This is a genomic window from Flavobacterium nitratireducens, from assembly GCF_029625335.1.
GTDB lineage: Bacteria > Bacteroidota > Bacteroidia > Flavobacteriales > Flavobacteriaceae > Flavobacterium > Flavobacterium nitratireducens.
This window is the reverse complement of sequence record NZ_CP121111.1, coordinates 1,384,115-1,441,648: the sequence shown is the minus strand read 5'-3', so window position 1 is coordinate 1,441,648 and position 57,534 is coordinate 1,384,115. Positions and strand designations below refer to the sequence as shown.

General features: G+C 34.1%; 57 protein-coding genes, 1 tRNA gene and 4 pseudogenes (2 of these 62 only partly in view). 33 read left to right on the top strand and 29 right to left on the bottom strand.

Features of this window, described 5'->3' with window-relative positions; translation table 11 throughout:
- The 6 genes from P5P90_RS06900 to P5P90_RS06875 all read right to left on the bottom strand — a co-directional run.
- Nucleotides 1–9 (bottom strand) — tRNA-Val (locus tag P5P90_RS06900); it reaches 69 nt to the left of the window's first position.
- A gap of 74 nt (nt 10–83) precedes the next feature.
- Nucleotides 84–1,304 carry a bifunctional folylpolyglutamate synthase/dihydrofolate synthase gene (locus P5P90_RS06895; protein WP_278036413.1) on the bottom strand — a complete coding sequence of 407 codons (1,221 nt, stop codon included), beginning with the start codon at nt 1,302–1,304 and terminating at the stop codon, nt 84–86.
- A 23-nt stretch (nt 1,305–1,327) separates the two neighbouring features.
- On the bottom strand, nt 1,328–2,125 hold the full coding sequence (locus P5P90_RS06890) for an energy transducer TonB family protein (protein ID WP_278036412.1): 798 nt from the start codon (nt 2,123–2,125) through the stop codon (nt 1,328–1,330).
- Between the two features lie 35 nt (nt 2,126–2,160).
- Complete coding sequence (locus P5P90_RS06885; RefSeq protein ID WP_278036411.1) at nt 2,161–2,553, bottom strand: ExbD/TolR family protein; 393 nt, start codon at nt 2,551–2,553, stop codon at nt 2,161–2,163.
- A gap of 2 nt (nt 2,554–2,555) precedes the next feature.
- Nucleotides 2,556–3,260 carry a MotA/TolQ/ExbB proton channel family protein gene (locus tag P5P90_RS06880; RefSeq protein ID WP_278036410.1) on the bottom strand — a complete coding sequence of 235 codons (705 nt, stop codon included), beginning with the start codon at nt 3,258–3,260 and terminating at the stop codon, nt 2,556–2,558.
- 95 nt (nt 3,261–3,355) lie between these two features.
- On the bottom strand, nt 3,356–4,420 hold the full coding sequence (locus P5P90_RS06875; RefSeq protein ID WP_278036409.1) for an anhydro-N-acetylmuramic acid kinase: 1,065 nt from the start codon (nt 4,418–4,420) through the stop codon (nt 3,356–3,358).
- 184 nt (nt 4,421–4,604) lie between these two features.
- On the opposite strand from P5P90_RS06875, the gene P5P90_RS06870 reads away from it, so the two are divergent.
- The 3 genes from P5P90_RS06870 to P5P90_RS06860 all read left to right on the top strand — a co-directional run bounded on the left by P5P90_RS06870 (nt 4,605) and on the right by P5P90_RS06860 (nt 7,226).
- The gene (locus P5P90_RS06870) at nt 4,605–5,750 is read left to right on the top strand and encodes an acyl-CoA dehydrogenase (protein WP_278036408.1); all 1,146 of its coding nucleotides are present in this window, start codon (nt 4,605–4,607) and stop codon (nt 5,748–5,750) included.
- Between the two features lie 61 nt (nt 5,751–5,811).
- Nucleotides 5,812–6,489, top strand: a complete 678-nt coding sequence (locus tag P5P90_RS06865; RefSeq protein ID WP_278036407.1) for an SDR family NAD(P)-dependent oxidoreductase — start codon at nt 5,812–5,814, stop codon at nt 6,487–6,489.
- A gap of 137 nt (nt 6,490–6,626) precedes the next feature.
- Entirely contained in the window at nt 6,627–7,226 is a 600-nt protein-coding gene (locus tag P5P90_RS06860; RefSeq protein ID WP_278036406.1) for a SprT-like domain-containing protein, read from the top strand.
- A gap of 93 nt (nt 7,227–7,319) precedes the next feature.
- On the opposite strand, the pseudogene P5P90_RS06855 reads toward P5P90_RS06860, so the two are convergent.
- The 3 genes and pseudogenes from P5P90_RS06855 to P5P90_RS06845 all read right to left on the bottom strand — a co-directional run bounded on the left by P5P90_RS06855 (nt 7,320) and on the right by P5P90_RS06845 (nt 9,759).
- Nucleotides 7,320–8,083 (bottom strand): annotated as a pseudogene (locus P5P90_RS06855) (ABC transporter ATP-binding protein).
- Entirely contained in the window at nt 8,080–8,829 is a 750-nt protein-coding gene (locus P5P90_RS06850) for an MlaE family ABC transporter permease (RefSeq protein WP_278036405.1), read from the bottom strand. The pseudogene P5P90_RS06855 and the gene P5P90_RS06850 overlap by 4 nt, the downstream one beginning before the upstream one ends.
- A gap of 39 nt (nt 8,830–8,868) precedes the next feature.
- Nucleotides 8,869–9,759, bottom strand: a complete 891-nt coding sequence (locus P5P90_RS06845) for a glycosyltransferase family 2 protein (protein ID WP_278036404.1) — start codon at nt 9,757–9,759, stop codon at nt 8,869–8,871.
- Nucleotides 9,760–9,821: 62 nt separating this feature from the next.
- On the opposite strand from P5P90_RS06845, the gene P5P90_RS06840 reads away from it, so the two are divergent.
- Genes P5P90_RS06840 through P5P90_RS06830 form a run of 3 tightly spaced genes read left to right on the top strand, consistent with a single transcriptional unit; the run spans nt 9,822 to nt 12,194 of the window.
- Nucleotides 9,822–10,736 carry a glycosyltransferase family 2 protein gene (locus P5P90_RS06840; protein ID WP_278036403.1) on the top strand — a complete coding sequence of 305 codons (915 nt, stop codon included), beginning with the start codon at nt 9,822–9,824 and terminating at the stop codon, nt 10,734–10,736.
- Nucleotides 10,726–11,079, top strand: coding sequence for a polysaccharide biosynthesis protein (locus P5P90_RS06835; protein WP_278036402.1), 354 nt, complete (start codon nt 10,726–10,728; stop codon nt 11,077–11,079). Before P5P90_RS06840 ends, P5P90_RS06835 begins: the two co-directional genes overlap by 11 nt.
- Nucleotides 11,052–12,194: a lipopolysaccharide biosynthesis protein gene (locus tag P5P90_RS06830; protein ID WP_278036401.1), complete on the top strand. Its 1,143-nt coding sequence runs from the start codon at nt 11,052–11,054 to the stop codon at nt 12,192–12,194. Before P5P90_RS06835 ends, P5P90_RS06830 begins: the two co-directional genes overlap by 28 nt.
- Nucleotides 12,195–12,274: 80 nt before the next feature.
- Here the strand turns inward: P5P90_RS06830 and P5P90_RS06825 are convergent, their stop codons facing one another.
- Both P5P90_RS06825 and gcvP read right to left on the bottom strand, forming a co-directional pair.
- Nucleotides 12,275–13,333, bottom strand: coding sequence for a 3-oxoacyl-ACP synthase III family protein (locus tag P5P90_RS06825; protein ID WP_278036400.1), 1,059 nt, complete (start codon nt 13,331–13,333; stop codon nt 12,275–12,277).
- A gap of 239 nt (nt 13,334–13,572) precedes the next feature.
- Nucleotides 13,573–16,422 carry an aminomethyl-transferring glycine dehydrogenase gene (gcvP, locus tag P5P90_RS06820; protein WP_278036399.1) on the bottom strand — a complete coding sequence of 950 codons (2,850 nt, stop codon included), beginning with the start codon at nt 16,420–16,422 and terminating at the stop codon, nt 13,573–13,575.
- Between the two features lie 128 nt (nt 16,423–16,550).
- Between gcvP and P5P90_RS06815 the strand changes: the two genes are divergently transcribed.
- Nucleotides 16,551–17,363 (top strand): UbiA prenyltransferase family protein, encoded by an 813-nt coding sequence (locus tag P5P90_RS06815; RefSeq protein WP_278036398.1) that lies wholly within the window; start codon nt 16,551–16,553, stop codon nt 17,361–17,363.
- A gap of 47 nt (nt 17,364–17,410) precedes the next feature.
- On the opposite strand, the gene P5P90_RS06810 is transcribed toward P5P90_RS06815, so the two are convergent.
- The 6 genes from P5P90_RS06810 to P5P90_RS06785 form a co-directional block, all read right to left on the bottom strand.
- On the bottom strand, nt 17,411–18,433 hold the full coding sequence (locus P5P90_RS06810; RefSeq protein WP_278036397.1) for a hypothetical protein: 1,023 nt from the start codon (nt 18,431–18,433) through the stop codon (nt 17,411–17,413).
- Between the two features lie 158 nt (nt 18,434–18,591).
- Nucleotides 18,592–19,068, bottom strand: a complete 477-nt coding sequence (locus P5P90_RS06805) for a hypothetical protein (protein WP_278036396.1) — start codon at nt 19,066–19,068, stop codon at nt 18,592–18,594.
- 45 nt (nt 19,069–19,113) lie between these two features.
- Entirely contained in the window at nt 19,114–21,141 is a 2,028-nt protein-coding gene (locus tag P5P90_RS06800; RefSeq protein ID WP_278036395.1) for a M3 family metallopeptidase, read from the bottom strand.
- Between the two features lie 94 nt (nt 21,142–21,235).
- Nucleotides 21,236–21,715, bottom strand: coding sequence for a 5-(carboxyamino)imidazole ribonucleotide mutase (purE, locus tag P5P90_RS06795; protein WP_278036394.1), 480 nt, complete (start codon nt 21,713–21,715; stop codon nt 21,236–21,238).
- 84 nt (nt 21,716–21,799) lie between these two features.
- A complete protein-coding gene (locus tag P5P90_RS06790) occupies nt 21,800–22,960 on the bottom strand; it encodes a 5-(carboxyamino)imidazole ribonucleotide synthase (RefSeq protein WP_278036393.1) in 1,161 nt (386 codons plus the stop codon).
- A gap of 55 nt (nt 22,961–23,015) precedes the next feature.
- Nucleotides 23,016–23,303, bottom strand: a complete 288-nt coding sequence (locus tag P5P90_RS06785) for a hypothetical protein (RefSeq protein WP_278036392.1) — start codon at nt 23,301–23,303, stop codon at nt 23,016–23,018.
- Between the two features lie 364 nt (nt 23,304–23,667).
- On the opposite strand from P5P90_RS06785, the pseudogene hpt reads away from it, so the two are divergent.
- The 4 genes and pseudogenes from hpt to obgE all read left to right on the top strand — a co-directional run bounded on the left by hpt (nt 23,668) and on the right by obgE (nt 27,306).
- A pseudogene (gene hpt / locus P5P90_RS06780) lies at nt 23,668–24,197 on the top strand (hypoxanthine phosphoribosyltransferase).
- An 18-nt stretch (nt 24,198–24,215) separates the two neighbouring features.
- Nucleotides 24,216–24,788, top strand: coding sequence for an adenylate kinase (locus P5P90_RS06775; protein WP_278036391.1), 573 nt, complete (start codon nt 24,216–24,218; stop codon nt 24,786–24,788).
- Between the two features lie 91 nt (nt 24,789–24,879).
- Nucleotides 24,880–26,151 (top strand): hemolysin family protein, encoded by a 1,272-nt coding sequence (locus P5P90_RS06770; protein ID WP_278036390.1) that lies wholly within the window; start codon nt 24,880–24,882, stop codon nt 26,149–26,151.
- Between the two features lie 153 nt (nt 26,152–26,304).
- Nucleotides 26,305–27,306 carry a GTPase ObgE gene (obgE, locus tag P5P90_RS06765; RefSeq protein WP_278036389.1) on the top strand — a complete coding sequence of 334 codons (1,002 nt, stop codon included), beginning with the start codon at nt 26,305–26,307 and terminating at the stop codon, nt 27,304–27,306.
- 78 nt (nt 27,307–27,384) lie between these two features.
- Here the strand turns inward: obgE and P5P90_RS06760 are convergent, their stop codons facing one another.
- Nucleotides 27,385–28,206, bottom strand: coding sequence for a glycosyltransferase family protein (locus tag P5P90_RS06760; protein WP_278036388.1), 822 nt, complete (start codon nt 28,204–28,206; stop codon nt 27,385–27,387).
- 564 nt (nt 28,207–28,770) lie between these two features.
- On the opposite strand from P5P90_RS06760, the pseudogene P5P90_RS06755 reads away from it, so the two are divergent.
- The 5 genes and pseudogenes from P5P90_RS06755 (at nt 28,771) to radC (ending at nt 34,373) form a co-directional block, all read left to right on the top strand.
- Nucleotides 28,771–30,916 (top strand): annotated as a pseudogene (locus P5P90_RS06755) (S46 family peptidase).
- Between the two features lie 119 nt (nt 30,917–31,035).
- Nucleotides 31,036–31,734 carry a tetratricopeptide repeat protein gene (locus P5P90_RS06750; RefSeq protein WP_278036387.1) on the top strand — a complete coding sequence of 233 codons (699 nt, stop codon included), beginning with the start codon at nt 31,036–31,038 and terminating at the stop codon, nt 31,732–31,734.
- Between the two features lie 44 nt (nt 31,735–31,778).
- Nucleotides 31,779–33,133: pseudogene (locus tag P5P90_RS06745) on the top strand (UDP-N-acetylmuramate--L-alanine ligase).
- Nucleotides 33,134–33,282: 149 nt separating this feature from the next.
- A complete protein-coding gene (locus P5P90_RS06740; protein ID WP_278036386.1) occupies nt 33,283–33,597 on the top strand; it encodes a GIY-YIG nuclease family protein in 315 nt (104 codons plus the stop codon).
- Between the two features lie 83 nt (nt 33,598–33,680).
- The gene (radC, locus tag P5P90_RS06735) at nt 33,681–34,373 is read left to right on the top strand and encodes a RadC family protein (protein WP_278036385.1); all 693 of its coding nucleotides are present in this window, start codon (nt 33,681–33,683) and stop codon (nt 34,371–34,373) included.
- Between the two features lie 40 nt (nt 34,374–34,413).
- On the opposite strand, the gene P5P90_RS06730 is transcribed toward radC, so the two are convergent.
- The 5 genes from P5P90_RS06730 to pxpB all read right to left on the bottom strand — a co-directional run bounded on the left by P5P90_RS06730 (nt 34,414) and on the right by pxpB (nt 38,031).
- Entirely contained in the window at nt 34,414–34,551 is a 138-nt protein-coding gene (locus tag P5P90_RS06730; RefSeq protein ID WP_278036384.1) for a hypothetical protein, read from the bottom strand.
- A 69-nt stretch (nt 34,552–34,620) separates the two neighbouring features.
- Nucleotides 34,621–35,592 carry an NRAMP family divalent metal transporter gene (locus P5P90_RS06725; RefSeq protein ID WP_278036383.1) on the bottom strand — a complete coding sequence of 324 codons (972 nt, stop codon included), beginning with the start codon at nt 35,590–35,592 and terminating at the stop codon, nt 34,621–34,623.
- A 2-nt stretch (nt 35,593–35,594) separates the two neighbouring features.
- Nucleotides 35,595–36,341, bottom strand: coding sequence for a LamB/YcsF family protein (locus P5P90_RS06720; protein ID WP_278036382.1), 747 nt, complete (start codon nt 36,339–36,341; stop codon nt 35,595–35,597).
- Complete coding sequence (locus P5P90_RS06715; RefSeq protein ID WP_278036381.1) at nt 36,338–37,315, bottom strand: 5-oxoprolinase subunit C family protein; 978 nt, start codon at nt 37,313–37,315, stop codon at nt 36,338–36,340. Before P5P90_RS06715 ends, P5P90_RS06720 begins: the two co-directional genes overlap by 4 nt.
- The gene (gene pxpB, locus P5P90_RS06710) at nt 37,312–38,031 is read right to left on the bottom strand and encodes a 5-oxoprolinase subunit PxpB (RefSeq protein ID WP_278036380.1); all 720 of its coding nucleotides are present in this window, start codon (nt 38,029–38,031) and stop codon (nt 37,312–37,314) included. Before pxpB ends, P5P90_RS06715 begins: the two co-directional genes overlap by 4 nt.
- 265 nt (nt 38,032–38,296) lie before the next feature.
- Here pxpB and P5P90_RS06705 point away from each other — a divergent pair, with 265 nt between their 5' ends.
- On the top strand, nt 38,297–38,983 hold the full coding sequence (locus P5P90_RS06705; protein WP_278036488.1) for a YjjG family noncanonical pyrimidine nucleotidase: 687 nt from the start codon (nt 38,297–38,299) through the stop codon (nt 38,981–38,983).
- Nucleotides 38,984–39,072: 89 nt separating this feature from the next.
- Complete coding sequence (locus tag P5P90_RS06700; protein ID WP_278036379.1) at nt 39,073–39,825, top strand: hypothetical protein; 753 nt, start codon at nt 39,073–39,075, stop codon at nt 39,823–39,825.
- Between the two features lie 107 nt (nt 39,826–39,932).
- Here P5P90_RS06700 and P5P90_RS06695 read toward each other — a convergent pair whose 3' ends face one another.
- A complete protein-coding gene (locus tag P5P90_RS06695) occupies nt 39,933–41,210 on the bottom strand; it encodes a replication-associated recombination protein A (RefSeq protein WP_278036378.1) in 1,278 nt (425 codons plus the stop codon).
- 198 nt (nt 41,211–41,408) lie between these two features.
- Between P5P90_RS06695 and P5P90_RS06690 the strand changes: the two genes are divergently transcribed.
- Complete coding sequence (locus tag P5P90_RS06690; protein WP_278036377.1) at nt 41,409–42,170, top strand: rhomboid family intramembrane serine protease; 762 nt, start codon at nt 41,409–41,411, stop codon at nt 42,168–42,170.
- Between the two features lie 44 nt (nt 42,171–42,214).
- Here P5P90_RS06690 and rlmB read toward each other — a convergent pair whose 3' ends face one another.
- The 5 genes from rlmB to P5P90_RS06665 all read right to left on the bottom strand — a co-directional run bounded on the left by rlmB (nt 42,215) and on the right by P5P90_RS06665 (nt 48,892).
- Nucleotides 42,215–42,949 (bottom strand): 23S rRNA (guanosine(2251)-2'-O)-methyltransferase RlmB, encoded by a 735-nt coding sequence (gene rlmB, locus P5P90_RS06685; protein ID WP_278036376.1) that lies wholly within the window; start codon nt 42,947–42,949, stop codon nt 42,215–42,217.
- A 64-nt stretch (nt 42,950–43,013) separates the two neighbouring features.
- The gene (locus P5P90_RS06680; protein WP_278036375.1) at nt 43,014–43,511 is read right to left on the bottom strand and encodes a lipid-binding protein; all 498 of its coding nucleotides are present in this window, start codon (nt 43,509–43,511) and stop codon (nt 43,014–43,016) included.
- 11 nt (nt 43,512–43,522) lie between these two features.
- The gene (locus P5P90_RS06675; RefSeq protein WP_278036374.1) at nt 43,523–44,245 is read right to left on the bottom strand and encodes an immunoglobulin-like domain-containing protein; all 723 of its coding nucleotides are present in this window, start codon (nt 44,243–44,245) and stop codon (nt 43,523–43,525) included.
- Nucleotides 44,246–44,253: 8 nt separating this feature from the next.
- Nucleotides 44,254–45,690, bottom strand: coding sequence for a SusD/RagB family nutrient-binding outer membrane lipoprotein (locus P5P90_RS06670; protein ID WP_278036373.1), 1,437 nt, complete (start codon nt 45,688–45,690; stop codon nt 44,254–44,256).
- 10 nt (nt 45,691–45,700) lie between these two features.
- Complete coding sequence (locus tag P5P90_RS06665) at nt 45,701–48,892, bottom strand: SusC/RagA family TonB-linked outer membrane protein (RefSeq protein ID WP_278036372.1); 3,192 nt, start codon at nt 48,890–48,892, stop codon at nt 45,701–45,703.
- A 390-nt stretch (nt 48,893–49,282) separates the two neighbouring features.
- On the opposite strand from P5P90_RS06665, the gene rpsL reads away from it, so the two are divergent.
- From rpsL to rpsQ, 14 genes are all read left to right on the top strand, one after another.
- On the top strand, nt 49,283–49,666 hold the full coding sequence (rpsL, locus tag P5P90_RS06660) for a 30S ribosomal protein S12 (protein ID WP_007136570.1): 384 nt from the start codon (nt 49,283–49,285) through the stop codon (nt 49,664–49,666).
- Nucleotides 49,667–49,733: 67 nt separating this feature from the next.
- Complete coding sequence (gene rpsG, locus P5P90_RS06655) at nt 49,734–50,210, top strand: 30S ribosomal protein S7 (protein ID WP_026714651.1); 477 nt, start codon at nt 49,734–49,736, stop codon at nt 50,208–50,210.
- 11 nt (nt 50,211–50,221) lie between these two features.
- Nucleotides 50,222–52,378, top strand: coding sequence for an elongation factor G (gene fusA, locus P5P90_RS06650; RefSeq protein ID WP_278036371.1), 2,157 nt, complete (start codon nt 50,222–50,224; stop codon nt 52,376–52,378).
- Between the two features lie 11 nt (nt 52,379–52,389).
- Nucleotides 52,390–52,695, top strand: a complete 306-nt coding sequence (gene rpsJ, locus P5P90_RS06645; protein WP_007803605.1) for a 30S ribosomal protein S10 — start codon at nt 52,390–52,392, stop codon at nt 52,693–52,695.
- Nucleotides 52,696–52,849: 154 nt separating this feature from the next.
- Nucleotides 52,850–53,467 (top strand): 50S ribosomal protein L3, encoded by a 618-nt coding sequence (gene rplC / locus P5P90_RS06640; protein WP_278036370.1) that lies wholly within the window; start codon nt 52,850–52,852, stop codon nt 53,465–53,467.
- A complete protein-coding gene (rplD, locus tag P5P90_RS06635; protein WP_278036369.1) occupies nt 53,467–54,096 on the top strand; it encodes a 50S ribosomal protein L4 in 630 nt (209 codons plus the stop codon). The genes rplC and rplD overlap by 1 nt, the downstream gene beginning before the upstream one ends.
- 6 nt (nt 54,097–54,102) lie before the next feature.
- A complete protein-coding gene (gene rplW, locus P5P90_RS06630; protein WP_278036368.1) occupies nt 54,103–54,393 on the top strand; it encodes a 50S ribosomal protein L23 in 291 nt (96 codons plus the stop codon).
- A 20-nt stretch (nt 54,394–54,413) separates the two neighbouring features.
- Nucleotides 54,414–55,238 carry a 50S ribosomal protein L2 gene (gene rplB / locus P5P90_RS06625; protein WP_278036367.1) on the top strand — a complete coding sequence of 275 codons (825 nt, stop codon included), beginning with the start codon at nt 54,414–54,416 and terminating at the stop codon, nt 55,236–55,238.
- 7 nt (nt 55,239–55,245) lie between these two features.
- Nucleotides 55,246–55,524, top strand: a complete 279-nt coding sequence (rpsS, locus tag P5P90_RS06620) for a 30S ribosomal protein S19 (protein ID WP_024981511.1) — start codon at nt 55,246–55,248, stop codon at nt 55,522–55,524.
- An 8-nt stretch (nt 55,525–55,532) separates the two neighbouring features.
- Complete coding sequence (rplV, locus tag P5P90_RS06615; protein ID WP_278036366.1) at nt 55,533–55,943, top strand: 50S ribosomal protein L22; 411 nt, start codon at nt 55,533–55,535, stop codon at nt 55,941–55,943.
- A gap of 7 nt (nt 55,944–55,950) precedes the next feature.
- On the top strand, nt 55,951–56,700 hold the full coding sequence (gene rpsC / locus P5P90_RS06610) for a 30S ribosomal protein S3 (RefSeq protein ID WP_278036365.1): 750 nt from the start codon (nt 55,951–55,953) through the stop codon (nt 56,698–56,700).
- An 18-nt stretch (nt 56,701–56,718) separates the two neighbouring features.
- Nucleotides 56,719–57,144: a 50S ribosomal protein L16 gene (gene rplP, locus P5P90_RS06605; RefSeq protein ID WP_008464295.1), complete on the top strand. Its 426-nt coding sequence runs from the start codon at nt 56,719–56,721 to the stop codon at nt 57,142–57,144.
- A gap of 12 nt (nt 57,145–57,156) precedes the next feature.
- Nucleotides 57,157–57,348, top strand: a complete 192-nt coding sequence (rpmC, locus tag P5P90_RS06600) for a 50S ribosomal protein L29 (RefSeq protein ID WP_066329359.1) — start codon at nt 57,157–57,159, stop codon at nt 57,346–57,348.
- 16 nt (nt 57,349–57,364) lie between these two features.
- Nucleotides 57,365–57,534, top strand: partial view of a 30S ribosomal protein S17 gene (gene rpsQ / locus P5P90_RS06595; RefSeq protein WP_024981515.1) — the 5' portion only. 88 nt of this gene lie beyond the right edge of the window; only the first 170 of its 258 coding nucleotides appear in the window; the start codon lies at nt 57,365–57,367; the stop codon falls past the right edge of the window.

Below are 57,534 nucleotides of genomic sequence, written 5' to 3'. Positions count from 1 at the left end.
TAATCGCCCTTTTATCTTGTGCTGAAATCTTATTTTCAATACGGGTGCAAATATACAGATGTTTTTTGAATCTGAAAGCTTTTTTATAAAATTTCTGCAACTACAAATGTACTTCCTCCCACATATATGAAATCATTGGAATTAGCTGATTCTTTTGCTTTTTTGTAAGCTTCTGGAACAGAGTGTGATATTGCTCCTTTTAAACCGAATTGTGCAGCTTTTTCTTTTAATGTTAATGCTTCGAGTCCTCGTGGTATATTGGGTTTACAAAAATAATAAATGGCATTTTGGGGGAATAAAGGCAAGACTTCATCCAAATCTTTGTCGTTGACAACTCCTAAAACAATATGTAATTGTTCGAATTTTTCGTTTTTGATTTGGTTCAATACAATTTCCAGTCCGTTTTTGTTATGTGCGGTGTCACAAATAATTTTTGGAGATTCACCCAATTGTTGCCATCTTCCCAAAAGTCCTGTGTTTTTTACCACATTTAATAAACCTGCTTCAATATTATTTTGGTGAATAGAAAAATCAGTCTGTGTGTTTAAAATTTTGATGGTTTGTAAAACTGTTTTTTTATTGTGTATTTGATAATCACCAATTAAATCAGAAGGAAGATTTTCGCTAATCAAATCGGAGGCGAAGTAGATTTCAGCATTGTTTTCTTTGGCTTTAGCTAAAAAAACAGCTTGTGTCTCAGGGATATATTCGCCAATAACTACAGGAATGTTAGGTTTTATAATTCCTGCTTTTTCAAAAGCGACCGATTCTAAGGTGTTTCCAAGAAACTGTACGTGGTCTAATGCAATATTCGTTATTACCGAAACTAAAGGAGTGATAATGTTTGTAGCATCTAGTCTTCCGCCCATACCGACTTCGATTAAGGCTATATCTATATTTTCTTTAGCAAAATAAGCAAAGGCTAAGCCTACACTCATTTCGAAAAAACTGATGTCATTGGCTTCAAAAAAATCTTTATTGGAATTGATGAATTCGCATACAAATGCTTCGCTAATTTCTTCTCCGTTGATTTTAATTCTTTCTCTGTAATCTTTTAGATGAGGAGAAGTATAAAGTCCTACTTTGTAACCCGCTTCTTGAAGAATTGAAGCCAGCATATGTGATGTAGAACCTTTGCCATTGGTGCCAGCAACATGTATGAATTTTAAATTTTGATGTGGATTATCAAGGTGTTTTATTAACGCTAAAGTATTGGTTAAATCTTTTTTATAAGCCGAAGCGCCTTGTTGTTGATACATTGGAAGTTGATTGAACATCCAGGCTGTAGTTTCTTGATAATTCATTTAATTGTAAAATTGTAGCAATATTATTCTCCTAATTTGAAGTTTACAGTGATGAAGCCAATTTGCGTTTCAGGAGCATTAGGATCTGGTTGCCATTTGTATTTTCTGGCTGTAGCCAAAGCAGGTTCTATTAAACAAGGATCAGTATTGGTTGTTCCTTTGGTATATTTGGCTGCAATTACATTTCCGTTACGATTAACAGTAATCTGAACGACTACAGTTCCTGATTCATTGCATTTTTGTACTTCTTTTCCACGCGAGCTGATTTTGCGTCCATTTAATCCCCAGCCGCTTCCGTTTCCGCTACCACCGCCAGAACCGTAATAGGTATTGGCATAAGGATTGCCATTTAAGCTTCCTTTGTCGCCTGGTTTGTCATCCGGTCCTTCGCCGCCATTAGCTGTTCCGTTTGATTTTGGTCCATTTATCAAACTCGATAAAGCATCAGTAGTGCTTTTAGAAGGTTTTGGATTTTCTTTCGGTTTTTGTTTAACTTCTTCTCTTGCTACTTCTTTGGTTGGCTGAATTTTTTTAGCCTGTTTCATTACAACTGCTTCCTCGATATCCTGAGATAAAACATCGTCATTGCTAGCAGTAGCTTGTTTAGCTGCTGTAGGTTTCGGAGCTGATTGTACAGGTTCAGTAGGCTGAATATTTCCACTGCCAAATTCAGTTGTTCCAAAATTAATGGCAATACCGTTTTCCGGAGGAGGATCTAAAGAAGTAAGCCCCAGATTTAAGAACAAGAAAAACAGTATCACAAAAATGATAGTTGTGATAATAAAGGAATTTTGTTCTTCTTTTGTTTCTAAATATTTCATGTAGAGTAACACTGTTTTTTGAAATTCAGAGCTAATTATTTAGGTCTTACGGCCAAAACGACTTTGATTTGGTTTCTGTTAGCAATGTCTAAGACGCCAACTGCTTTTTCAATAGGTACACCTTCTTCTGCTCTTAAAATAATGGCTTTGTTTTGATCAGTAGCCATCATTGCTAATAATTTTGATTCTAATTTGGCTTCTGGAACAGCTTCTTTATCAATGAAATATTCTAATTTTTTGTTGATGCTAACCGAAATATTTTTATTACTGTCCGTTTTGCCTTTTGCTTTAGGTAATACTAAATCCAATGCATTTGTAGTTACCATAGTAGAAGTTAGCATGAAAAATATCAATAACAGAAAGACGATATCTGTCATGGATGACATGTTAAATTCGGCGCTAACTTTATTTCTTCCTCTTATATTCATAATTAAGCTGGATCATTTAATAAGTCTAAAAAGTCAACTGCATTAGCTTCCATTTGGTGAACAATTTTATCCGTTTTAACAACTAAGTGGTTGTAACCCACATAAGCGATAATACCAATAACCAAACCAACCACAGTAGTAGTCATGGCTGTGTAAATTCCTTCTGAAAGCGCACCTACTTCTATTTGACCACCCCCAGTAGCCATTTTATGGAATGCCTGAATCATTCCTACAACCGTTCCTAGGAAACCAGTCATAGGTCCGGCACCGGAAATAGTAGCGAGCATACTAACATTTTTTTCTAATTTGTTTATTTCTAATTTTCCGGCATTCTCAATTGCAGTATTGATGTCGTTCAAAGGTTTGCCTATTCTAGAAATTCCTTTTTCAATTAATCGAGCAACTGGAGATTGTGAATGAGCACAAGCCATTTTAGCATTATCGATACGACCATTTTTAATATTGTCTTTTACAAGGCTCATAAAATTAGTGTCAACTTTTGAGGCTGCGTTGATAGCCATCAAACGTTCAAAATAAAGATATAAGGCAACAAAAAGCATTATAAATAAAGCCGCCATGATAACCTGACCTGCTAATCCTCCACTAGTTAGGAGTTCAATGATAGATAATTTTTTTTCAACTGGAACGGCTTCGGCTAAGTTTTCGCCAGCAACAGATAAGGTATCTGCTTGTAACAATATACTCATATAATTTTTCTTTGTTTATTGAAACGCTAAGATATTATAAAAATTGCGATTCTATTGGATAATTTTCGAAACAAATATCAGGCCAAATTTCTTTATCATTGATATATAAATCCAGAACTATGATCTTTTTCTGCGCCTGTAACTGAACTCAAAACGTTAGTTTCGTTTCTTAATTTTAGAACACCTAGCAAAGCAAAAATCAAAGCTTCTTTGAATTCTAGGATTTTCTTTTCAGGTATGACAATGGTCAATTTTGGCAGTTGTTTTTGAATGCAAAAAATTAAAAAATCATTGTAAGCACCTCCGCCAGTAATGAATAAGCGACCTTGTTTTTTGGGTAAAGCAAGAGCCGTTTGTATGGCAATATGTTCGGTAAAAGTCCTTAGTTTATTTTCAATAGAGATTTTATAGCTTTCCATCAGCGGCAAGATTGTTTCTTTAACAAATTCAATACCTAAGGATTTAGGATGTTGTTCCTGATAAAAGTTCAGATTGTTGAGCTTGTTGAGTAATTCTGTGTGGATTTTTCCTGTACTTGAAATTTTGCCTTTGTCATCATAATTTAGTCCTAATTGGTCTGCATAGAAATTCAAAACAGTGTTTACTGGCGAAATATCAAAGGCAATTCTTTGATTGTTTTCTTCGAATGAAACATTAGAAAATCCGCCTAAATTCATGCAATAATCGAAATTGGCAAACAGAATTTTGTCGCCAATAGGAACTAATGGAGCGCCTTGTCCGCCTAATTGAACATCTTCAACCCTGAAATCGCAAATTACTTTTTGTTGGGTCAAAGTTGCAATTTCGGGAAGATTCCCTATTTGAAGTGTGAAACCATTTTGTGGCTGATGCAAAATAGTATGGCCATGAGAACATACCGCATCCAGATTGCTAAGTTGGTATTTATTAATAAAATTAGAAATGATTTCAGCAAGTAATTGGGTGTACTCTTTATTCAATGTTTCGAGTTGTTCTTTTGAAAAATCTACTGCCAATTTCAATTGGTTAACCCAGTCTTCGCTATAAGCTACTGTTTCACTTTCCAAAATTTCAAAACTCCATTGTTCGTTTTTTATCTCAAATTGGATATGAGCCAAGTCAACACCATCAAGTGAAGTGCCTGACATTACACCAATTACGTCGTAGAAATCTTTTTTCATGAATAAAGAATAGAATACGTTTAAAATAGTAAATGCTTAGATAGTATTTTTTGAATAAAAGTAAGTAAATTTAGAAAACACAAAATCAATAAACGAAGATAGATTCTTAAATGGTAAAATAATTTCTGAATTATCAATTGATTGTTCGTTTTTTATTACAACTAATGAATTAAAAAGCATTATTATGGATTTCAATTTGACCGAAGAACAAAAAATGATTCAGCAGGCTGCCAGAGATTTTGCCCAGACTGAATTATTACCGGGAGTGATAGAGCGAGATGAATTTTCGAAATTTCCAACAGAACAAGTCAAAAAAATGGCCGAATTGGGTTTTTTGGGAATGGTAGTCGATCCCAAGTACGGCGGTTCAGGTTTGGATAATGTAGCTTATGTGTTGGCAATGACCGAAATCGCTAAAGTAGATGCTTCGGCAGCTGTGATTATGTCGGTCAATAATTCATTGGTGTGTGCTGGATTAGAAAAATATTGCAACGAAGAACAAAAACAAAAGTATTTAGTTCCATTGGCAAAAGGAGATGTATTGGGTGCCTTTTGCTTATCAGAACCCAATGCGGGTTCAGATGCTACCTCGCAAAAAACAACCGCTATTGATAAAGGAGATTATTATTTGCTAAATGGAACTAAAAATTGGATTACCAATGGTTCTTCGGCTTCGACTTATATTGTTATGGCGCAAACCAATCCTGAAAAAGGACATAAAGGGATAAATGCTTTTATTGTCGAAAAAGGCTGGGAAGGATTTGAGGTTGGTCCCAAAGAGAAAAAAATGGGAATTCGTGGTTCTGATACACATTCTTTGCTGTTTAATGATGTTAAAGTGCCCAAAGAAAATAGAATAGGGGAAAATGGTTTTGGATTTAATTTTGCGATGAATGTGCTAAATGGCGGACGAATTGGTATTGCTTCTCAAGCTTTGGGTATTGCTACTGGAGCTTATGAGTTGGCTTTGCAATATGCACATGTGCGTCAATCCTTTGGTAAAGAAATTTTTCAACATCAGGCAATTGCTTTCAAATTAGCCGATATGGCTACACAAATTATGGCTGCAAAAATGTTGTGCTTGAAGGCGGCTTCAGAAAAAGATGCCGGAATGGATATTACTCAATCAGGGGCGATGGCTAAGTTGTTTGCTTCTCAAACCGCTATGGATGTTACTATTGAAGCCGTACAGATTCATGGTGGAAATGGCTATGTTTCCGAATATCATGTGGAGCGTATGATGCGCGATGCAAAAATTACCCAGATTTATGAAGGGACATCCGAAATACAAAAAATAGTAATTTCTAGAACTTTAGCTTCGAATCAATAGTTTATTTGTCAATGTTTCAATGTCCTAATGACAATTTAAAGCTTTTGTTTATTTTTGTGACATGAAGAATATAATTATTACAGGGACTAGTAGAGGAATTGGGTTTGAATTAGCACTTATGTTTGCTAAAGCTGGACATCAGGTTTTGGCTATTTCGAGAAAAACACCTCAGGAATTAATTGATAATGAAAATATCAGTTGTTTATCAGTTGATTTAGCTAAAGAATCGGATTTAGAAAAGGTAGAACATTTTCTTGCAACTACTTGGAAGAATGTTGATGCAGTTATTCATAATGCAGGAAGCTTAATTTGCAAACCTTTCGAAAACTTAACACAGGCAGATTTTGAGAATGTGTATAAAGTAAATGTTTTCGGAGTAGCTAATTTGACCCGAATTTGTATTCCTTATCTTCAAAAAGGAAGCCATGTGGTTACTATCAGTTCAATGGGTGGCGTGCAGGGAAGTTTGAAATTTGCCGGACTGGCGGCTTATAGTTCCAGTAAAGGAGCAGTCATTACACTTTCAGAATTACTAGCGGAAGAATATAAAGAAAGAGGAATTTCTTTTAATGTGCTAGCCCTTGGAGCGGTACAAACAGAAATGTTACAAGAAGCTTTCCCAGGTTATCAGGCGCCCATTTCAGCTGAAGGGATGGCAACCTATATTTTTGATTTTACATTAAATGGTAATAAATATTTTAATGGGAAACTGTTGCAGGTTTCAACGACTAATCCTTGAAAAAGTTATGAGTTCTGAGTTGTCAGTTCTGAGGAAAGACATGATTAAGATAAGATAGCATTGATAAAAGAACTCAAAACCCGATTAATCCTAAATTAATTAACTCATAACTCACAACAGATAACCCATAACTAAAATTGAGCGATACTTTAGCAAAATATCTTCCTGAGCATGCAGTCAAACCCGCTTTTGAGTTGATTGTAGAGAACAGGGTGCATCTAAAAATCGTTAATGAACGTGCAACTCGTCATGGTGATTATCGCAAGGCTATGAACGGTAAACACGAAATTACAGTAAATGGGAGTTTGAACAAATACCGTTTTTTAATCACGCTGATTCACGAAATCGCCCATTTAGTAGCTTTTGAAAAATTTGGTCGTAATATCAAGCCACATGGAAACGAATGGAAATATGTCTTTCAACAATTGATGGTTCCCTATATCCGACCGGAAATTTTTCCGAATCATTTGTTGCCATTACTGGCGAGACATTTTAGAAATCCATCTGCCAGTAGCGATACCGATACAACTTTGTCACTCGCTTTGAAGCAGTATGATAAAGCAAATGATAAAAATTATATTTTCGAAATTCCTTATGGAAGTGTTTTTCGAATTAAAAATGGTAAGATATTTAAGAAAATTGCCGTTCGTACCAAACGTTTTGAATGCTTAGAAATCAGTTCCGGTCGTTTGTACCTTTTTAATCCAAATGCTGAGGTGGAGTTGATTAGGGATTAAAAATATATTTCAACCACAAATTACACTGATTTCCACTAATTAATTTGTGCTAATTTGTGTAATTTGTGGTTGTTAAAAAGGTATTTGTATTTTCTAATATCCTTTTAAGTATGCTTCTCTGACTTTTTTAAACAAATTAGAAGAATAGACAAAAGCAACTACAGCTTCATTATCGGTTTTAAATATTTCCTCTTTATTACCTTCCCAAGCTTTTAGACCATTTTTCAGGAATAGGATTTTTTCACCTATTTCCATCACCGAGTTCATGTCGTGCGTATTGATTACAGTGGTAATGTTGTATTCTTCGGTGATTTCTTTGATGAGGTTATCAATCAAAATTGAGGTATTTGGGTCCAGACCTGAGTTGGGTTCGTCACAAAATAAGTATTTTGGATTGTTTACAATCGCGCGGGCAATCGCAACACGTTTTTGCATTCCTCCTGAAATTTCTGAAGGCAATTTATGGTGTGCATCAATAAGATTTACTCTTTTTAAAACAAAATCAACACGATCGTTTATTTCCGATTTGTTTTTATTGGAGAACATTTTTAGAGGGAAAGCTACATTTTCGGCTACTGTCATAGAGTCAAATAAAGCACTTCCTTGAAATACCATTCCGATTTCGGTACGCAAATCCCTTTTTCTTCTGGTTCAAGAGAAGAATAGATTCGGCCATCAAACGAAATTGTTCCAACTTCGGGATGGTGAATTCCAAGTAAGCTTTTTAATAAAACTGTTTTTCCGGAACCACTTTGACCAATAATTAAATTGGTTTTACCTGTTTCAAAAGTCGTAGTGATTCCTTTTAAGATTTTGCTGTCTCCAAATGATTTTTCAACGTCTTTAACTTCTATCATGATCCTAATAATAACTGTGTTAATATGTAATTGAAAAGAATGATGGAAACTGAGGTCCAAACAAAGGATGTTGTGCTGGCTTTACCTACTTCTAAAGCTCCACCTTTCATGTAGTAACCGTGAAAGGAAGGAATTGTAGCCAAAAGCATCGCAAAAATGAATGTTTTGATAAAGGCATAAGTAATATGAAACGGAATAAATTGCATTTGAGCTCCGGAAACGAAATCGGTACTGGTTGTAAAACCTCCATAAACACCAGCAATCCATCCTCCTAAAATGCCTAAAAACATACTGATCCCAATAACGAAAGGATATAAAAGCAAAGCAATAATTTTAGGGAAAACCAAATAATTTAAGGAGTTAACACCCATCACTTCTAAAGCATCAATTTGTTCGGTAACACGCATGGTTCCTATGCTGGAGGTAATAAAAGATCCCATTTTTCCAGCCATAATCACCGAAATAAATGTTGGAGCAAATTCCAAAATTACCGATTGACGTGTGGCAAATCCAATTAAGTATTTTGGGATAAGAGGATTCGTTAAGTTTAAAGCCGTTTGAATGGATACAACCCCACCCACGAAGAAAGAGATAAAAGCAACAATTCCAAGAGAACCAATAATTAAATCGTCGATTTCTTTAAAGATTAGGTTACGCATCATAGACCATTTGGTCTGTTTGCTAAAAATCTCTTTGAGCATCAGGAAGTATCTCCCTATATGTGATAAGTATCTAATGAGCATCATAATTTTCGAATATGGTCAAAAATAGTTATAAGTTGTGAGTTATGAATGATAACGATACGCTTTTTCGAAATGTCTAATTAACGAAATAATTTTTTCTTTCATCTTTTTTAAACGATATCGGCGAATGAATTGAGCCTGCTCTTCATTGACTAACAACGGTTTTTTTTCTGATTTTGCTTTTAGAAAACCTTGGATGTAATCAAAAAATAACAAAGGTTTCTTTTTCATCATAGCGAGTTTAGCCGAAGCAATTGCTGTGATCCAAAAACCATAACCCAGCGTGTAAAATGCTTCTCCTTGTTTGTAACGGGCGGTTTTGTTATAATTTGCTCCTGTAGGTTTTAGGTGTTTTACTTTTAAAGATTCATCTGTAACGACTTTCCAATTGTAGAATTTACAAAGTAATTCGTCAACGGTGTCCCAACCCATTTGAGGACGCAAGCCTCCAATTTGTTTGAAAGTTTCCTTGCGATAGGCTTTTAGAGCCCCACGAATATGATCTTTGTCAGTTAGATTTTCTAAAACCCATTCGCCATTTTTTTCGATGTAGCAAAAACCGCCTACCATTCCAATTTTTTCATCCGATTGAAAATGTTTGGTAATGGTTTCGAAATAATTGAGCGGGAAAATTAAGTCGGCGTCTAGTTTTACGATTACATCATAATCCTCATCCAAAGTTTCAAAACCGGTTTGAAAAGCCTGAATTACTTTGCTACCCGGTAAATGAATCGCACTCGATTTTTTTTCAACCAATGAAATATACGGATGCTCTTTGGCGAAAGCCTGAACAATTTCGGCAGTTCTGTCTGTAGAATTATCATTGACAATAACTACTTTCTTGGGTAAAAGGGTTTGAGAGATTAAAGACGCTAAGGTCAACGAAATGAATTCTTCTTCGTTGTGAGCCGGAATAACAAGGTAATATTTCATTTTTTTTCAAAGTCAAGTGCAAATATCATTATTTTTGCAGGGATTAAAAAATATACTTTCGATTGGAAAAAAAAATTGCTGTTGTTGTTGTAACCTATAATGGACAAACTTGGATAAAAAAGAACATGGATTCTTTGTTGCAATCCAGTTATCCAGTTGATATTATTGTAGTAGACAACGCTTCGACTGACCAATCGGTTTCCCTTTTGCAAGAATATAAAAACGTTCATTTAATTGAAAGTAAAGTCAATTTAGGTTTTGGTAAAGCCAATAATATCGGAATTGATTATGCGCTTAAAAATGGAGCAGATGCCGTTTTTTTATTAAATCAAGACACCTGGATTTATGAAAATACAGTAGCTGAAATGGCCGAAGTTCTTTTTGCTAATCCTAAATTTGGAATTGTAAGTCCGTTGCATCTTTCGCCTGATGAGGTAACACTAGATAGTAGTTTTAAAACCTATTATTCGAGATTTAAAAAAGAAGAGGATTCAGAAAGTATACGAATTGTACCTTTTATCAATGCTGCAGCTTGGTTAGTTTCTAAAGAATGTTTTCAAAAAGTAGGTAATTTTGAGCCACTTTTTAGTCATTATGGTGAAGATAGAAATTTTTGTACCCGAGTGTTGTATCATCAGTTTAAAATTGCGGTTGCTAAAAAATCGGCAATTTGCCATGACAGAATTGTAAAATTAAGTAGTGGTAAAATAGAGTTGCAATCGAAATATTTAGTTTTGAATCAAATGATTGATTGTAATCATTCCTTGGTTTCGGCTGGATTGTTAGCTTTAAAATCAGTTGTTGGTTTACCAAAGTTTCATGCTACAGCGGAAGGTGTAGCTAAGTCGCTTTCTCTTTTTTATAAGCTTCTTTTTTATTATTTTGGTCTGTTGATGGATTTGAAAAACCTTAAAACCATTCGAAGTAATTCTAAAAAAGGAATCAACGGAACGGATATACAGCGCTATGCAAAATAAAGCAGATCATCGTCAGGCTTTTTTCTTTACCCTCATTAATTATGTGGGGATTTTAATTGGAATTTTTTCTACGCTTTTTGTGTATCCCAAAAACAAAGAAATGCTTGGTATTTTTAGGTATATCGAATCTTTAGCACAGATTTTATTTCCCATAATGCTTTTAGGTGTTTCTCAGGTTTTGATAAAATTTGGTCCCAAGCTGGATAATCATCAAGAAAAACAATTGTTTAATTACAGTGTTTTGTCTATTCTTTTTATGAGTGTTCTGGTTTTGATAGCTCTGGGTGGATTTTCTTTTTTTCCATATTTGAAAAAATGGATTATATCTATCTGGCATTTGTGATGGGTTTTTTTATGGCGTTTATCGATTTGTTTAAGAAGCAAGCCACTATTATTCAAAAGATTTCGGTTCCCGCTTTTTTTGATAATATTGTTCCTAAAATTGCTTTGCCGCTAATTTTTATATTGGTTTTACATCACTATATTTCTTCAGAGGAATCCTTGATTTTCTATATTGTTTCCTATGGATTGATAGCTTTGTTTGTGGCTATTTATTTGTTTTGTTATTTCAAACCCGAATTTAAGTTTGATTTTAAATCGCTGTTTTTGCAAATAGATAAAAAAGAAATGTATCGTTTTTCGTTGTATGCTTTTGCGGGAAGTTTGGGTTCTGTTTTTGCGTTTCGAATCGATGCGATTATGATTCCTAAATTCATTTCGATGGAAGCTAATGGTTCCTTTAGTATTGGTGTAACCTTGGCTTCGGCATTAGCAATTCCGGCAACAGGAGTTTTTACGTTGTATGCGCCTATTATTTCGAATTATATCAAGAATAATGCGATGGAGGAGTTGAATGTAAAGTATAAGGAAATCTCGAAATTGTTGTTTTTTATTGGTGCGCTTCTTTATAGTTGTATCTTTTTAGGAATTGAAAATTTATTCCTTTTGTTGCCTACACATGATAACTTAATGGCGTCGGTTTCGGTGATCTTAATTTTAGGATTTAATGTTTTAGTCAATATGGGAACGGGTTTCAATGGGGAAATTATTACCTATTCTAAGTATTACCGATTTAACCTTATAGCTATTCTTGTCCTGATCGTTTTGAATGTTTCTTTGAACATTATTTTTATCAAAGTATTTCATTTGGGGATTGAAGGAGTCGCTTTTGCTTCGTTGATTGCTATGGTGCTTTTTAATCTTTCAAAACTGATTTTTATTTACCAAAAGTTCAAACTTTTTCCTTTCGATCTGTCGTATTTAAAGTTGGTTCTGGTGTTTGTAACAGTGCTGTTAGTATGTTATTTTTTGCCAAACTTGGAGAATAATTATCTAAACCTAATCTATAAAACAGGACTTTCGTTATTGATGAATTTGAGTATTATCTATAAAATGAAATTAGTGTATTCCTATCATTTTTGGGTAGATAAGATGTTGCTTAAAATCAAATCCAGATAAATTTTAGAAGTAATTTCTATAAAAAGAAAATCCACAATCGATTCATCAATTGTGGATTTTTTATTAGAATTTAAAGTGATTTAATAACGATAAACAAATGCGTTAATATTCATTCCTGCTCCAACAGAAGCAAAAATTAAGATGTCACCTTTGTTAATTTCGTGATTTTCAATTTGTCTGTTTAAGATTAAATCGTACAAAGTTGGAACGGTTGCTACACTGCTATTTCCTAGGTCGTGAATACTCATAGGCATAATGTCGGCAGGAGCTTCTTTGTTGTATAGTTTGTAAAAACGGTCAACTATGGCTTCGTCCATTTTCTCATTGGCTTGATGAATTAGGATTTTTTTAACATCATTTATCGAAAGGCCACTTTTGTCTAAACAGCTTTTCATCGCCAGAGGAACATTAGTTAACGCAAATTCATAGATTTTTCGTCCATACATTTTGATATAATTAATGTCTTGGTCTAAACCTGGGTGGTATGATTTTCCATTGAATAAAAAACCTACTTCTTCTTCTGTAAATGAAGCTGTTTCGTGAGAAAGCATTCCTGTTTCATTGTCGGAAGCTTCAATTATAGTTGCACCAGCGCCATCTGAATAAATCATAGAATCGCGGTCGTGATCGTCAACAACTCTGGATAATGTTTCAGCACCAATAACTAGGCATTTTTTAGCCATTCCTGACTTGATATAAGCATTAGCTTGTAAAACACCTTCAACCCATCCTGGACATCCAAAAATAAGGTCGTAAGCTACGCATTTTGGATTTTTAATGCCTAATTTGTGTTTCACACGACTCGCTAAGCTCGGAATCATATCCGATTGATTGCTTCCAAATTTTACATCACCAAAATTGTGAGCAAAAATGATATAATCAAGGGTTTCGGCATCTATTCCTGCATTTGTTATTGCTTTTTGAGAAGCTAAAAAGGCAAGATCTGAAGTGTTATGATGTGATTCGGCATATCTTCTTTCTTCAATTCCAGTAATGGCTTTGAATTTTTTGATAATTATTTCATTCGATTGTTTGATAGGGGTGCCATCATCATTGAGAAATTGATGAAGTTCAAAGTATTTGTCGGAGATGATGCGTTCAGGAATGTAACTTCCTGTTCCAGTTATTTTTATATTCATTTGAATGTTTTCTATTAAAAACGAAATAGCAATTGTATTATTTTAAAGTTTAGAAAAATACTAAACACTAAGTAATTGGCAAAATTACTGATATTTTTTTAAGAATTTAAAAAACCCTCTGCTTTTAATTGAAGAATTTAAATAGCTAGTTGAATATTAATTATTTACTGCTTTTCATGTGGTTTAGAAACAAAAAGGCCTCGTGAAAAACGAGGCCTTATCAATATCATTTAGAGCGATTAACTCTCGATGTAAGCTTCTATAGGAGCGCAAGAACAAACTAGGTTTCTGTCACCATAAGCATCGTCAACACGACGAACAGATGGCCAGAATTTGTTATCTGCAATATAATCCAATGGAAAAGCTGCCGTTTCTCTCGAGTATGGGAAATTCCAAGTATCAGCAGTTAACATAGCTAAAGTGTGAGGGGCGTTTTTCAATACATTGATTTTATCCTCAGCTGTAGCTGCTTCAATTTCTTTTCTGATAGCAATCATTGCATCACAAAAACGGTCTAACTCTGCTAAATCTTCAGATTCAGTTGGTTCAATCATTAATGTTCCTGCAACTGGGAAAGAAACTGTTGGTGCGTGGAAGCCGTAGTCCATTAAACGCTTAGCGATATCACCTACTTCAATTCCGTTTTCTTTAAATGCACGACAGTCTAAGATCATTTCGTGAGCTGCTCTACCACATTCTCCTGTGTAAAGAATTGGGTAGTGTCCTTCAAAACGAGCTTTCATATAATTAGCATTAAGAATTGCATATTCTGTAGCGCTTCTTAATCCTTCAGCACCTAACATGGTGATGTATCCATAAGAAATCAAACATACTAAAGCCGAACCGTAAGGAGCAGAAGAAATTGCAGTGATTGCTTGTTCTCCTCCCACGTTTAAGACAGGGTTAGTAGGTAAAAATGGAAGTAATTTTTCGTTTACACAAATTGGTCCTACACCAGGTCCGCCACCACCATGAGGGATAGCGAAAGTTTTGTGTAAGTTTAGGTGACAAACATCAGCTCCAATAGTAGCAGGATTTGTTAAACCTACTTGTGCATTCATGTTTGCACCATCCATATATACTAATCCTCCGTTATCGTGGATTAATTGTGTGATTTCAATAATAGTAGACTCGTAAACTCCGTGAGTAGAAGGGTAAGTAACCATTAAGCATGATAAATCATCTTTGTGCTCGATTGCTTTTTCTCTTAAATCTTCTACGTCAATATTTCCTTCTGGAGTTGTTTTTGTAACTACAATTTTCATTCCCGCCATAGCAGCAGAAGCTGGATTAGTTCCGTGAGCCGATGAAGGAATTAAACATACGTTACGGTGACCTTCATTACGAGATAAGTGATAAGCACGAATAGCCATCAAACCAGCATATTCCCCTTGAGCACCAGAATTAGGTTGTAAAGTCGTTCCAGCAAATCCAGTAATAACACTTAATTGATTTTCTAATTTTTTAAGCATCGTGATGTAACCTTCTGCTTGTTCTACTGGTGCAAATGGGTGAATGCTGTTCCAGTTAGGCATTGATAAAGGTAACATTTCTGAAGCGGCGTTCAATTTCATAGTACAAGAACCTAGAGAAATCATAGAGTGGTTCAGTGACAAATCTTTACGCTCTAATTTTTTGATGTAACGCATCAATTGGCTTTCAGAACGGTATGTGTTGAAAACTTCGTGCGTTAAAAAAGAAGATGTTCTTTCTAAAGAAGCTGGTAATTGAGAAGCAGTTGATAATTCAGTAACTGCGAAAGCTTCTTTTCCTGTAGCTTCAGCAAAAATAGCAATGATTTGGTTGATGTCATCGATAGAAGTAGTTTCGTTCAATGAGATTGAAATGGTATCCGCATCAACGTAAAAGAAGTTTACTTCGTTTTTCTCAGCGATTGCTTTTACTTTTTGAGCATCTGCTTTTACTAAGATGGTGTCAAAGAAAGCCGAGTTGGTTTGGTAAACTCCTAATTTATTTAAAGCGTCTGCAGTAGTTACTGCCGAAGCGTGAACTTTATTTGCAATATATTGTAATCCTTTAGGACCATGATAAACAGCATACATACCAGCCATTACAGCTAATAATACCTGAGCAGTACAGATGTTTGAAGTTGCTTTTTCACGTTTGATGTGTTGCTCACGAGTTCCCAAAGCCATACGTAATGCACGGTTTCCGTTAGCATCGATAGACACACCGATGATACGTCCTGGCATTGAACGTTTGTATTCTTCTTTAGTAGCGAAGTAAGCAGCGTGAGGTCCACCGTATCCCATTGGAATACCAAAACGTTGTGTTGTACCTACTACAACAGCTGCTCCCATTTCTCCTGGAGGAGTTAAGGTAGCCAATGATAAAATATCAGCAGCAACGGCTACTTTAATTTCATTTGCTGCCGCTTTAACAATAAAAGCAGAATAATCGTATACCTGTCCATATTTGCCAGGGTATTGAAGAATAGCTCCGAAAAATTCGTTAGAAAAATCAAAAGTTTCATGATTACCCACAACTAATTCAATTCCTATTGGAGTAGAACGTGTTTGTAAAACAGATAAAGTTTGCGGTAAAATTTCTTCAGAAACGAAGAATTTGTGTATGTTGTTTTTCTTTTGTTCACGAGTACGAACATCAAATAATAAAGCCATCGCTTCTGCTGCAGCTGTACCTTCATCAAGCAAAGAAGCATTAGCGATTTCCATACCTGAAAGTTCAGTAACTACCGTTTGGAAATTCAAAATAGCTTCCAGACGACCTTGAGCAATTTCTGCCTGATATGGTGTGTAAGCGGTGTACCATCCCGGGTTTTCAAAAATATTTCTTTGGATAGGTGCAGGTACAATCGTTGGGTGGTATCCTAAACCAATATATGATTTGAAAACTTTGTTTTTTTTGCCTAATTCCTGAATGTGATTAGCATATTCATATTCGGTCATTGCCGGATCAAGAATTAAATCTTGTTTTAAACGAATTCCGTCGGGAAAAGTTTCATAAAGTAATTGGTTCATAGAAGTAACACCAATTGTTTTGAACATATGTTCTAGGTCAGTTTCTCTTGGCCCGATGTGTCTTAAAGCAAAAGCATCTGTTTTCATGAAAGTTTTGTATATTTTTGAGGTGCAAAAATAAGTATATTTCTCTTTCTATTCATTGTTTTGCGATTGATTTTATTTGTTTTATGAATAATTTATAATTTTGATTGTGAAATAATTACTTTTGTTAGATGATTCGTATTCAAAGACTTTTCGATTTTTATCTTAAATCCAGCATTCACGTCGCTTTATCGGTTTATGCTTTGGTACGAATGACACAATTTATGTTCGGGATTCCCTATGATAAACCCATGGCTTTTTTTTCTTTTTTTGGTACTATTGTAGGATATAATTTCGTAAAATATGATGCTTTGGCCAGAGCCAAAAAAAGAATGATGCGAAACGAGTTAAAATTGATCGCCGCATTAAGTTTGTTGTCGTCTCTGGCGGTGGCTTTTTGCTTTTTTCAATTGGAACGAATTACCCAGATTGTCGCTGTTATCTTTTTGATAGTCACTTTGCTTTATACGCTTCCGTTTTTCCCAAATCGTAAAAATGCCCGAAATTGGGCTGGTGTCAAAATTTACATTGTTTCGCTGTGTTGGGTAGGAGTGACTTTGATGTTGCCATTGGTTAATGCACATCAGGATTTAGGTCATGATTTTTTAATCAAATGCGTGCAACGTTTCATATTGGTTTTCGATTTGATTTTGGTTTTCGAAATTATCGATTTGAATAATGATGATCCGCATCTTAAGACTGTTCCGCAGCAAATAGGAGTAGAACGAACTAAAATTCTGGGGTTGTTGTTATTGATTCCTTTTTGTTTTTTAGAGTTTTTGAAAACAAATTTTATAGAAAAACAATTGATTGTCAATTTGTTTTTGGTTGTAATGCTTTCACTTTTTTTAATTTTTTCGAATGAAAATCGTTCGAAGTATTATTCATCATTTTGGGTAGAAAGTATTCCGTTTCTTTGGTGGCTGATGGTGGTTTTGCTTTAAAATAAAAAACCGAAGCATCACTACTTCGGTTTAAATACTACTTTGAATTAGTTTTGTTCTAGTTCTTTTAAAGCCCTATATAATTTGCTGACTTCATGAATTCTTCTGTCAGTTAAATAGAGGCGAAGTGTGTTTTTATCCGTATTTTGATAAATGAATTTTGCGATCTTAGCAATGAGTTTGTTTTGAGTTGTAAATGTAGATGCAACACAAGCTTCTGCTATGAAATCGATTGGACTCAGTGCAAAGGCTTCTTCTTTGTAAATGTCGAAAAGATTTAGATTATGAGCTTTTGCTAATAAAGTGACTAATTTATTTTTTAAACCATCATCTTTCATTACTTTATAATAAAAGTCAAAAGCTTGAATATCTCCATTTTGTGAATTGTAATTGGCATTTGTTAATACTTTTTGGCGGTATTTCTTAAATTCAATGGGAGAGCAATTTTTTTTAATGAAAAGATAGTTTTCAAAGTCAAATGAATAAGCACCATAATTTGCGAGCAAAGTTGCTTTTTTGCGAGTGTTATTTGTCTTAGAGTATATTTCGGTTAAAAAATTAATGTAAGGAAGGTCATAATTTCCATTTATATTATTGTTGATTTGTTCTGTACAATAATTTTCTGCTTTTTCGAATTCATTAATTTCAATGAGGTTTCTAATTAATATAATGTTGTACTCATTTTGAAATCGTCTTGGTTTGAATAGGTTTTTGTGTTTTTCAAAAAGTTTGTTTTCTGAAAATATATTTAAAAAGAACATTTCAAAATCAATATGTAAACGAGTGAATTCGTCTTTAACAACATGTTGTATTTCGGTGAATTTTCTTTCGGCCAATTTTATAACGAAGGTTCTTTGAAGCTCATTGATTTCTGAAAAACTGTAGATCTTTTCTATTAATTCGAAATCGTAACTGCTGTAGATTTCATTGTCAAAAACTTTAGAAAAATAAAACTCTACACTTTGCTTCCAAGTTTCTAAATCTTTAGTATTGAAGATGGTTTTGAGTAGTGCATTGTTTAAATTTTCGATAAACCGTGTAATTCTAATACTGGTGATATGATAATTCATTTCGAATTTTAACAATTCGTCAATGATTGTATCTAATAAATTATAAGTTTTGTCATTGATTTCGTTACTAAAAATATATTCTAATACTTCTTTTAAGGATATGTTTAAATTGTCAATTACTTTTTTAACCTCATTAGTTTCAATAGATTTTCGTTTACCTATAACTGATTGAATAGCAAGTTTGATAATTTCCTGAATATCTTTTTTTCAAAGGAAGTGCTTTTTTGACCAAATTCATTTTTGAATAAAAAGGCTATTTCTTTGTTGTTGTTTAAAAGGTTTGATAGCCAGTGTTTTAAAGCTTCATTGTCAATCTGGTTCAAAATAGTATCTGTTTCAGATAATTTTCTCTGACTTGTTTTTTTGATTTTAGGATTTACTAGTTTTTCATTTGCTAAAAAAAGAAGCAAGGCTGTTTGATGAATACAGTTATTTTTTAGGTTACAATCGCAAGTTTTTGAAACAATATTTTTTTTATCGTCTAAGATAATATGTACATCAAAACTTTCGTTGTTTTGATCAACATAGGCTACGAAAGAGTTTTTATCGATTTGGTCAAAATCTCTAACTTTTAGTTTTTTTGTTTCCTTTAATTCGGAAGCTTTAATTTTTTTTAAGAAATCAGTAATATTCATCCTAACCTTGGTTTTATCTGCATACTAAAATCTGAGTTCTGTAATCTATAAGAGTCCCGCTCTTCTTAACAAAGCATCCGGTTTTGGTTCCTGACCTCTAAAACGTTTGTAAAGTGTCATTGGATGTTCTGTTCCTCCTTTTGAAAGGACATTATCTTTGAATTTATCGGCTATTTCTTTGTTGAAAATACCGTTTTCTTTAAAGTATTCAAAAGCATCAGCATCCAGAACTTCCGCCCATTTGTAGCTGTAATATCCTGATGAATAACCGCCTTGGAAAATATGTGAAAAAGCCGTACTCATCGCGTTTTCGGCTACATCCGGATACAATTGGGTGTTTTTAAATTGTTCCGTTTCGAAAGCTTTTAAGTCGGTAATATTGGTTGGATCCTGTCCGTGCCAAGCCATATCTAATAAACCAAAACTTAATTGGCGTAAAGTCGCTAAACCTTCTTGGAAACTAGCACTTTCTTTGATTTTTTCTACATATTCCTGCGGAATTACTTCGCCAGTTTGATAATGCGTTGCAAATAAAGCCAAAGCTTCCGGCTCGTAGCACCAGTTTTCCATTACCTGTGAAGGCAATTCAACGAAATCCCAAAACACTGAAGTTCCGGATAAACTTGGATAGATTGTGTTGGCCAACATACCATGCAATCCGTGTCCAAATTCATGAAACAAAGTTGTTACTTCGTTAAACGTTAATAAAGAGGGTTTGGTTTCGGTAGGTTTTGTAAAGTTACAAACGTTAGAAATATGTGGTCTTTCGTTTGTGCCATTCTTTACATATTGTGATTTGAAGGATGTCATCCAGGCACCGTTGCGTTTTCCTTTTCTTGGAAAAAAGTCGGCGTAGAAAATAGCAATCAAATCATTATTAGCATCGGTAACTTCATACGTCATTACTTCTTCGTGGTATTTGTCAATGTCAAATACTTCGGTAAAAGTTAGTCCGAATAATTTTCCGGCAATAGTAAAAGCTCCGTTTAAAACCTTTTCTAATTGAAAATAAGGTTTCAGCTTTTCATCATCCAAATTAAATAATTGTTGTTTTAATTTCTCTGAATAATAAGCGCCGTCCCATTTTTCTAATTGCTCGATTCCGTGCATTTCTTTTGCGAAAGCGGTTAATTGTTCAAATTCTTTTAGCGCAGCTGGTTTAGCTTTAGTCAATAAATCATTTTCGAAAGCCATTACTTTTTCAGGACTTTCGGCCATTCTTTCTTCCAAAACAAAATGAGCATGCGTGGCATAACCTAATAAATTAGCTCGTTGCTGACGTAATTTGACAATTTTTAAAACGATTGCTTCATTGTTGTATTCGTTTTTTTGAAAACCTTTTGCCCCAAAAGCAATTGCCATTTTTTTACGCAATTCTCTATTGTTGGCATAGGTCATAAATGGAAGATAGCTTGGATGATCCAGGGTGAAAATCCAGCCTTCTTTTTCTTGGGCTTTCGCCAAAGAACGAGCTGCTTCAATAGTGCCTTCTGGTAAACCGGCCAAATCGTTTTCATCTGTCAAATGCATTTGGAACGCATTGGTTTCAGCCAAAACATTTTCGCCAAATTGCAAACTCAACTTTGATAATTCTTTGTCGATTTCACGCAATTGATTTTTTTGCTCTTCGGCCAGATTCGCTCCGTTACGGGAAAAACTTTTGTATTTTTTATCTAATAAAGTACTTTGTTCTGGAGTTAAGTTTAAGCTTTCTTTTTGCTCATAAACAGTTTTGATTCGGGCAAAAAGTTCCGGATTTAAAGTAATATCATTGCTGAATTCCGATAACAAAGGCGAAACTTCTTGAGCGATTTTTTGCATTTCCTCATTGGTTTCTGCCGAATTCAAATTAAAGAAGATACTTGATAAACGATCTAAAACTTCACCAGAATAATCCATGGCTTCAATCGTGTTTTCAAAAGTAGGAGCTTCTGGATTGTTTACAATTGCCTCGATTTCAGCTTTGGCTAAAGCAATTCCTTCCTGAAAAGCAGGAAAATAATCTTCGTTTTTTATTTGTGAAAATGGAGCGGTATTGTGTTTAGTATCGAAATGTTTGGTAAGAATACTCATTTTGGTAGTATTTAAAGTGGTCAGTGTTCCGTTTTTAGTATTCAGTTTCACAAAGTCTGAACACTAAAAACGGAACACTGAATACTGTTTTTATTTATTTAAGACTTTCAGAAGCTTTAATAACAGCTTCTTTCAAACCTAGTTTGTAAGCAACAATTTTGTTTAATACATCAGCATTCGCGCTTCCGATGATTTGTGCTGCTAAGATTCCGGCATTTTTTGCACCGTTTAAAGCTACAGTTGCAACAGGAACTCCACCCGGCATTTGTAAAATGGATAAAACTGAATCCCAACCATCGATAGAGTTGCTTGATTTTACAGGAACTCCAATTACAGGAAGCGGCGACATCGAAGCCACCATTCCAGGTAAATGAGCTGCTCCACCAGCACCAGCGATAATTACAGCTATGCCTCTTTTATGAGCGTTGTTGCTGAAATCAAATAATTTCTCTGGTGTTCTGTGAGCCGAAACAATATCTACTTCGGTTTCGATTCCAAATTCTTTTAATATGTTGATGGCATCTTGCATCACTGGCATATCAGAGATGCTTCCCATAATTACGGCTACTTTCATTTATTTTATATTTAAAGATTAAATGATTGAATGATTTAAAAAAAGCTTGGAATATTTAAATTTTTCAATCTTTAAATTTTTTAATTATTCACTAATCACTCTAATCGTATTCTTAACATTCTCGGCAATTTTTCTAGCTTCGGTCATGTTTTCGTTGACAATGGTTACGTGTCCCATTTTTCTAAACGGACGCGTTTGTTTTTTACCATAAATATGTGGCGTAACACCATTCCAACCTAATATTTTCTCGATATTTTGGTACACCACATTTCCTGAGTAACCTTCTTCACCTACTAAATTTACCATAATTCCGGCAACTTTGCTGTCAGTATCACCTAATGGTAAGTCTAAAATAGCACGTAAATGGTTTTCAAATTGTGAAGTATAACTCGCTTCGATAGAATAATGACCTGAGTTGTGTGGGCGTGGAGCCACTTCGTTTACAATAACGTCGTCGTCCTCAGTTTGGAACATTTCCACCGCCAAAAGACCTACATGGTTGAAGTTTTGAGAAACATTCAATGCAATGGCTCTGGCTTTTTCGGCAACAGCATCATCAATACGAGCCGGGCAAATTACATATTCTACCTGATTGGCTTCCGGATGGAATTCCATTTCTACCACAGGATACGTTTTGATTTCTCCAGAAGGATTGCGACAAACAATAACCGCTAATTCATTTTTGAAAGGAATCATTTCCTCTGCAATACATTCTACATTTGGCAAACTGTCTAAATCAGCAACTTGACGGATGATTTTAACACCATTTCCATCGTAACCAAATTCAGTGCATTTCCAAACGAATGGCAATTGGATTGTTGATTGTTGATTAACGATTTCTGATTTTAGATTTTCTAAATCGTTAAAACGTTTGTAAGGAGCAGTTGGGATATTATTTTGAGTATAAAAATCTTTCTGTCTTCCTTTGTTTTGTATACTTCTCAATGTTTTTGGAGAAGGATATACTTTTAAACCTTCGCTTTCTAATTTTTCTAAAGCTTCTAGGTTCACCAATTCGATTTCGAAAGTCAAGACATCTACTTTTTTTCCAAATTCATAAACGGTGTCAAAATCCATTAAGTCACCTTGGAAAAAATGGTTGCAAGCTATTCGGCAAGGTGCTTCTTCGCTTGGATCCAGAACATAAGTTTGTATGTCAAATTTTCTAGTGTCAAATAAGAGCATTTTTCCTAATTGTCCGCCTCCTAGAATTCCTAATTTAAAATCAGAAGAAAAATAATTCATTGTGTCGAAAGTTTAATGGCGCAAAGATACTTTTTAATGATGGATTTGAAAAATGCTATTTTATTTTCTTCAAAATATGCTTAGAAACCGCTTTGTAAGCTGCAGTATGGGAGCTGAAATCCTTGGTTAGAACACTTTGTAATTCGGGAAGAATCCAGTTGAAATCTTTACCTAAAAGGAGTAAACTTCGCATTGCGTATACTTTGGAAGCTACTTTTGTATCGCCAATAAGCCAGTCAAAATTGATTTCGATTAGTTCCTGAAGTTGGTTTTCGGTAAAATGAATGTCTGTTTTTTCTATTTTATAATGAGCTTCGATCAATAAATAAATGACTTTAGACAAAGGACGAATGGCACTTTCATTGCTCAGATTTTTGCTTTTGTTACAAATTAGTTGAAGATCGTTTTGAAGGCAATTTAGTTTTTCAAGAGCTATTAAAATTCCATGACCCAGCAGGCTTTGTAGTGGTCGGGATTCTTGTTGTCGAAACAAATTTGCATAAAATCTTCCATCAATTCAGGGCTTGATAGTATTAAATTAGCAGTCGTTTGTCGGCTATTTTTATATCCTGTGGTTTTTGTAATAATGCAATTTAATTCGCTCATAAATTTGTAGGTATAGGCTTTAAAAATACAAATTAAGAATCAATTGCGAAACTGAATTTCGAAATCCCTATCTTTGCCCATTATTTTAAAAAATAAAAATAATGATTCAGCTTCACGATAAAGAATTTGTACCGTTTATTTCTGCTGAGGAAATAGATTTTGCTATTCAAAAAATGGTGGATCAAATTGAAGGCGATTTTGCAGATGAAATCCCTGTTTTTGTTGGAGTTTTGAATGGTTCTTTTATGGTGGTTTCCGACTTTGTAAAAAAGTATTCAAAACCCTGCGAAGTGAATTTTGTAAAAATGGCTTCTTATGAGGGAATGAACTCTACCAATCAAGTAAAGGAATTAATCGGTTTGAATCAGGATTTAACGGGGCGAACCGTAATTGTTATTGAAGATATTGTTGATACAGGACATACTATTGTCGAATTGAAAGCATTATTTAAAAAACAAAATCCGAAACATTTTAAAATAGCGACTCTTTTTTTAAACCTGAGGCTTACAAAAAGGAGGTAAAAATTGATTATATAGGGATTCAAATTCCTAACAAATTTATAGTAGGTTTTGGTTTAGACTATGACGGTTTAGGTCGGAATTTGCCAGAAGTATATCAACTAAAAGATTAAAAACTAAAAAGATTAAAAATGACTAACATTGTTTTATTTGGGAAACCAGGAGCTGGAAAAGGAACTCAAGCTGAGTTTTTAAAAGAAAAATACAACTTGACACATCTTTCAACAGGTGATATTTTTAGATTTAATATCAAAAATGAAACAGAACTAGGGAAATTAGCGCAAACTTTCATTAACAATGGAGAGTTAGTTCCTGATGAAGTGACCATAAAAATGTTGCAAAGTGAAGTAGAAGCTAATCCGGATTCAGCAGGTTTTTTATTTGATGGATTTCCAAGAACAATTGCTCAGGCTCAGGCTTTAGATGCTTTCTTGGCTACAAAAAATGAAATAATTACTGCTACTGTTGCTTTAGAAGCTGATGATGAGGTTCTTGTGGCTCGTTTGTTAGAGAGAGGTAAAACTTCTGGAAGAGCAGATGATCAAGACGAAGAGAAAATTCGTAACAGATACCAAGAATACAATGAAAAAACAGCTCCGCTTATTGGTTTTTACAAAGAACAAAATAAATTTCACGCTGTAAACGGTATTGGTTCAATTGCTGAAATTACCGAGCGTTTAAGTAATGTAATTGACAATTTATAATACAAATTGTTTGCTGTTTAAAGTTTAAAGTTGCTAGAGTGATTTTTTAGCAACCTTAAACTTTAAATTTTTTTAAAATGAAACAAAAATAATGGAACTATTAATTATTCTTTTTTTGATTATCCTTAACGGGCTTTTTTCGATGTCGGAAATAGCTTTGATTTCGGCTAGAAAATCAAGACTGGAAACTTCAGCAAAAAAAGGAAATAGTAGTGCGCAAATAGCGCTAGATTTGGCCAATTCGCCTAATAAATTTTTATCGACGGTTCAAATAGGGATTACACTTATAGGTATCTTGACGGGTATTTTTAGTGGTGATAAAATTACAGCAGATGTTGAAACATTTGTTTTAAGTTTTGAAATTTTAAAGCCCTATGCGCATTCGATAGCAGTAGGTATTGTTGTTGTGGTTTTAACTTTTTTCTCTTTGGTTTTAGGAGAATTATTACCTAAAAGAATCGGCTTGAATTATCCAGAATCCATTGCTAAATCGGTAGCAATGCCAATGAAAATTGTTTCTATTATTACAGCGCCATTTATTTGGTTGTTGACACATTCAACAGAATTTTTATTGAATGTACTGCAAATTAAACCAACTGCGGATGGCAAAGTAACGGAAGAAGAAATCAAAGCGATTATCAAAGAAGGGACAGAAGTAGGTGAAGTTCAAGAAATAGAACAAGATATTGTGGAGCGTGTATTTCACATTGGAGACCGAAAAGTGAACTCTTTAATGACGCATAGAAAATCGGTAGTGTTATTGCCGTTAGAAGCTGATAAAAAGCAGGTTAAAGAATTTATGCTCCAGGAATTACATTCCTTTTATCCCGTATATAAGGATAGTATTGATGAAATTGTGGGAGTAGTGAGTTTGAAAAATATATTTGCCAATATTGAAAAAAAGAACTTCAATCTGGAAGCTATTTTGACTGAAGCACCTTATATGATGGAGCATACCACGGCCTATAATGCCTTGGAAAACTTCAAGAAAACGGGTGTTCATTATGCTATAATAGCTGATGAATATGGTATTTTTCAAGGAATAATTACCTTGAATGATATTTTAGAGGCTTTAGTGGGGAATGCCTCGGATTTTTATAAAGAGGATTTTCAATTAATTGAAAGAGAGGATGGAAGTTGGTTAGTCGATGGACATTATTCCTTACATGATTTCTTGACCTATTTTGATTTGGACGAATTGTTGAGTGATTATGAGGTAACGACTGTGAGTGGATTAATTATGACCGAATTGTCACGTATCCCTAAACAAGGGGAAAAGTTTATTTGGCATAAATTTGAATTTGAAGTTATCGATATGGATGGTGTAAAAATCGATAAGGTTTTAATAAAAGCAATTAAATAAAAGTACACAATGTTTAGGCTTTTAGTTGGCAGTTATTTTGCAATTAAAAAATGGAACATTGAAAAAAGGAATTAAATTGTCGAAAGATTTAGTGTTAATTAGGAGTAATCTGAAATTGAACACTTAAATACTGATGACTGAACACTTAAAAACATGACAGAGGGGAATTTTGTAGATTACGTAAAAATATTTGTTTCTTCCGGAAAAGGAGGAAAAGGTTCTACGCATTTACATAGAGAAAAATTTATTGAAAAAGGGGGGCCAGATGGTGGTGATGGTGGTCGTGGAGGTCATATTTATATTGTGGGTAATAAAGGTCTTTGGACTTTATTCCACTTGAAATTTGCCCGTCACATTAAAGCGGGTCACGGCGGTGATGGAGGAGGAGACCGAAGTACAGGTGCAGATGGAGATGATAAATATATCGAAGTGCCATTAGGAACGGTTGTGAAAGATAAAGAAACCGGAGAGGTTTTATTTGAAATTACTGAGGACGGAGAACGTAAAATTTTAGCTAAAGGCGGAAAAGGAGGATTAGGAAACTGGCATTTTAGAAGTTCTACTAATCAAACCCCTCGTTACGCCCAGCCTGGATTACCAGGTGTTGAAATGGACGTGATTTTAGAATTGAAAGTTTTGGCAGATGTTGGTTTAGTAGGTTTTCCTAATGCAGGAAAATCAACTTTGCTATCTGTATTGACTTCTGCAAAACCTAAAATTGCCGATTATCCGTTTACGACTTTAAAACCAAATTTAGGAATTGTTGCCTACAGAGATTTTCAATCTTTTGTAATTGCAGATATTCCTGGAATTATTGAAGGTGCTGCCGAAGGAAAAGGCTTAGGACATTATTTCTTGCGTCATATTGAGCGAAATTCAACTTTGCTTTTCATGGTGCCAGTTGATACACCTGACATCAAAGCAGAATATGATATTTTGGTTAATGAATTGACCAAATACAATCCAGAAATGTTAGACAAAGAACGTTTGTTGATTATCACCAAATGTGATATGCTGGATGATGAATTAAGAGCTGAATTGAAAGTAGAATTAGATGAAGCTTTCAAAGATGTACCTTATTTGTTTATTTCATCGGTTGCTCAACAAGGATTAACAGAATTGAAAGATAAACTTTGGAAAATGTTAAATGAGTAATTTCATTCTTTAAAAAGAATAAAAACCACTAATGAGTTTGATTCGTTAGTGGTTTTTTTGTTTTTAGAAAGATTGTTTTTACTCCCTATACGTATCAAACATATATTGCAAAGTTTCCGGAATGTTATTGGCTTGCATTTTAGGATAATCAATTGTAAGATTGAGCCATTTTTCAATTATTTCGTTGAAATTTTTCCCTACTTCATATACAACTGGTACTCCCATTTTTTTTAGCGCTGCGGCATTACATTCTTGTTCGTAATGACTTTTAATTGGTATAGAAAGGATTTTTTTACCTAGATACAAGGCTTCGGCAGGTGTTTCAAATCCTCCACCTGTAATAATCCCTTCGCACGAAATTAAACTCTCATTGAATTTCTTTTGATTCACAGGGAAATAAGTAATATTTCCAATAGTATGTTTAAATTCAATACCTTGCAAAAACCAGTGAAAATGTACGTCCGAAACTTTATTAAAGGCTTTTTCTAGACAATCTTTATCAAATGAAGGTAGGTAAACGGTGATGTGTTTTAAATTAGTAGGCGTTGCTTGTACAATTTCATCTTTGATAATCGGAGGAAGAATAAAGGAATCATATTTTTCAAAATGTAACCCTATGTTTTTTGGAGCAGTAGCATAATGTTTTAAAATCATTTCGCCCATTAAACTTTTCTTTTCTGGTCGAGGTGTTGCTTGTGAAATAAAACTAGCCTGATGTCCTAGTTGTACCGAATGTACTTTTTGCATTTTACAAGCCAATGAAGTAATTGAATCAAAGTCGTTAATGATTACATCATATTTTTTTAAAGGCAGTGCATCGGCATCTTTGTAAATTTGGCGCGGACGGATATTTTTGGTTATTTCCCAATAATTTAAACCGCCACATTTGCTATAATGCAAACTACAACCTTTACTTTTATATTGAATGGGTAATTTAATGTCTAAACTCGCATTGCTGCCGCTCAGAAAAAGTCAACTTCACCAAATTTTTGTAGATAAGGATACAATTGGGTAGCTCTACTGATGTGTCCGTTTCCAGTGGCTTGAATGGCGTAAAATATTTTCACTTTTTAGATATTTTATAGAAAAGTATCTTCATTTAGAAAATTTGATGATAGACTTTTTCTTATTATTTTTTTACAAAAATATAGGGATAATGTTATGGTAATGTTTGTTTTATGTTATTAATTATCATAGAATAGAATATCAATTTTTGAAGATTAAAGTGTTTGTGTCGCTACGTTTTTTGTTAGCAGTATGGTGTTATTTCATTTTGCTAGATTTTGTAGTTTATAAAGTTTTTAATTTTAGGTTAATAAATACGTTGAAATCGCAATTAAAATCTAAAAAAAGAAGGTATTTCGTTCTTATTTAACAGTTAAATTTCGGCTTTCTTTATTCATTTGAAGCTTTGATTTTGCTCTTGAAAATCAATTATATTCGCATTATAAATTCAATTATAAAATGAAAAAAATTATCTTATTCTTAACAACTTGCCTCTTGGCTTTACCTGTTAGAGCCGATGAAGGAATGTGGTTCTTAATGTTTATTGAAAGATTGAACCATAGAGATATGGAAAAAATGGGTTTGCAGCTAACAGCCGAAGAAATCTATAGTATTAATCATCATAGTTTGAAAGATGCGATTGTTCAGTTCAACGGAGGTTGTACAGCCGAAATTGTATCGAATACAGGTTTGTTGCTTACTAATCACCACTGTGGTTATAATGCCATTGCGGAACTGTCTTCACAAGAACAAAACTATTTACGTGATGGATTCTGGGCTAAAGATCGTAGCCAAGAAATGAGAACCGAAATCCTTATATGTTCGTTTTTTTGTAAGAATGGACGATTGTACCAAACGTATTTTATCAAAAGTAAATGATAAAATGACCGAAGCGGAACGCAATGCCATCATTCAAAAAGAAATGAGTTTGATTGAGCGTGAAAATAATGAAAATGGTAAATATGTTGTTTCTGTTCGTCCTTTCTTTCAAGGGAATGAATACTATTATTTTGTATACCAAGATTATACCGACGTTCGTTTAGTGGGTACTCCACCGGAAAGTGTTGGTAAATTTGGAGGAGATACTGACAATTGGGAGTGGCCTCGACAAACTGGCGATTTTTCGATGTTCCGTATTTATGCTGATAAAAATGGAAATCCAGCAGAATATTCTAAAGAGAATGTGCCTTTGCAACCGAAACACCATTTGCCAATTAGTTTAAAAGGAGTTCAGGAAAATGATTTTGCAATGATTTTGGGCTATCCAGGACGTACTAATAGATGGATGCCTGCTGGTGGAATTGAGCAAAATGTAAAGTATGCTTATCCTGCTTGGGTTGAAGGAGCTAAAACAGGGATGGATCAAATGAAGAAATACATGGATAAGGATGTATCGGTTCGTTTGGCTTATGCCGGGAAATATGCACAAACGGCTAACTATTGGAAGAACCGTCAGGGAATGATTGAATCGCTGACGAAAGCTCAAACTGCTAAAATAAAAGCGATCCAAGAAGATAAATTTAACAAATGGGCTAATAAAAAGGCGAACAAAGAAACTTACGGAAATGTAATTTCGGTAATTAATGATTTTTATGCTGCAACTAATTTGAAAGCACGTCATGATAGTTATTTAATGCAAACACTTCGTACATCAACATATGCTGCTGCAACGGCTAATATTGGTACTGGATTAATTCAATATTATAAAGAAAATGAGGCGAAACGAACAGAAATGTTGCCAAAGTTAAAAGCTTTTATAGAATCAACTTACGGAACGATCAATGAAGCCCTAGAAAAAGAAGTGTTAACAGCTCAATTGAATTTATACGCTGCCAAAGCTTCTGAATACGGATTATCGCCAGTAATTGCTAACATGAGTAAAGCCAATAATGGCGATTTTACAAATGATGTTGCTAAGGCGGTTGCTTCAAGTATTTTTACTTCAAAGGCATCTATTGAAGCATTTATGAGTAATCCTGATGCTTCTAAAATTGCAAATGATCCTTTGTTTGTGATTTCAAATGATTTACTAACTAAATACAGAGAGAAATCAGAAAAGCAAATTTTAGCCGAGGATGCTTTCGAAAAAGCTTATCGTAAATTAGTTGAAGGGTTGAGAGTTTCAGGATTAAATACTGTGAAATATCCGGATGCTAATTCTACTTTACGTTTAACTTACGGAAAAGTACGCGCTTTACCAAAAGACCCTCGAAACGATGCTACGATTAACAACTATACTGATATGACTAGTATGGTTAAAAAATACAAAGCAGCTGATGCAGAATTTGATTTGCCTTCTCGTTTATTAGAATTAAATAAAGCTAAAGATTTTGGTCAATATGCAGATAAAGCGGGTTATATGCCGGTAAACTTTTTGACCGATAATGACATAACTGGTGGAAATTCAGGTTCTCCTGTAATGAATGGAAAAGGAGAATTAGTAGGAGTTGCGTTTGACGGAAATATCGAAGCTATGGCAGGAGATGTAATATTTGACAAAAATTTACAACGTACTATTTGTGTAGATATTCGTTATGTACTTTGGATTATAGACAAATACGCTGGTGCCAAAAACATCATTGATGAGTTAACGATCACTAAATAATTGATGGTCATATTTAAATGGAACCCGACAAGTTATAAGTTTGTCGGGTTTCTTTTTTGTTTTAAATAAATTTAGTTTTAAAAAGTTAATTGCCATTTATATTTCCTTATTTTTGAAACATGAAAAGAATTTGGTTACTTTTTTTGGTGGTTCCTCTTATGGTTTTTTCTCAATCTGATTTTGAGAGAGCTCAACAATTGTTTAAAGAAGGAAAATGGGAGCCTTCTAAAGTTCTTTTTGAAAAAATAGTACAAACCAATCCTTCTAATGTTAAGGTTTTGGAATATTTAGGGGATATTGCTGGCTATCAAAAATCATGGGACGACGCCTTACAGTATTATGGTAAGTTAAAACGAATAAAGCCCAATGATGCTGATTATTGTTTTAAATACGGTGGTGCTTTAGGAATGAAGGCGCTCGAAGTCAATAAATTCAAAGCCTTGGGGATGATTGATGAGGTTCGGTCTAATTTTGAAAAGGCGATACAACTAAATCCCAAACACATTGAAGCTAGGTGGGCATTAATAGAATTAAACTTAAAGTTGCCAGGTATTTTGGGTGGAAGCGAAAAAAAAGCAATTCAATATTCCAATGAATTAATGCAAATTTCTCCTGTTGATGGTTATTTGTCAAGAGGTCATATTGAGGAACATTTTAATCGATATTCTAAGGCAGAACAACAATACAAAAAAGCTATTTCAATAGGGAATTCTAAAAAGACTTATCAAAAACTGGCTAATTTATATGCCAATAAAATGAAATCTCCTGATAAGGCAAAATCGATTTTGGATGAATATAAAAAGAGATACGATAATTAAATTTAAAAATACAATTTACGCTTAAGCGAATATCAATTATTCATATGAAAACACATTTTATAGCTATTGGTGGAAGTGCTATGCACAATTTGGCCTTAGCCTTACATAATAAAGGATATCAGGTTACAGGTAGTGATGATGCTATCTTTGAGCCGTCTAAATCACGTTTGGAAAAAAAGGAATTCTGCCAGCCGAACTAGGGTGGTTTCCAGAAAAAATTACTGCCGATATTGATGCAATTATTTTAGGGATGCATGCTAAAGCGGATAATCCTGAATTGTTGAAAGCACAGGAATTGGGTTTGAAAATCTATTCGTATCCAGAATTTTTATACGAACAATCTAAAAATAAAACCCGCGTAGTAATTGGAGGTTCACACGGAAAAACAACAATTACTTCTATGATTTTACACGTAATGCATTATCATGGAATTGAAGTAGATTATATGGTGGGTGCGCAATTGGAAGGTTTTGATACGATGGTTCATCTCACCGAAGAAAATGATTTTATGGTTTTGGAAGGAGACGAGTACTTGTCCTCGCCAATTGACAGAAGACCAAAGTTTCATTTGTACCAACCCAATATTGCTTTGATTTCGGGAATTGCCTGGGATCATATCAATGTATTCCCTACTTATGAAAACTATGTAGAACAGTTTGAGATTTTTATAAGCAAAATTACCAATGGTGGAATTTTAGTGTACAATGAAAATGATCCAGAAGTAAAGCGTGTGGCAGAAGCAGCGACAAGTCCTATTCGAAAATTAGCCTATCATACGCCTGAATACAGTGTAAGCGATGGTGTAACTCTATTGGAAACACCAGAAGGAGCAATGCCTATTGAAGTTTTTGGAGCGCATAATTTGAATAATTTGGCTGGTGCCAAATGGATTTGCCAAAATATGGGGGTTGATGAAGCCGATTTTTATGAAGCTATAGCAAGTTTTAAAGGGGCTTCTAAACGTTTAGAAAAAATTGCCGAAGGAAAAGGGAAAGTTGCTTATAAAGATTTTGCCCATTCGCCAAGTAAGGTAGCAGCAACAACTAAAGCAGTAAAAGAGCAATATCCAAACAGAACTTTAGTGGCATGTTTAGAATTGCATACTTACAGTAGCTTGAATGCTGAGTTTTTAATAGAATATGAAGGGGCTTTGGATAATGCCGATGTGGCTGTGGTTTTCTATTCGCCAGATGCAGTAAAAATTAAGCAATTGGAAGAAGTGACTTATGACCAAATCGCTAAAGCATTCAATCGTCAGGATTTAATAATTTATACGAATCCAAAAGAATTTAAAGATTATTTATTCAATATGAATTTAGACAATTCAGCTTTGTTATTGATGAGTTCCGGAAATTACGGAGGTTTGAATTTTGATGAGGTGAAAGGATTGATTCAATAAGCCTTTCGATTGTTTTTTGGGAATACTCATTTTTAAGCAGAGATTCCTACGGAATGACAAACTGGACGGTTATAGTTTGTGTAAAAAAAAACACCCACAATCTTGTCATTCCGTAGGAATCTCTTTTTTTATTTTAATAGTTGAATGTTATGATTGAGTACACCGAAGGAATTTATACTTATTACGTTTATATTTTAACTAATAAAAACAGAACAGTTTTATATACTGGTGTTACTAATAATTTAAAATTAAGACTTAAGCAACATGAAACTAAGTTAAATCCAAATAGTTTTACAGCTAAATACAATGCTCATTTTTTAATTTATTTTGAAAAATTCAGTTGGATTCAATTAGCTATTGGACGAGAAAAAGAAATAAAGAATCTTTCCAGAGAAAAGAAATTAAATTTGATTAAAGAAATAAATCCAAACTTAGAGTTTTGGAATAATCATTTTGAATTATAGATTCCTACGGAATGACAAGATTGTGCGTAAAGGTTTTAGTGTTATATTTACAAAATAAGATTATATAAACTAAATCTTTTACTATGGAAAACAGTCATTTCCCCATTAGAAATTGGTCTGAAGATGATAAGCCGAGAGAAAAATTAATGCTCAAAGGTAAGAGTGCTTTAAGTGATGCCGAATTAATTGCGATTTTGATTGGCTCAGGAAGCAGGAACGAATCGGCTGTGGATTTAAGCAAAAGGATTTTATCCAGTGTAGCCAATAATTTGAATGCTTTAGGAAAATTATCGATGTCTCAGTTGTTGAATTTCAAAGGAATAGGCGAGGCCAAAGCCATTTCAATTATGGCTGCTATGGAACTCGGAAGAAGGAGAAGGGCAGAGGAAGCCGTCGAATTGACTAAAATTACTTCCAGCAAATCAGTATTTGAAATGATGCAGCCTATAATTGGCGAATTGCCACACGAAGAATTTTGGATTTTATATTTGAATAATTCTAATAAAGTAATTTCAAAAGCGCAGTTGAGTGTAGGTGGAATTACCGGAACCCTAGTTGATGTCCGATTGGTTTTTAAAATGGCACTGGAAAAAGGAGCCACGGCTTTGATTTTGTGTCATAATCATCCATCAGGAACTTTGATTCCTAGTGATGCCGATAAACAAATTACTAAGAAGTTAAAAATGGCTGGTGATAGTTTAGAAATAAAAGTATTGGATCATTTGATTGTAACTGAGACAAAATATTTTAGTTTTGTAGATGAAGGCATGTTTTAAACGCTCAAACAATTATGAATTAGTGGAGCGTTTTTTATTTTTAAGCTAATTGTTCAATCAAAGTAGTTATGCTCATATAACTCATGATTGCAACTACAAACCAGCCTGTAATGGTGAGCCACAAAGGGTGTTTGTATTCTCCAAAAATGCTTTTCTTTTTCACTGCTAAAAGCATCAATCCTAATGAAATTGGGAGAATAAATCCATTAATAGTTCCTGCCCAAATTAAGATAACAATCGGTTTGCCCTACAACACAAAAATGAAGGTAGATATCAAAATGAACACCACAATATGAATATTACTTTTCTTTTCCAATGAAGGTTTTAAGGTTTTGAAAAAAGAAATAGAAGTATACGCTGAACCTACAACTGATGTAATTGATGCCGCCCAAATAACCAATCCGAAAATTTTATAACCAATTTTTCCGGCTGCAAATTCATATACCGAAGCGGCAGGATTGTCAGCGCTAAGCGAAGCACCTTTTATAATCACACCTAATGCAGCAAGGAAAAGCATTACTCGCATTACCGACGCTAATAAGATAGCGGTTACGGAACTTCTGCTTACTTCTTTTTGATTGTCAATCCCCGTAATACCTGAATCTAATAATCGGTGCGCTCCTGCAAAAGTAATATAACCACCCACTGTACCACCCACGAGTGTTACAATAGCGGTCCAACTCAATTTTTCAGGAAATACAGAACGAATAATGACTTCTTTGATAGGTGGATTTGTAATGAAGGCAATGTAGCAAGTAATTCCAATCATGGTAATTCCCAGTATTTTTACAAACCAATCCATAGCTTTTGAAGCTTCTTTCATCAGGAAAATAAAAACGGCTATTAAAGCACTTATGGCGGCTCCTTGTTGAACGCTAATGCCAAAAAGAACATTCACTCCCAATCCTGCTCCGGCAATGTTTCCAATGTTAAAGGCTAATCCTCCTAGTACCACTAAAAGCGTCAGGAAATGTCCCGTACCTGATTGCATTTCATTAGCAATTACAGATACTTTTTTACCGCTAACGGTTATAATTCTCCAAACGTTTAATTGAGAGAAAATATCAATGAGTACGGAAATCAAAATAATAGCCCCACAACTCGCTAAAAATTCTTTGGTATAATTAGTGGTTTGTGTTAAAAAGCCTGGACCAATCGCTGATGTAGCCATTAGGAAAGCCGCACCTAGTAATGCTTTTTTATCAAATGTTTTTTTCATACTTATCGTAATGGTTTAATTTGGATGTTGTTTTGAGTCAGTTTATCATGTAGTGATTTAGCAAAGAGCACCGCATGTTTTCCATCGCCATGTATGCAAATGGTTTCGGCTAGCAAAGGAATTTGGTTACCTATAACACTTGTTACCGTTTCGGTTTGTATGATTTGAAGTACTTGTTCGATAGCTTCCGTTTCCGTTTCTATTAGTGCATTAGAATTAGTTCTTGGTGTCAGAGTTCCGTCGTTTTGGTAAGTTCGGTCGGCAAATGCTTCTCCGATAAAATGAATCCCCGATTTGTTACTTGCTTTTTCCATTTCAGAATTTGGTAAACCAAAAAAACTTAATTGAGCATCTATTTCTTTTACAGATTGGGTAAGCGTGTAAGCTAGTTCAAAATCTTTTGCGGCCATATTATACAAAGCCCCATGAGGTTTTACATGTTGTAACTTTGTTCCAAAACTGGCTGCAATATTCGAGATAGTATGAATTTGGTCCAGCATTATTTTGTGTAGCTCTTCGGAAGGAAGATTCATATTGGTTCTTCCAAAATTGGCTCTGTCGGGAAAAGAAGGATGCGCGCCAATCGCAATACCATATTCCAAGCAAAGTTCAATAGTTTTTTTCATAGTATTTTCATCACCGGCATGGTAACCGCAGGCAATATTGGCGGAACTGATAAAAGGAAGTAGCTCTTTTTCGTTGCCTATTCCTTCGCCTAAATCACAATTGATATCGATATAGTTTTTCATGAAAAATGTTGCTGAATAAGGGTTTCTAAAAGTTTAATTTGTTGGTTTTGTTTTTCTAGTAATTTTTCGGCTTCCGCCAAAGAAACAATCGAAAAGAAAATAGATTCACTAGGTTTTAATTGGGCACATTTAGAAATATCAGTTGTGATAATATGTGCAATTTTTGGATAACCTCCTACGGTTTGACAATCAGGCATCAAAGCAATCAATTGACCATCGGGAAGTAATTGAATGGTTCCTTTGGCTACGGCCGAAGAAATCATCTCAATATTTTCTTTTGTTTCTAAAGCTGTTCCGTCAAGGCGATAACCCATTCGATTGGAATTATTAGAAATGGAGAATGGTTTCTTAATTAAAGTTTGTTGTGATTTATTGGTAAGTAAATCAAAATCAACTCCTGTTGTAACTCTAATTTCATTTGAAATGGGCAAGGTAAAAGCCGCTCCGTTAATTTTGAAGTACGCTCCTTGTTTTAAACTTTGTATAATATTTTGAGCAATTGGACTTGGTTCTTTCAAAATACTTAGATTGTCTCCTTTTTGAATAGCACGTCCCTGAAAACCTCCTTTTTTTGTTGCAAAATGAGTCGCATAACTGTTTAGGAATTCATCGGCTCGAAATCCACCGGCTATTGCCATATAAAGCCGAAATCCAGCGCTTGGTTTTTTAATTTCCAATAAAGAACCCGCTTTGATAAAATGGGGTTGGTTCAATGGAATTTCGTTTCCATTCACCTTTGGAATTAGTCCGCCACCCGAGAAACTAATTAAAGCTTCTTTTTCAAATAAAAATTGGTGTGGTGATTGGACGATTTCTAAAACAGGAGTCCCAGTTTCATTTCCTACCAAAACATTAGCGATGGAAGTAGAATATTGACACAAACTTCCCCCCACAGCAATCCCGAAAGACTGGGAGCCCCAACGACCTAAATCCTGAATGCTGGTTTGGATACCGGATTGTAATACTTGTATCATGGCTTGTAATTTTCAAATTCTTCTACACTAATGGGAACGAACTTTACTTGATTTCCAGCTTGTAATAGGAAAGGATTTGAACGTTCTTTATCAAAAATTTTTAATGGAGTCTGACCAACAATATTCCAGCCACCTGGACTTTCTATCGGGTAAATTCCGGTTTGATTTCCACCAATAGCGACCGCACCAGCTGGCATTTTCAGTCGCGGTTGTTTTTTTCTAGGAGTAGCTAACGATTCCGGAAGGATTCCCAAGTATGGAAAACCGGGTAAAAATCCAACCATAAAAACAGTATAGATAGTTGCAGTATGTTGTTCTATAATTTTGGTAACAGTGGTGTTGTGATACAAAGCTACTTCTTCTAAATCTAATCCATATTTTGTGTCATAACATACTGGGATTTCAAGTAATTTTGATGTTGTGTTTTCTTGAATTTCAGGATTCCAATGACTAATAATTTCTTGAATATGTCCACTCAAATTTTCAGAAACACTTTTTGGCGATTTAGGAAAATGTTTTTTTAAAGTAAATGGGTCAAAATAGATTGTTAGTGTACAATAACAGGGAACTAATTCTATAATTCCGGGTAATGCCAAGGATTTTATTCGCTTTTGTAAAGCAATTACTTTTTGGTAAATGGCTAAGTCTATCGTTTTACCTAATTCGATAGTTAAGGATTGTTCACCCAAAGAATATATTTGAAATTCCTGATTCAAAATGCAAATAGGTTTTCAACAAATATAAGTTTTTTAAAATACTTCATTTCGTGAATTGTTAATTTACCTTCACAATATTGTGTACGGATTTGGATTTGGTATATTTGATTACTTATTGCTATGATGAAGTCTAAGAACGAGTTTTAATAAGTTAAAAAAATTGATGAACTGAAAAGAAGTGGTGTTTTTTGCTTATAAATTAATACAAGGAAGTTATTTAGAGTGAAAAAATGGTTAAAATAGATTTTATTGGGAGTAAAACATGATAAATTTGGATATTAAAGATGTGTTTTTTGATTTAGATCATACGCTTTGGGATTTTGATAAAAATTCAAAAATTACTTTTGAAACTATTTTTAGCAGGAATCATCCGGAAGTACAAATTGAAGATTTTATAAAACAATACCTTCCAATTAATCAATCCTGCTGGAAACTGTATCAATACGATAAAATAACGCATCAACAATTGCGCTATGATCGATTGAAATTGTCTTTTGATGCAATTGGTTATTCAATTTCAGACAATGATATAGAGTTGATTTCTCAGGAATATATTGATTTGTTGACCGATAATAACCATCTTTTTGATGGTGCGTATGAAATTTTGGATTATTTAAATGGGAAATATAAGCTTCATGTCATAACTAATGGTTTTGCACATGTTCAACAAAAGAAGCTCAAAAACGCTAATTTGATTAACTATTTTTCTACGATTACTAATTCGGAAATGGCAGGGGGTAAAAAGCCTAATCCTATTATTTTTGAATACGCTCTGAATTTGGCGAAAGCCAAAAAAGAATCCAGTATTATGATAGGGGATTCTATAGAAGCAGATGTATTTGGAGCTTTGGATGCCGGGATTGATGCGATATATTTCAATGAAAATAAGGAAGCTGTAAACAGCAACATCAAACAAGTAAATCATTTATTAGAACTTAAAAAGTATTTGTAAAAAAATAAAAATTTTTAAAGAAGCTTTACAAGCAACTTTTTTAGAAATCACACTCTATAATACAACCAATATATTCAAATTAAATTAATATGAAAAAACAGTTTTTATTACTTTTATTACTAGTATCTAGTTTCGGAATAGCACAGTCTATAAACGATTATAAAGCAGTAGTTGTTCCTTTGAAATTTGATTTCTTGAAATCAGAAAACCAATATCGATTGTCTACTTTGTCAAAATTTAATTTGGAAAAAGTAGGTTTTGAAGTTTATTATTCAAACGAAATAATTCCACAGCAAATCAATAGATGTGCAGTATTAAATTATAATATTGAAAAACAAAATGGTTTTTTAGTTACAAAATTGTTCTTGACTTTCAAGGATTGTTACGGTAAAATTGTTTATCAATCTGAAATAGGATCAAGTAGAGAAAAAGAATATCAGGTAGCCTATCATGAGGCATTGAATAAAGCTTTTGAGTCCGTTTATGCGCTAGAATATAAATATAACGGAGGTGCAAACGTTGCAACAGAACAAAAAAGCGAAATGGTAAAAGAGCCTGCAGCTGTTAAGATTGAAAATACTGTTCAGTCTAATGTTGAGACAAAAGTTGTATTGGATCCAAATGAAGTACTTTTTGCTCAACCATTAGCAGGAGGAAACTATCAGTTGATTGATAGTAAACCATCAGTGATAATGAAAATTTATAAAACTTCTGATGCTAATTCATTTTTAGCTCAAAAAGGAAATCAGCAAGGTGTTTTAGTTAAAAAAGACAACCAATGGTTTTTTGAATATTATCAAAATGATCAATTAGTTTCTGAAAAAGTAAACGTTAAGTTTTAGTCCAGATTTCAGATTTCAGATTTCAGATTTCAGATTTCAGATTAAGAATGTTAATCATCTAATCTGAAATCTGTTTTTGTTATATATCTACTTCTAATTTCTAACTTCTAATATCCATATTTGTCTTTCCAGCGATTTTTAAGAAATTCTCTGGTTGTTTTTTCTCTGGCATTTTCTCCAGGGACATAAATAGGGGTGTTTTTTATTTCTTCAGGTAAGTATTCCTGTTCGGCAAAATTATTAGCATAATCATGCGAATATTTATACTCTTCACCATAACCCAATTCTTTCATCAGTTTAGTAGGTGCATTTCGTAAATGAATAGGTACTGATAAATCCCCTGTTTGTTTTACAATTTGCTGCGCTGTATTGATAGCCATGTAAGAGGCATTACTTTTAGGCGAAGTGGCTAAATAAATAGCACATTGACTCAATAGAATTCTACTTTCTGGATAACCAATAGTGGTAACTGCCTGAAAAGTATTATTCGCCATAATTAAAGCTGTAGGATTGGCATTCCCAATATCTTCACTGGCCGAAATCAATAATCGTCTGGCAATGAATTTTACATCTTCGCCACCTTCAATCATTCGAGCTAACCAATAAACGGCTCCATTAGGGTCGCTGCCACGTATGGATTTAATGAAAGCCGAAATAATGTCATAATGTTGTTCGCCAGTTTTGTCATAAAGTACCGTATTTTGCTGAACTAATTCTAAAACGCGATTATTTGTTATGATGATTTCATCCCCTGCAGAAGCGTTAATCACTAATTCGAATATATTTAATAGTTTACGGCCATCACCTCCTGAAAGACGTAATAAAGCTTCAGTTTCTTTGAGTTGGATGTCTTTGTTTTTTAAATAGACATCGGTTTTCATAGCGCGCTCCAAAAGCGAAATCAAATCGGCTTTTGTAAATGCATTTAAAACATAAACTTGGCAACGGGATAAAAGTGCAGGGATTACCTCAAAACTTGGATTTTCGGTTGTTGCACCTACGAGTGTAATCCATCCTTTTTCAACGGCAGCTAGCAAAGAATCTTGTTGCGATTTACTGAAACGATGAATCTCATCAATAAACAAAATAGGGTTTTTAGCAGTGAAAAGTCCGCCACTTTGTTTGGCCTTGTCAATCACTTCACGAATGTCTTTTACCCCCGAATTAATAGCGCTTAATACAAAAAAAGGGCGTTGCGATTCCTGAGCAATAATTTGTGCCAAGGTGGTTTTTCCTGTTCCCGGAGGTCCCCAGAAAATTAAGGATGGGATAATTCCTTTTGCAATTTGTTGGGTCAAAGAGCCATTCGGACCAACCAAGTGTAATTGACTGATGTATTCGTCTAATTTTTGCGGGCGTATGCGTTCTGCTAAAGGTGCTTCCATTTTTTTGATCTGAAATCTAAATTCGTTAATCTTCAATCACCAATCAGAATATTTTTGAAATCAGATTTTGAATATTCAAATTTATGACATTAGAATAAGCAAATCAACAAATATTTATTTAACCGAATTAACTTTATGACAAAATAGCATTATATTGTTTTTGGTTTCATAATTGATTTATTTTTTAAAAAACAAATAATGGATAAGCATTTTAAATTTACAAACGTCGTTATAGGTCTTCCACTTTTTTTTGTGTTTTCCCTCTGGTTTGTCTATTGGCTGCAAATCCGTTTTGACTTTGATTTTGTAGAAAATGGTATTTATCCTCGTTCATTCTCTGGTTTACAAGGTGTGATTTTTAGCCCTTTCATTCATGCCGATTTAATGCATCTCTACAATAACTCTATTCCGCTTTTAGTATTGTTGGCTGCATTACAGTTTTTTTATTCCAATTTGTCTCTAAGAGTGATTGTTTGTGGGATTTTGTTTTCAGGACTTTTAACATGGCTTATTGGAAGAGAAAATTTCCATATTGGAGCCAGCGGACTCATTTATGTGTTATTTTCTTTCGTCTTTTTTAAAGGGATTTTTACCAAATATTATCGTTTGGTAGCATTATCTCTGGCTGTTATTATGATGTATGGCGGAATGATTTGGTATGTTTTTCCGGAGGTAGATGATACCATTTCATGGGAAGGTCATTTGTCGGGACTGATTACGGGTTTGGGATTAGCATTATATTATGGAACTCCCGAATTTAAAAAAGTCCCAAAATACGAATGGGAAATGCCCGATTATAATCCGGCTGAAGATAAATTTATGCAACGTTTTGATGTAAATGGTAATTTTGTAAATCCACCAAAAGAAGATCAAGAAGAAGAAATTAGTGCTTACTTTTCATCCAATTATGATGTGAATTACGATTTTATTGAAAAAGAAAAAAACGAATCAGACTCTTAAATCTAATTCGCTTTTCTGTTATCTAAATTCTGTAATCTTATATCTTAGTTTCTCTGTCTTACGACTTCATATAAAAAGGCGCCACAAGCAACCGATACATTTAAAGAACCTATTGTTCCAAACATAGGAAGTTTAGCTTTTTCATCTACGATTTTCAAAACAGACGGATTTACTCCTCTATCTTCCGATCCCATGATAATGGCAACAGCTTCGCTAAAATCAATATTGTAAATGGTATTGTCGGTTTTTTCAGTTGCAGCAACAGTTTTGATTCCATTAGCCTGCAAAAGGAAAATAGCATCTTTAATGTGTTCTACTTTACAAATAGGAATATTAAAAACGGCACCCGCTGATGTTTTAACAGTATCCCCATTTACAGGAGCTGAACCGGATTTTTGAATGATAATTCCGTTTACTCCAGTACATTCGGCAGTTCGGATAATGGCTCCAAAATTACGTGCATCAGAAATTTGGTCTAACACTAAAAATAGTGGTTTTTTACCATTTTCAATTATTGTTTCAATCAAACTTTCTAAGTCAAAGAATGAGATAGGAGAGATGGAAGCTACTGCACCTTGATGGTTGTTCGGTGTTAGTTTGTTTAATTTTTCAACAGGAACGTAAGAGAAATTTACATTAGCACGTTTCATAACTTTCATCAAGTCTTTCATCAATTCACCTGATGTTTCCTTTTGAATATATACTTTGTCAATTGTTGTCCCCGCTTGAATTGCTTCAATAATGGCTCTTATCCCGAATATTTGATGTTCTTTTTCCATGGCGCAAATATATAAAAAAAACCGCCAAGCTAAGCTTGACGGTTTTTAAATAATTTTATAGGAATCAATACTCGTCTTCTTTGAATCCAGTTCTTTTATGACCTTCATAGATAATGTCATATCCATCAGCATCATAATCAAAATGTGCAGTAAAAGTAATTTTGTCTACTTTGTGTCCTGCTTTTGATAGACCAGCACCTTTTTCAATTTTACCATTTGTAATGGTTACTTTACTTCCGTCTAAAAGGTTGTCTGATGAAGTTGCAGTAAATGTACCGTTTGCTACATCCATAGTAACTTTGCATTTTATCCAATAACCATTTTTCTCATCATCGATCCACAAAGTATTGTCATTTGCAGCGGTGTTGTACGTATGGTGCAATTCGTGTTCAAATACATCATGATTGTCAGAATCTTTTGCACTGATATACCAATCACCTGCATAGTCTTCCATAGAAGTTCCTCCAATATTGGGATCTCCACCAGCATCACAAGAATTTAATACTGTAAGAGTTAGAACTCCAAATAGTATTTTAATATAATTAGTTATAATTTTTTTCATTCTTTAATGTTTTAAGGTTGAACTTGGGTTAAAGTTACTTCAAACGTATATGTTAACCATGACGTTGAAAAAGTGATTTTTTTTGTACTTGGGTTTACAGTAAAAGAGGTCATTGTTGCATCACCTCCGAAACCATTTACAATAAATGGAGAAACTGTAAAGCTATTATTTGGAATGTCATTTGCTGTAATAGTTACTGGTCCTGCAATATATCCAAATCCATAACCTCTTCCTAAATTATAATATCCTCCAATCCCATCAGAAATTTGATATGTTCCATCAGTATTTTTCCAAATTAGAACATATTTCATATTAGTATACTGAGCTGCTGAGGAACCATTTCTTACTACTGTTGAAGTATAAATTCCTTCAATGCTGTTCACCAAATCTCCATTTTTATAAACATATACATCTCTAGAAGTATTAGCTTCAAAGCCATCTTTATTAGTTGCTGTATATGTTTGAGAATAATGGTCAGATTTGTTTGTGTCAATTGTTGTTGTTCCTCTGTAATTACCAAATCCAGTAATTGTTGCTTCAATAGGAGTTCCATTTTCGGTGGCAGTTACTCCTGGATCAGAATAAGAAGTTCCTTGTTGAACAAACATAGGATTGTTTCCATTAAGTTCAATTAGTGCATAGTTAGTAATTGATGATACATTTGCTGTACTATCTGCTTCACATGATGCAAAAAATGCACTCATGATTACTATAAGTGATGTTATTTTTTTCATTTTTATTATTATTTATGCCACCAGATTGGTGTTGTTATCGGTACTAAATTTGGTGCATTCGGATTTGCATTTCTTTCAGAAAGCGGATATGCTATTCTTTTTGGAAATAAGCCTCCTGTTGTTCCATTTTTTGCATAAACAAATTCTCCAGGAACGTATGAAGAACTACTTTGAGCAACTGAAGATGTTTTAGGATAACCAGTTCTGTTTTTTTCAAAAAATGCTTCAAAACCATTACCAGGGAAACTTGAAACCCATTTTTGAGTAATTATAGCTTCTATTTTTTGTTCTAAAGTTCCAGAAGTTGGATAAGCATAAGCTCCAGAAACGAATGAAGTTCCATCTAAACTGTATCTTGCGAAATTTGCATTAATAGCAGCGTCATATTTTCCTTTAGCTCCAGTACCAGAAGCGTAACGCTCTAAAGCTTCAGCTTGTAAAAATAAGCTTTCTTCTTTAGTCATTAAGTAGGCTGGTGTTGTTGCTTTAATTGTTACAATTGCTATTGTTCCAGCTCCAGCTGTACTTGTATAGTCTCCTTGATTTAAAGAGTTACCTGCTCCATAATATTTAGCTTTTCTAGTATCAGAATTGGCGTCAAAAAATGAAGCTAAAGTTGTACTCATTCTAAGGTTTGTTGCAACATTTAATTTACGAATATTGTATTCGTATAATGGATTACTTTGGTTAACAGCATCAGTAAATTGAGTCATACCTGCATCGGTATCTAGGAATGCAGTGTTTTTTGATAATAAATCACTTATTCCTGCACTAGCTACAGATGATTTTGAACTTGTTGCTTGTCTCAAGAAAATTTTCAATTTTAATGTATTGGCAAATTTTACCCAATTTGTCATAATACCACCATAAATGAAATCATCTGAACCAGGGTTAGTACCTTTTGAAGAATCTAAATTTTTAGATAAAGCTAAATTTAAATCTTCGATCATAAATTCATATACTTCCTCACTTGTATTGAACTTAGGTTCTAAAATAGTATTGTTATTCGCTTCTTTGTATGGAATATCTCCGTAAAAGTCAGTTAGTACTTGTGCAGCTTGTACCTCTAAAGTAGTTGCTATTAAAAAGTATTTCCAATTTTCTTCTGCAAGTGCTCTTCTTTTAACATTTCTAATGTCGCCTAATGCATCAAACATTGCATTCCAAGCTCCATTATAATCTGAAGTTCCAATAGAATAATTGTCAATATCCTTGTATTGATTTGCAGCGTTACTTTGTGTCCAATATTGTGACCACATACCGCCAATTATTGCGTATGATGCACCTTCTGCACCTATTATACCAGTTATACCTGCTGGTAATTGAGCAGAAAGAGGTGCTTTACTTGGATCCAATAAATCTGGATCACTGTTTATGTCTAAATCTGTACTACACCCTATAAATGCAGATGATAAAACTAATATACTAATTAATAATTTTTTCATTTTCTTTTTTTTAGAATGTTAATTTAAGGCTTGCTCCAAAAGATCTTTGGGATGGATTTGTCCCAAACTCACCTTGCTCACTTAATAAACCATCTCCAAATGTAGACAATTCAGGGTCTATGTATGGGTTTTCAGCAGGAGTCCATAATGCAAGATTTTTACCATATACGCTAAAAGCAGCGGTAGAAAGCCCCATTTTAGATATCATTTTTGATGGAAAATTGTATGTTAAAGATACGTCTCTCAATCTCACAAATGTTTTGTCAATTACATGAGTTTTTTCAATTCCAGGGTTATTGCTAGTATTGTAGAAATCAGTTATCGAAGAATAACCAACTGCAGTTGTGTTTTCTTCATATCCTGTTACCTCATTGTTAGAATCTAATACTTCAACAACTGAATTAGGAATGATAAAAGGATTTCTATCGTTGTAAGTTGTTTCAATACCATTTCCTGTAAAATGAGATAATCTTTTTGTGTAAGAATACATTTCTCCACCTTGTTTCCAATCAATACCGAATGCTAAAATTATGTTTTTATACGTAATTTTATTTTTAAATCCCATTACAAAGTCTCTCTGAGAATTTCCTACTACTTGTTCATCATCTGTAACTTTGTAGAATCCTGTACTACCATCAACAATGTATTGTCCTGTAGTTGTAGTTTTTGGTACGAATGTGCTAAATACACCTAAAGGTTCTCCTACCATAGCATTAAAAGAAACACCATAGTTAGAAGCAAGTTGAATTTTTTCAACATCTCCTACTATGTCTGTAACTTCTGAGATGTTTTTTGAGAATGTAGTAGTAATATCCCATTGTAAATCATTTAATTTTACAGGAACAATATTTAATACAAGCTCAATACCTTTATTGCTAACATCAAGTAAGTTTGTTGTTTGTGTAGCGAATCCTGTTGAAGTTGCTACAGGTCTTTCAAACAAAAGTCCTTCTGTTTTTTTGCTATAAATAGATGCGTCAAGATTCACTCTTTTATAGAAGAAATTTGATTCAAAACCTATTTCTAACTCTTTTGTTCTTTCTGGTTTTAGTGATGAATTTCCTAAATTACCTGAAAATTCATATCCGTTTACACCACCAATAGGTAATAGAATGTTTCCAAATCCTAATGAAGCATTTCCTTGTGTTAACGTTGATTGTGTTTGGTATGCTCCTGTGTCATTTCCAATTTCAGCGTATGCAGTTCTAACTTTTAAGTAGTGTTCTGCTGTATCTAATACAACTCCACTTAAACTCACAGAAGGATAAAAATATGAATTAGCTCCTTGAGGTAGTGTAGATGTCCAGTCGTTTCTTCCTGTAACAGTTAAGAATAAACGGTTTTTATAGGAACCTTCAAATGAACCAAAAACACCAAAAGATTTTCTTCTAAAATCATTTTGTCCAACAACTGGTTTTACAGATGAGTTTGATAATTCATAAAAATATGGAATATCTAAATTTGTAATTTGAGCAGCTAGTGAAGATCCTGTACGTTCATTTGAGTTGAATCCAACCATACCATTTACATTGAAATCTTCATTGATAGCTGTATTATAGTTTAAATTCAAATTAGTGTCAAATTCTACATTTTGATAAATTCTTTCTGTAACACCGCCAACTACTCCATTTACATTTCCTAATGCTTGAGCTGATCCTGGTTCGAATGTTACTACTGCTCCATAAGATTTAATTTTTTCATTTCTATAGTCACCACCTGCTTGATATGACATAGATAATTTGTCGGTAAATTTATATCCAATATTTACATTTCCAAAAAAACGATTTCCGTCTATTTTAGTAGAGTTTTCATAAATAGACCAGTATGGGTTACTTGTGTATGGTGAAAAATAATTACTATTTGTATTATATGGATTATTTTTGTAATCTTCTAAATCAACAATACTAACGTCTCTAGGAATTTGTAATAATTCTTGCATCATTGTATTACCTTCACCTGCATCAGCTCCTTGTCCAGTATTTACTGCATTTTGATTTTTTCTGATGTAATTAATGTTGGCTCTTACACTTAATTTATCATTTGAGATACCTGCATTGATACTTAATGCTTTTCTCTTATAAGTATCTGTTGCGCTAGGAATGATTCCATCTGAATTAACGTCTGAGAAGTTTAATGAAAAATTTGAATTTTCACCACCACCACTTAATCGTACATTATTTGTAAAAGTGCTTCCTTGTTCGTAAAAATCTAAAACATTGTTTTTTAATGCTACGTAAGGTTTGATTTGTTGTGCATTATTAATAATTGCACCCCAAGGTCTAATTTCGCCATTAAACGCAGGACCCCATGATCCATTTTCATTACTGGCATTGTTTCCACTTCCTGCCCAATTAGACCAAGAAAATCCACTCCAACCTTGACCAAATTCATTTTGTAAATGTGGTACTCTGGCAATTTCTGAAAAATCGGTAGAGTGAAATAATTCAACTGCAATTTTAGATTTATTTTTAGCTGATTTAGTTGTAACTAAAATTACCCCATTAGCAGCTCTTGAACCGTACAAAGCTGATGCGGCAGCTCCTTTAAGTATAGAAATGCTTTCTATATTGTTAGGGTCTAAATCACTAACTCCATTTCCGGCGTCGAAGCTTCGTGTATTACTAGAAGATCCATTTCCGCTATTGTTAATAGGTGTACCATCTACTACGTATAATGGACTGCTATTAGATAAGGAATTGTAACCTCTAATGATAACTTTTGAAGAGGCTCCGACTTGAGCAGGAGCTGTAATGTCTACACCAGCAACTTTTCCAGACATTGATTCAAAAACATTTACATTAGATACTTCCGTTAATTCATCAGAGCTAACATTTGAAGTGGCGTAACTTACGGATCTTTTTTGTTTTTTAATACCGAAAGCTGTAACGACAACACCTTCTAGTTCAACGGCATCATCTTGAAGTGTGACATTGATTGTCGTGGAACTGGCCAATCTTTCTTGAGTTTTCATTCCAATAAAGCTAAAAACTAATGTTTGTGATGCTGAAGCTTTAATTTTGAATTTTCCGTCGAAATCGGTTTGAGTGCTGTTTTGTGTACCTTTCACCAGTACACTTACTCCTGGTAGTGGAAGCCCCGCTTTGTCGGAAATTGTACCAGAAACTATTCTTTCTTGCGCAAATAGTACTTGCGTAACCAATGCTAAGGTTAGCATTAATAGTCCGTTGAACTTTAATTTCATGTTTATTGATTTATGGTTTACAATTTTCAAAATTCATAATAATTTGTTAATAATCAAAATCAAATTACGTTTTTTTTATGCATGCATATATAATTTAACATTATAACAATTTTTAATCGTATTGTTATATAAATAATAAAATTATGATCTTTTTTTGAAATCTCTAAAAATTTATCAGATTATCCTTGTTTGTGAATGTCTTAGGTTTTTTTGTTTGTTTTTAATTTTTAGTTAATTCATTGTTAATCTAATCTTTTCTTTGTTTTTAGGTAGGAATTAATGTTGTTGAAAATTAATCAATTAAGATTTGTAGAGTTGAAAATAATTTATACATTTGCAACCCCGTAAAAAGCGGGTTTTATATTTACATAATAATTTTTAGTATTAATTATGCCAACAATTCAACAATTAGTAAGAACTGGAAGAACCCAGATAACTAAGAAGAGTAAATCGGTTGCTTTAGATTCTTGTCCTCAAAGAAGAGGGGTTTGTACGCGTGTTTACACTACTACACCAAAAAAACCAAACTCAGCTATGCGTAAAGTTGCGCGTGTGCGTTTGACAAATGGTAATGAAGTGAATGCTTACATCCCTGGAGAAGGTCACAATCTGCAAGAGCACTCGATAGTATTAGTTAGGGGTGGAAGGGTAAAAGATTTACCAGGAGTTAGATACCACATCGTTCGTGGTGCACTTGATACATCAGGTGTTGCTGGAAGAACGCAAAGAAGATCTAAGTATGGTGCTAAACGCCCAAAAGAAGCAAAAAAGTAATTTAAAAAATTAATCTTTTATAAGTCTGATGACTTATAAGTGTTTAATGTTTTATTAAAAAAAAGACATGAGAAAAAGACAGGCTAAAAAAAGACCTCTTTTACCAGATCCAAGATTTAATGATCAATTGGTAACGCGTTTTGTGAATAACTTAATGTGGGATGGTAAAAAATCTACAGCTTTTAAAGTGTTTTATGATGCAATTGATATCATTGAAACAAAAAAGCAAAATGACGAGAAAACTTCATTAGAAATCTGGAAAGATGCTTTAACAAATGTTATGCCTCACGTAGAAGTGCGTAGTCGTAGAGTTGGTGGAGCTACATTCCAAATTCCAATGCAAATTCGCCCAGACAGAAAAATTTCTATGGCAATGAAATGGTTGATCCTTTATGCTAGAAGAAGAAATGAGAAGTCTATGGCTCAAAGATTGGCTTCTGAGTGTTTAGCTGCGGCTAAAGAAGAAGGAGCAGCTGTTAAGAAAAGAATGGATACTCACAAAATGGCAGAAGCTAATAAAGCTTTCTCTCACTTTAGATTTTAATTCATAGAGAAATGGCTAGAGACTTAAAATATACAAGAAATATTGGAATTGCGGCTCACATTGATGCTGGTAAAACAACAACAACTGAGCGTATTCTTTTTTATACAGGTAAATCACATAAAATTGGTGAGGTGCACGATGGTGCTGCAACAATGGACTGGATGGCGCAAGAGCAAGAAAGAGGTATTACAATTACTTCTGCTGCTACAACTTGTGAGTGGAATTTCCCAACTGAACAAGGGAAAATTTTGCCAGAGTCTAAGCCTTATCACTTTAATATTATCGATACTCCTGGGCACGTTGACTTTACTGTAGAGGTAAACCGTTCTTTACGTGTATTAGATGGGTTGGTTTTCTTGTTTTCTGCTGTTGATGGTGTTGAGCCTCAATCAGAAACTAACTGGAGATTAGCTGATCAATATAAAGTGCCTCGTATGGGGTTTGTAAACAAAATGGACCGTCAAGGATCTAACTTTTTGGCTGTATGTCAACAAGTAAAAGATATGTTGAAGTCTAATGCTGTTGCAATTACTTTACCAATCGGAGAAGAAAATGATTTCAAAGGAGTTGTTGATTTAGTGAAAAATCAAGCTATTGTATGGCATGATGCTACTCAAGGGGCTACTTTTGATATTGTTGATATTCCTGCTGATATGATTGATGATGTGAAACATTATCGTTCTATCCTTATCGAAGAAATCGCTACTTATGACGAGAATCTTTTAGATAAGTATATGGAAGATGAGAACTCTATTACTGAAGAAGAAATTAACACTGCTTTAAGAGCTGCTGTTATGGATATGGCTATCATTCCTATGATTGCTGGTTCTTCTTTCAAAAACAAAGGAGTTCAATTCATGCTAGATGCAGTATGTAAATACTTGCCATCTCCATTAGATAAAGAAGGTATCAAAGGAATTCATCCAGATGATGCTGAATTATTAGAAGAAGATCAAACTCAAATTTTGCGTAAGCCAGATGTTAAAGAGCCATTCGCTGCTTTAGCGTTTAAAATTGCTACTGACCCATTCGTAGGTCGTTTAGCTTTCTTCCGTGCTTACTCAGGAAGATTAGATGCTGGTTCTTATGTTTTGAACACTCGTTCAGGAAACAAAGAAAGAATTTCTCGTATCTATCAAATGCATGCTAACAAACAAAATCCAATCGAATACATTGAGGCTGGAGATATTGGAGCGGCTGTAGGTTTTAAAGATATTAAAACTGGAGATACATTGTGTGATGAAAAACACCCAATTATTCTTGAGTCTATGAAATTCCCTGCACCAGTAATTGGTATTGCTATTGAGCCTAAAACTAAGGCTGACGTAGATAAAATGGGTATGGCTTTGGCTAAATTAGCTGAAGAAGATCCAACATTTACAGTTAGAACTGATGAGGCTTCTGGTCAAACAATTATCTCTGGTATGGGTGAGCTTCACTTAGATATCTTAGTGGATCGTATGAAACGTGAATTTAAAGTTGAAGTAAACCAAGGTGAGCCTCAAGTAGAATATAAAGAAGCGTTTACAAAATCTGCTCAACATAGAGAGGTTTATAAGAAACAATCTGGAGGTCGTGGTAAATTCGGTGATATCGTATTTAGAGTAGAGCCTGCTGATGAAGTTGATGGTAAACCATTTGTTGGATTACAGTTTGTTAATGAAGTAAAAGGTGGTAACGTTCCTAAAGAATATATTCCTGCTGTAGAAAAAGGTTTCAGAGAAGCTATGAAAACAGGTCCTTTGGCTGGTTATCAAGTTGATAGTTTGAAAGTAACATTGTTAGACGGATCTTTCCACCCGGTGGATTCGGATGCGCTTTCTTTTGAATTAGCAGCTAGAATGGGTTATAGAGAGGTGGCTAAAGCTGCTGGGGCTGTAATTCTTGAGCCAATTATGAAAATGGAAGTAATTACTCCAGAAGAAAACATGGGAGATATCGTTGGTGATATTAACCGTCGTAGAGGTCAGGTTAATGACATGGGTGATAGAAACGGAGCAAAAACTATTAAAGCAGATGTGCCGTTATCAGAAATGTTTGGTTATGTAACTACATTAAGAACATTGTCTTCTGGTAGAGCAACTTCTACAATGGAATTCTCTCACTATTCAGAAACACCTGCTAATATTTCAGAAGCAGTAATTAAAAAAGCAAAAGGAAACGCTTAATCTTTAAGAAAATGAGTCAAAAAATCAGAATAAAATTAAAATCTTACGATCATATGTTGGTAGATAAGTCTGCTGAAAAGATTGTAAAAACGGTTAAGACTACCGGAGCAGTGGTAACAGGGCCAATTCCTTTGCCAACTCACAAAAAATTATTTACAGTATTGCGTTCTCCGCACGTAAATAAAAAAGCTAGAGAGCAATTTGAAGTAATGTCATACAAGAGATTAATTGATATTTATTCATCTTCATCTAAAACTATCGATGCTTTAATGAAATTAGAATTACCTAGTGGAGTTGAAGTAGAAATCAAAGTTTAAGTTTTTTTTCAAGAGTAAATTAGAGCACTTCGTTTAAGTGAAAAGTTTTTTTGGATTGTGTGTAAATAAGTTATACTTTTGCACCACTTTTAAAAACAGCTCACTTAAACGATTGTGTTCTGTTTTTATATTTAATAATTAATAATTAATATTTATGTCTGGGTTAATTGGTAGAAAAATCGGCATGACTAGTCTTTTTGATGAGAACGGGAAGAATATTCCTTGTACTGTTATTGAGGCAGGTCCATGTGTTGTTACCCAAGTCAGAACCAACGAGGTTGACGGGTATGAAGCGTTGCAACTTGGTTTCGATGACAAAAACGAGAAACATTCCACAAAAGCGGCTTTAGGTCACTTTAAAAAAGCTGGAACTGTTGCTAAGAAAAAAGTCGTTGAATTCAAAGATTTTGCAACTGAACAAAAATTAGGGGATCTTATTGATGTTTCTATTTTTGAAGAAGGAGAATTTGTGGATGTACAAGGTGTATCTAAAGGTAAAGGTTTTCAAGGTGTTGTTAAACGTCACGGATTTGGTGGGGTTGGACAAGCTACACATGGTCAACATAACCGTTTGAGAGCGCCAGGTTCTGTAGGAGCTTCTTCTTATCCATCTAGAGTATTCAAAGGAATGCGTATGGCTGGAAGAACAGGAGGAGAAAATGTAAAAGTTCAAAACCTTAGAGTTTTAAAAGTAGTGGCTGATAAGAACCTACTTGTTATTAAAGGATGTGTTCCTGGACATAATAACTCTTATGTAATCATTCAGAAGTAATGGAAGTAAAAGTATTAGATTTCAACGGAAAAGATACTGGAAGAAAAGTTCAACTTTCTGATTCAGTATTCGCAATTGAGCCAAATAATCACGCGGTATATCTTGATGTGAAGCAATATCTTGCTAATCAAAGACAAGGAACTCATAAAGCTAAAGAAAGAGCTGAAGTTGCTGGTAGTACACGTAAGATTAAAAAGCAAAAAGGTACAGGTACTGCTCGTGCAGGATCTGCTAAATCACCTGTATTTAAAGGTGGAGGAACTATTTTTGGGCCTAGACCAAGAAGTTATTCATTTAAATTGAATAAAAACTTGAAGCGTTTGGCTAGAAAATCAGCGTTCTCGATAAAAGCTAAAGAATCGAACATTATCGTTCTTGAAGACTTTAATTTTGAAACTCCAAGCACTAAAAATTTCATTAACGTTTTGAAAGCTTTAGAGTTAGAAAATAAAAAATCATTATTTGTATTGGGTGATACCAATAAAAATGTATATTTGTCGTCACGTAATTTAAAGGCGTCTAATGTTGTAAGTAACTCAGAATTAAGCACTTACGCTATTTTGAATGCTAATAATTTAGTGCTTTTAGAGAGTTCTTTGGGAGTAATTGAAGAAAATTTAAGTAAATAATAGGATATGAGTATCATAATTAAACCTATAGTAACGGAAAAAGTAACCAAAGAAAGTGAAGTTTTAAACCGTTTTGGATTTGTAGTTGACAAAAAAGCAAACAAAGTTGAAATTAAGAAAGCTGTTGAGGCTGCTTATGGAGTAACTGTTGTTAGTGTTAACACAATCAACGTAAGACCGGATAGAACTACAAAATACACTAAAAGTGGTTTAATCAGTGGAAAGTCAAATGCTTACAAAAAAGCACTTGTTCAAGTACAAGAAGGAGAAACAATTGATTTTTACAACAATATCTAAGATATTAATAAGATATAAAAATGTCAGTAAGAAAATTAAAACCTATTACCGCAGGTCAGCGATTTAGAGTTGTGAATGGTTATGACGCCATTACAACTGATAAGCCGGAACGCTCTTTGATAGCGCCGATAAAAAACTCTGGAGGTAGAAATAGTCAAGGAAAGATGACCATGCGTTATACGGGTGGTGGTCACAAGCAAAGATACCGTATCATTGATTTCAAAAGAACTAAAGATGGAATTCCAGCTACAGTGAAATCAATTGAATACGATCCAAATCGTACTGCTTTTATTGCTTTGTTAGCTTATGCTGATGGAGAAAAAACGTATGTAATTGCTCAAAATGGTTTGAAAGTTGGTCAGAAATTAGTTTCTGGTGCTGAGGCTCAACCAGAAATTGGTAATACTTTACCATTGAGTAAAATTCCTTTGGGAACTGTAATCTCTTGTATTGAGTTACGTCCAGGTCAAGGAGCTGTAATTGCTCGTTCAGCTGGAACATTTGCTCAATTAATGGCAAGAGATGGAAAATATGCTACGATTAAAATGCCTTCTGGAGAAACAAGATTGATCTTGTTAACTTGTTCAGCTACAATTGGAGCAGTTTCTAACTCAGATCATCAATTAGTGGTATCTGGAAAAGCAGGTAGAACTAGATGGTTAGGAAGAAGACCAAGAACAAGACCAGTAGCGATGAACCCAGTTGATCACCCAATGGGAGGTGGTGAAGGTCGTTCTTCTGGAGGACATCCACGTTCAAGAAATGGAGTACCAGCTAAAGGTTATAGAACTCGTTCTCCGAAAAATCCGAGTAATAAGTATATCGTAGAACGTAGAAAGAAATAATTAAGATATGGCACGTTCATTAAAAAAAGGACCTTTCGTTCATTATAAATTAGAGAAGAAAGTTGAAGAAAACATCGCAGGTGGAAATAAAGGAGTGGTTAAGACTTGGTCTAGAGCTTCTATGATTACTCCTGACTTTGTTGGACAAACTATCGCAGTTCACAACGGTCGTCAATTTGTACCTGTTTACGTAACTGAGAATATGGTAGGACATAAATTAGGAGAATTTTCACCAACTAGATCTTTTAGAGGTCATGCTGGAGCAAAAAATAAAGGTAAAAAATAAAAGAAGCAATGGGAGTTCGTAAAAGAGAAACAGCAGATGCGAGAAAAGAGGCTAATAAGTCTATTGCTTTCGCAAAATTGAATAACTGCCCTACTTCACCTAGAAAAATGCGCTTAGTAGCGGACTTGGTAAGAGGTCAGAAGGTAGAAAGAGCACTTAACATCTTGAGATTCAGTTCTAAAGAAGCTTCAAGAAAATTAGAAAAACTATTATTATCTGCAATCAACAACTGGGAGCAAAAAAATAGTGAAGCTAGTTTAGAAGAAGCTGGATTATTTGTTAAAGAGATCAGAGTAGATGGTGGAATGATGTTGAAAAGACTTCGTCCAGCTCCGCAAGGTCGTGCACACAGAATTAGAAAACGTTCTAATCACGTAACAATCGTGTTAGGAGCTATTAATAACACACAAGCAAATTAATAACAAGATGGGACAAAAGACAAATCCAATTGGAAATAGACTTGGTATCATCAGAGGATGGGACTCAAACTGGTATGGTGGAAATGATTATGGTGATAAAATCGCTGAAGATCACAAAATCAGAAAGTATGTACATGCTCGTTTATCAAAAGCTAGTGTATCTAAAGTAATTATCGAGAGAACTTTAAAACTTGTAACCGTTACTATCACTACGGCTCGTCCAGGTATCATCATTGGTAAAGGAGGTCAAGAGGTAGACAAGTTGAAAGAAGAACTTAAGAAAGTTACTGACAAAGAGGTTCAAATCAACATCTTTGAAATTAAAAGACCTGAGTTAGATGCTTATTTAGTTGCAACAAGCATCGCTCGTCAAATCGAAAGCCGTATTTCTTACAGACGTGCAATCAAAATGGCTATTGCTGCTTCTATGCGTATGAACGCTGAAGGTATCAAAGTTTTGATTTCTGGTCGTTTGAATGGAGCTGAGATGGCACGTTCAGAAGGTTTCAAAGAAGGAAGAATTCCTTTGTCAACTTTCAGAGCTGATATTGATTATGCACTTGCTGAGGCACATACTACTTATGGTAGAATGGGTATTAAAGTGTGGATCATGAAAGGTGAGGTTTACGGAAAGAGAGAATTATCTCCACTTGCTGGAATGGACAAAAAACAATCTAGTGGTAAAGGTGGTGATGCTCCTCGTGGAAAATCTAACTTTTCTAAAGGTGGAAAATCAGACGCTCGTAAAAGAAAGTAATTTTTAAATTAAAGAAAAATGTTACAGCCTAAAAGAACAAAATACCGTAAGGTACAAAAAGGTAGAATGAAAGGTAACTCTCAAAGAGGGCATGAACTTTCTAACGGAATGTTTGGTATTAAATCTGTTCATGAAGATGGTATGTTCTTAACTTCTCGTCAAATCGAAGCTGCGCGTATTGCTGCAACTCGTTACATGAAAAGAGAGGGACAATTATGGATTAAAATATTTCCAGACAAGCCAATTACTAAGAAACCTCTAGAGGTACGTATGGGTAAAGGAAAAGGAGCAGTAGAATACTGGGCTGCCGTTGTTAAACCTGGAAGAATTATGTTTGAAGTTGGTGGTGTTCCATTGTCAGTTGCAAAAGAGGCTTTACGTCTTGCAGCACAAAAACTACCAGTTAAAACTAAATTCGTTGTTGCTAGAGATTTCGAAGCATAATCTTATATTATTATGAAACAATCAGAAATAAAAGATCTTTCTGCAGCACAGTTGCAAGAAAATCTTAGCCAAGCTAAGAAAAGATATGCTGACCTAAAAATGGCTCATGCAATATCTCCAATTGAAAATCCACTTCAAATTAGAAGTTTAAGAAGAACAGTTGCGAGATTGGCTACTGAGCTTACTAAAAGAGAGGTGCAATAATTGTAATCTGCGAAAGATGGAAAAAAGAAATTTAAGAAAAGAAAGAATCGGGGTTGTTACTTCAAACAAAATGGATAAGTCTATTGTTGTTGCACAAGTAACTAAAGTAAAACACCCATTATACGGTAAGTTCGTATTGAAAACAAAGAAATTTGTTGCACATGACGAAACAAACGACTGTAACAT

What these genes read in the sequence shown, in the direction of transcription:
- P5P90_RS06865 (WP_278036407.1), top strand. Translation starts at nt 5,812, where the DNA reads ATGAAGAATATAATTATTACAGGGACTAGTAGAGGAATTGGGTTTGAA.
- P5P90_RS06815 (WP_278036398.1), top strand. Translation starts at nt 16,551, where the DNA reads ATGATTCGTATTCAAAGACTTTTCGATTTTTATCTTAAATCCAGCATT.
- P5P90_RS06680 (WP_278036375.1), bottom strand. Translation starts at nt 43,511, where the DNA reads ATGAAAAAAATTATAACTAATTATATTAAAATACTATTTGGAGTTCTA.
- P5P90_RS06805 (WP_278036396.1), bottom strand. Translation starts at nt 19,068, where the DNA reads ATGAATATTACTGATTTCTTAAAAAAAATTAAAGCTTCCGAATTAAAG.
- P5P90_RS06885 (WP_278036411.1), bottom strand. Translation starts at nt 2,553, where the DNA reads ATGAATATAAGAGGAAGAAATAAAGTTAGCGCCGAATTTAACATGTCA.
- rpmC (WP_066329359.1), top strand. Translation starts at nt 57,157, where the DNA reads ATGAAACAATCAGAAATAAAAGATCTTTCTGCAGCACAGTTGCAAGAA.
- rpsG (WP_026714651.1), top strand. Translation starts at nt 49,734, where the DNA reads ATGAGAAAAAGACAGGCTAAAAAAAGACCTCTTTTACCAGATCCAAGA.
- fusA (WP_278036371.1), top strand. Translation starts at nt 50,222, where the DNA reads ATGGCTAGAGACTTAAAATATACAAGAAATATTGGAATTGCGGCTCAC.
- rpsC (WP_278036365.1), top strand. Translation starts at nt 55,951, where the DNA reads ATGGGACAAAAGACAAATCCAATTGGAAATAGACTTGGTATCATCAGA.
- radC (WP_278036385.1), top strand. Translation starts at nt 33,681, where the DNA reads ATGGAAAACAGTCATTTCCCCATTAGAAATTGGTCTGAAGATGATAAG.
- P5P90_RS06670 (WP_278036373.1), bottom strand. Translation starts at nt 45,690, where the DNA reads ATGAAAAAATTATTAATTAGTATATTAGTTTTATCATCTGCATTTATA.
- rplP (WP_008464295.1), top strand. Translation starts at nt 56,719, where the DNA reads ATGTTACAGCCTAAAAGAACAAAATACCGTAAGGTACAAAAAGGTAGA.
- purE (WP_278036394.1), bottom strand. Translation starts at nt 21,715, where the DNA reads ATGAAAGTAGCCGTAATTATGGGAAGCATCTCTGATATGCCAGTGATG.
- gcvP (WP_278036399.1), bottom strand. Translation starts at nt 16,422, where the DNA reads ATGAAAACAGATGCTTTTGCTTTAAGACACATCGGGCCAAGAGAAACT.
- rplD (WP_278036369.1), top strand. Translation starts at nt 53,467, where the DNA reads ATGGAAGTAAAAGTATTAGATTTCAACGGAAAAGATACTGGAAGAAAA.
- P5P90_RS06810 (WP_278036397.1), bottom strand. Translation starts at nt 18,433, where the DNA reads ATGAATTATCATATCACCAGTATTAGAATTACACGGTTTATCGAAAAT.
- P5P90_RS06770 (WP_278036390.1), top strand. Translation starts at nt 24,880, where the DNA reads ATGGAACTATTAATTATTCTTTTTTTGATTATCCTTAACGGGCTTTTT.
- rplB (WP_278036367.1), top strand. Translation starts at nt 54,414, where the DNA reads ATGTCAGTAAGAAAATTAAAACCTATTACCGCAGGTCAGCGATTTAGA.
- rpsL (WP_007136570.1), top strand. Translation starts at nt 49,283, where the DNA reads ATGCCAACAATTCAACAATTAGTAAGAACTGGAAGAACCCAGATAACT.
- P5P90_RS06895 (WP_278036413.1), bottom strand. Translation starts at nt 1,304, where the DNA reads ATGAATTATCAAGAAACTACAGCCTGGATGTTCAATCAACTTCCAATG.
- P5P90_RS06775 (WP_278036391.1), top strand. Translation starts at nt 24,216, where the DNA reads ATGACTAACATTGTTTTATTTGGGAAACCAGGAGCTGGAAAAGGAACT.
- rpsS (WP_024981511.1), top strand. Translation starts at nt 55,246, where the DNA reads ATGGCACGTTCATTAAAAAAAGGACCTTTCGTTCATTATAAATTAGAG.
- obgE (WP_278036389.1), top strand. Translation starts at nt 26,305, where the DNA reads ATGACAGAGGGGAATTTTGTAGATTACGTAAAAATATTTGTTTCTTCC.
- P5P90_RS06790 (WP_278036393.1), bottom strand. Translation starts at nt 22,960, where the DNA reads ATGAATTATTTTTCTTCTGATTTTAAATTAGGAATTCTAGGAGGCGGA.
- P5P90_RS06720 (WP_278036382.1), bottom strand. Translation starts at nt 36,341, where the DNA reads ATGAAAAACTATATCGATATCAATTGTGATTTAGGCGAAGGAATAGGC.
- rplC (WP_278036370.1), top strand. Translation starts at nt 52,850, where the DNA reads ATGTCTGGGTTAATTGGTAGAAAAATCGGCATGACTAGTCTTTTTGAT.
- rpsJ (WP_007803605.1), top strand. Translation starts at nt 52,390, where the DNA reads ATGAGTCAAAAAATCAGAATAAAATTAAAATCTTACGATCATATGTTG.
- P5P90_RS06870 (WP_278036408.1), top strand. Translation starts at nt 4,605, where the DNA reads ATGGATTTCAATTTGACCGAAGAACAAAAAATGATTCAGCAGGCTGCC.
- P5P90_RS06715 (WP_278036381.1), bottom strand. Translation starts at nt 37,315, where the DNA reads ATGATACAAGTATTACAATCCGGTATCCAAACCAGCATTCAGGATTTA.
- P5P90_RS06880 (WP_278036410.1), bottom strand. Translation starts at nt 3,260, where the DNA reads ATGAGTATATTGTTACAAGCAGATACCTTATCTGTTGCTGGCGAAAAC.
- P5P90_RS06890 (WP_278036412.1), bottom strand. Translation starts at nt 2,125, where the DNA reads ATGAAATATTTAGAAACAAAAGAAGAACAAAATTCCTTTATTATCACA.
- P5P90_RS06665 (WP_278036372.1), bottom strand. Translation starts at nt 48,892, where the DNA reads ATGAAATTAAAGTTCAACGGACTATTAATGCTAACCTTAGCATTGGTT.
- P5P90_RS06830 (WP_278036401.1), top strand. Translation starts at nt 11,052, where the DNA reads ATGGATTATATCTATCTGGCATTTGTGATGGGTTTTTTTATGGCGTTT.
- rlmB (WP_278036376.1), bottom strand. Translation starts at nt 42,949, where the DNA reads ATGGAAAAAGAACATCAAATATTCGGGATAAGAGCCATTATTGAAGCA.
- P5P90_RS06835 (WP_278036402.1), top strand. Translation starts at nt 10,726, where the DNA reads ATGCAAAATAAAGCAGATCATCGTCAGGCTTTTTTCTTTACCCTCATT.
- P5P90_RS06850 (WP_278036405.1), bottom strand. Translation starts at nt 8,829, where the DNA reads ATGATGCTCATTAGATACTTATCACATATAGGGAGATACTTCCTGATG.
- P5P90_RS06750 (WP_278036387.1), top strand. Translation starts at nt 31,036, where the DNA reads ATGAAAAGAATTTGGTTACTTTTTTTGGTGGTTCCTCTTATGGTTTTT.
- P5P90_RS06845 (WP_278036404.1), bottom strand. Translation starts at nt 9,759, where the DNA reads ATGAAATATTACCTTGTTATTCCGGCTCACAACGAAGAAGAATTCATT.
- P5P90_RS06675 (WP_278036374.1), bottom strand. Translation starts at nt 44,245, where the DNA reads ATGAAAAAAATAACATCACTTATAGTAATCATGAGTGCATTTTTTGCA.
- P5P90_RS06825 (WP_278036400.1), bottom strand. Translation starts at nt 13,333, where the DNA reads ATGAATATAAAAATAACTGGAACAGGAAGTTACATTCCTGAACGCATC.
- P5P90_RS06725 (WP_278036383.1), bottom strand. Translation starts at nt 35,592, where the DNA reads ATGAAAAAAACATTTGATAAAAAAGCATTACTAGGTGCGGCTTTCCTA.
- P5P90_RS06800 (WP_278036395.1), bottom strand. Translation starts at nt 21,141, where the DNA reads ATGAGTATTCTTACCAAACATTTCGATACTAAACACAATACCGCTCCA.
- P5P90_RS06690 (WP_278036377.1), top strand. Translation starts at nt 41,409, where the DNA reads ATGGATAAGCATTTTAAATTTACAAACGTCGTTATAGGTCTTCCACTT.
- P5P90_RS06875 (WP_278036409.1), bottom strand. Translation starts at nt 4,420, where the DNA reads ATGAAAAAAGATTTCTACGACGTAATTGGTGTAATGTCAGGCACTTCA.
- P5P90_RS06695 (WP_278036378.1), bottom strand. Translation starts at nt 41,210, where the DNA reads ATGGAAGCACCTTTAGCAGAACGCATACGCCCGCAAAAATTAGACGAA.
- rplV (WP_278036366.1), top strand. Translation starts at nt 55,533, where the DNA reads ATGGGAGTTCGTAAAAGAGAAACAGCAGATGCGAGAAAAGAGGCTAAT.
- rplW (WP_278036368.1), top strand. Translation starts at nt 54,103, where the DNA reads ATGAGTATCATAATTAAACCTATAGTAACGGAAAAAGTAACCAAAGAA.
- P5P90_RS06740 (WP_278036386.1), top strand. Translation starts at nt 33,283, where the DNA reads ATGATTGAGTACACCGAAGGAATTTATACTTATTACGTTTATATTTTA.
- P5P90_RS06700 (WP_278036379.1), top strand. Translation starts at nt 39,073, where the DNA reads ATGAAAAAACAGTTTTTATTACTTTTATTACTAGTATCTAGTTTCGGA.